The sequence below is a fragment of the Citrobacter sp. VF227 genome (assembly GCF_052950715.1).
Genome location: NZ_JBRFVF010000005.1, coordinates 173,015 through 230,685, shown reverse-complemented (window position 1 = coordinate 230,685; position 57,671 = coordinate 173,015). Strand labels below are relative to the sequence as shown.

At 53.0% G+C, this 57,671-nt stretch carries 52 protein-coding genes, 1 tRNA gene and 1 other RNA gene (2 of these 54 running past the window's edge); 28 read left to right on the top strand and 26 right to left on the bottom strand.

The window, feature by feature from the left end; genetic code table 11:
• On the top strand, positions 1–292 hold the end of the coding sequence (locus tag ACU8YC_RS17365) for a helix-turn-helix domain-containing protein (RefSeq protein WP_187253858.1). 524 nt of this gene lie to the left of the window's left edge; 292 of the gene's 816 nt are visible here — the last part of the coding sequence; its start codon lies beyond the left edge, outside the window; the stop codon is at positions 290–292.
• A 4-nt stretch (positions 293–296) separates the two neighbouring features.
• On the opposite strand, the gene araD is transcribed toward ACU8YC_RS17365, so the two are convergent.
• From araD to yiaK, 8 genes are read right to left on the bottom strand one after another with little or no spacing between them, the layout of a single operon-like run.
• A complete protein-coding gene (gene araD / locus ACU8YC_RS17360) occupies positions 297–992 on the bottom strand; it encodes an L-ribulose-5-phosphate 4-epimerase (protein WP_151223994.1) in 696 nt (231 codons plus the stop codon).
• Positions 986–1,846 (bottom strand): L-ribulose-5-phosphate 3-epimerase, encoded by an 861-nt coding sequence (locus tag ACU8YC_RS17355; RefSeq protein WP_151223993.1) that lies wholly within the window; start codon positions 1,844–1,846, stop codon positions 986–988. Before ACU8YC_RS17355 ends, araD begins: the two co-directional genes overlap by 7 nt.
• Positions 1,839–2,501 (bottom strand): 3-keto-L-gulonate-6-phosphate decarboxylase UlaD, encoded by a 663-nt coding sequence (ulaD, locus tag ACU8YC_RS17350; protein WP_151217214.1) that lies wholly within the window; start codon positions 2,499–2,501, stop codon positions 1,839–1,841. Before ulaD ends, ACU8YC_RS17355 begins: the two co-directional genes overlap by 8 nt.
• A complete protein-coding gene (locus ACU8YC_RS17345) occupies positions 2,501–4,003 on the bottom strand; it encodes an FGGY-family carbohydrate kinase (RefSeq protein ID WP_370619361.1) in 1,503 nt (500 codons plus the stop codon). Before ACU8YC_RS17345 ends, ulaD begins: the two co-directional genes overlap by 1 nt.
• A gap of 54 nt (positions 4,004–4,057) precedes the next feature.
• Positions 4,058–5,377 carry an MFS transporter gene (locus ACU8YC_RS17340; protein WP_446895587.1) on the bottom strand — a complete coding sequence of 440 codons (1,320 nt, stop codon included), beginning with the start codon at positions 5,375–5,377 and terminating at the stop codon, positions 4,058–4,060.
• Between the two features lie 31 nt (positions 5,378–5,408).
• Complete coding sequence (locus ACU8YC_RS17335; RefSeq protein WP_446895586.1) at positions 5,409–6,341, bottom strand: DUF4862 family protein; 933 nt, start codon at positions 6,339–6,341, stop codon at positions 5,409–5,411.
• Between the two features lie 12 nt (positions 6,342–6,353).
• Positions 6,354–6,818 carry a YhcH/YjgK/YiaL family protein gene (locus ACU8YC_RS17330; protein ID WP_151216956.1) on the bottom strand — a complete coding sequence of 155 codons (465 nt, stop codon included), beginning with the start codon at positions 6,816–6,818 and terminating at the stop codon, positions 6,354–6,356.
• 11 nt (positions 6,819–6,829) lie between these two features.
• The gene (yiaK, locus tag ACU8YC_RS17325) at positions 6,830–7,828 is read right to left on the bottom strand and encodes a 3-dehydro-L-gulonate 2-dehydrogenase (protein ID WP_151216954.1); all 999 of its coding nucleotides are present in this window, start codon (positions 7,826–7,828) and stop codon (positions 6,830–6,832) included.
• 217 nt (positions 7,829–8,045) lie between these two features.
• On the opposite strand from yiaK, the gene yiaJ reads away from it, so the two are divergent.
• Both yiaJ and ACU8YC_RS17315 read left to right on the top strand, forming a co-directional pair.
• Positions 8,046–8,861: an IclR family transcriptional regulator YiaJ gene (yiaJ, locus tag ACU8YC_RS17320; protein WP_048213806.1), complete on the top strand. Its 816-nt coding sequence runs from the start codon at positions 8,046–8,048 to the stop codon at positions 8,859–8,861.
• 117 nt (positions 8,862–8,978) lie between these two features.
• Positions 8,979–9,452 (top strand): 4Fe-4S dicluster domain-containing protein, encoded by a 474-nt coding sequence (locus tag ACU8YC_RS17315; RefSeq protein ID WP_005120516.1) that lies wholly within the window; start codon positions 8,979–8,981, stop codon positions 9,450–9,452.
• A 35-nt stretch (positions 9,453–9,487) separates the two neighbouring features.
• On the opposite strand, the gene avtA is transcribed toward ACU8YC_RS17315, so the two are convergent.
• Positions 9,488–10,738 (bottom strand): valine--pyruvate transaminase, encoded by a 1,251-nt coding sequence (gene avtA / locus ACU8YC_RS17310; RefSeq protein ID WP_446895585.1) that lies wholly within the window; start codon positions 10,736–10,738, stop codon positions 9,488–9,490.
• A 174-nt stretch (positions 10,739–10,912) separates the two neighbouring features.
• A complete protein-coding gene (malS, locus tag ACU8YC_RS17305) occupies positions 10,913–12,943 on the bottom strand; it encodes an alpha-amylase (RefSeq protein ID WP_446895584.1) in 2,031 nt (676 codons plus the stop codon).
• Between the two features lie 316 nt (positions 12,944–13,259).
• Between malS and ACU8YC_RS17300 the strand changes: the two genes are divergently transcribed.
• The gene (locus ACU8YC_RS17300; RefSeq protein ID WP_151216947.1) at positions 13,260–14,084 is read left to right on the top strand and encodes a protein bax; all 825 of its coding nucleotides are present in this window, start codon (positions 13,260–13,262) and stop codon (positions 14,082–14,084) included.
• Between the two features lie 73 nt (positions 14,085–14,157).
• On the opposite strand, the gene xylR is transcribed toward ACU8YC_RS17300, so the two are convergent.
• Positions 14,158–15,336, bottom strand: a complete 1,179-nt coding sequence (gene xylR, locus ACU8YC_RS17295; RefSeq protein WP_446895583.1) for a D-xylose utilization transcriptional activator XylR — start codon at positions 15,334–15,336, stop codon at positions 14,158–14,160.
• Between the two features lie 361 nt (positions 15,337–15,697).
• On the opposite strand from xylR, the gene xylA reads away from it, so the two are divergent.
• The 3 genes from xylA to yiaB all read left to right on the top strand — a co-directional run bounded on the left by xylA (position 15,698) and on the right by yiaB (position 19,067).
• Positions 15,698–17,020, top strand: a complete 1,323-nt coding sequence (gene xylA, locus ACU8YC_RS17290) for a xylose isomerase (protein WP_151216944.1) — start codon at positions 15,698–15,700, stop codon at positions 17,018–17,020.
• A 71-nt stretch (positions 17,021–17,091) separates the two neighbouring features.
• Positions 17,092–18,546, top strand: a complete 1,455-nt coding sequence (gene xylB / locus ACU8YC_RS17285; RefSeq protein WP_446895582.1) for a xylulokinase — start codon at positions 17,092–17,094, stop codon at positions 18,544–18,546.
• Between the two features lie 167 nt (positions 18,547–18,713).
• Positions 18,714–19,067, top strand: coding sequence for an inner membrane protein YiaB (yiaB, locus tag ACU8YC_RS17280; RefSeq protein ID WP_187253851.1), 354 nt, complete (start codon positions 18,714–18,716; stop codon positions 19,065–19,067).
• Here the strand turns inward: yiaB and ACU8YC_RS17275 are convergent.
• Positions 19,064–20,059, bottom strand: a complete 996-nt coding sequence (locus ACU8YC_RS17275; protein ID WP_151223987.1) for an acyltransferase — start codon at positions 20,057–20,059, stop codon at positions 19,064–19,066. The two genes, yiaB and ACU8YC_RS17275, sit on opposite strands and share 4 nt — an antisense overlap.
• Positions 20,060–20,231: 172 nt before the next feature.
• Here ACU8YC_RS17275 and ACU8YC_RS17270 point away from each other — a divergent pair, with 172 nt between their 5' ends.
• The 3 genes from ACU8YC_RS17270 to glyS all read left to right on the top strand — a co-directional run bounded on the left by ACU8YC_RS17270 (position 20,232) and on the right by glyS (position 23,620).
• The gene (locus tag ACU8YC_RS17270) at positions 20,232–20,534 is read left to right on the top strand and encodes a YsaB family lipoprotein (protein ID WP_151223986.1); all 303 of its coding nucleotides are present in this window, start codon (positions 20,232–20,234) and stop codon (positions 20,532–20,534) included.
• Positions 20,535–20,629: 95 nt separating this feature from the next.
• Complete coding sequence (gene glyQ / locus ACU8YC_RS17265; protein ID WP_001168551.1) at positions 20,630–21,541, top strand: glycine--tRNA ligase subunit alpha; 912 nt, start codon at positions 20,630–20,632, stop codon at positions 21,539–21,541.
• Between the two features lie 9 nt (positions 21,542–21,550).
• Positions 21,551–23,620, top strand: coding sequence for a glycine--tRNA ligase subunit beta (gene glyS / locus ACU8YC_RS17260; RefSeq protein ID WP_187253849.1), 2,070 nt, complete (start codon positions 21,551–21,553; stop codon positions 23,618–23,620).
• Positions 23,621–23,680: 60 nt separating this feature from the next.
• Here the strand turns inward: glyS and cueP are convergent, their stop codons facing one another.
• From cueP to ACU8YC_RS17245, 3 genes are all read right to left on the bottom strand, one after another.
• Positions 23,681–24,220, bottom strand: coding sequence for a copper-binding periplasmic metallochaperone CueP (gene cueP, locus ACU8YC_RS17255; RefSeq protein WP_187253848.1), 540 nt, complete (start codon positions 24,218–24,220; stop codon positions 23,681–23,683).
• Positions 24,221–24,405: 185 nt separating this feature from the next.
• Positions 24,406–24,618 carry a transcription antiterminator/RNA stability regulator CspE gene (gene cspE, locus ACU8YC_RS17250; RefSeq protein WP_000014594.1) on the bottom strand — a complete coding sequence of 71 codons (213 nt, stop codon included), beginning with the start codon at positions 24,616–24,618 and terminating at the stop codon, positions 24,406–24,408.
• 278 nt (positions 24,619–24,896) lie between these two features.
• Entirely contained in the window at positions 24,897–25,187 is a 291-nt protein-coding gene (locus tag ACU8YC_RS17245) for an HTH-type transcriptional regulator (protein ID WP_446895581.1), read from the bottom strand.
• A gap of 379 nt (positions 25,188–25,566) precedes the next feature.
• Here ACU8YC_RS17245 and ACU8YC_RS17240 point away from each other — a divergent pair, with 379 nt between their 5' ends.
• Complete coding sequence (locus tag ACU8YC_RS17240) at positions 25,567–26,277, top strand: DUF3053 domain-containing protein (RefSeq protein ID WP_003837709.1); 711 nt, start codon at positions 25,567–25,569, stop codon at positions 26,275–26,277.
• A gap of 58 nt (positions 26,278–26,335) precedes the next feature.
• Here the strand turns inward: ACU8YC_RS17240 and ghrB are convergent, their stop codons facing one another.
• The 6 genes from ghrB to ACU8YC_RS17210 all read right to left on the bottom strand — a co-directional run bounded on the left by ghrB (position 26,336) and on the right by ACU8YC_RS17210 (position 32,255).
• Entirely contained in the window at positions 26,336–27,310 is a 975-nt protein-coding gene (gene ghrB / locus ACU8YC_RS17235; RefSeq protein WP_446895580.1) for a glyoxylate/hydroxypyruvate reductase GhrB, read from the bottom strand.
• A gap of 22 nt (positions 27,311–27,332) precedes the next feature.
• Complete coding sequence (locus tag ACU8YC_RS17230; protein ID WP_446895579.1) at positions 27,333–28,613, bottom strand: MFS transporter; 1,281 nt, start codon at positions 28,611–28,613, stop codon at positions 27,333–27,335.
• 70 nt (positions 28,614–28,683) lie between these two features.
• Positions 28,684–29,622: a sugar kinase gene (locus ACU8YC_RS17225; protein ID WP_151223984.1), complete on the bottom strand. Its 939-nt coding sequence runs from the start codon at positions 29,620–29,622 to the stop codon at positions 28,684–28,686.
• A 3-nt stretch (positions 29,623–29,625) separates the two neighbouring features.
• Entirely contained in the window at positions 29,626–30,375 is a 750-nt protein-coding gene (locus tag ACU8YC_RS17220; RefSeq protein ID WP_252838552.1) for a sugar phosphate isomerase/epimerase family protein, read from the bottom strand.
• Positions 30,376–30,474: 99 nt separating this feature from the next.
• On the bottom strand, positions 30,475–31,491 hold the full coding sequence (locus tag ACU8YC_RS17215) for a LacI family DNA-binding transcriptional regulator (RefSeq protein ID WP_252838551.1): 1,017 nt from the start codon (positions 31,489–31,491) through the stop codon (positions 30,475–30,477).
• A gap of 101 nt (positions 31,492–31,592) precedes the next feature.
• Positions 31,593–32,255, bottom strand: a complete 663-nt coding sequence (locus ACU8YC_RS17210; protein WP_151216934.1) for an OmpA family lipoprotein — start codon at positions 32,253–32,255, stop codon at positions 31,593–31,595.
• A 159-nt stretch (positions 32,256–32,414) separates the two neighbouring features.
• Between ACU8YC_RS17210 and ACU8YC_RS17205 the strand changes: the two genes are divergently transcribed.
• The gene (locus tag ACU8YC_RS17205; RefSeq protein WP_423390503.1) at positions 32,415–34,748 is read left to right on the top strand and encodes a molybdopterin guanine dinucleotide-containing S/N-oxide reductase; all 2,334 of its coding nucleotides are present in this window, start codon (positions 32,415–32,417) and stop codon (positions 34,746–34,748) included.
• Here the strand turns inward: ACU8YC_RS17205 and ACU8YC_RS17200 are convergent.
• Positions 34,717–35,157 carry an N-acetyltransferase gene (locus ACU8YC_RS17200; protein WP_151216932.1) on the bottom strand — a complete coding sequence of 147 codons (441 nt, stop codon included), beginning with the start codon at positions 35,155–35,157 and terminating at the stop codon, positions 34,717–34,719. The genes ACU8YC_RS17205 and ACU8YC_RS17200 overlap by 32 nt on opposite strands.
• Positions 35,147–35,716 (bottom strand): DNA-3-methyladenine glycosylase I, encoded by a 570-nt coding sequence (gene tag / locus ACU8YC_RS17195; protein ID WP_151216931.1) that lies wholly within the window; start codon positions 35,714–35,716, stop codon positions 35,147–35,149. The genes ACU8YC_RS17200 and tag overlap by 11 nt, the downstream gene beginning before the upstream one ends.
• 157 nt (positions 35,717–35,873) lie before the next feature.
• Between tag and ACU8YC_RS17190 the strand changes: the two genes are divergently transcribed.
• From ACU8YC_RS17190 to ACU8YC_RS17135, 12 genes are all read left to right on the top strand, one after another.
• Positions 35,874–36,575, top strand: coding sequence for an autotransporter outer membrane beta-barrel domain-containing protein (locus tag ACU8YC_RS17190; RefSeq protein WP_151223981.1), 702 nt, complete (start codon positions 35,874–35,876; stop codon positions 36,573–36,575).
• Between the two features lie 252 nt (positions 36,576–36,827).
• Entirely contained in the window at positions 36,828–38,030 is a 1,203-nt protein-coding gene (locus ACU8YC_RS17185) for an L-lactate MFS transporter (protein WP_151216929.1), read from the top strand.
• A gap of 213 nt (positions 38,031–38,243) precedes the next feature.
• Positions 38,244–39,938: a kdo(2)-lipid A phosphoethanolamine 7''-transferase gene (gene eptB, locus ACU8YC_RS17180; protein WP_446895578.1), complete on the top strand. Its 1,695-nt coding sequence runs from the start codon at positions 38,244–38,246 to the stop codon at positions 39,936–39,938.
• 91 nt (positions 39,939–40,029) lie between these two features.
• Positions 40,030–40,106: transfer RNA gene (locus ACU8YC_RS17175), tRNA-Pro, on the top strand.
• A gap of 31 nt (positions 40,107–40,137) precedes the next feature.
• A non-coding RNA gene (locus ACU8YC_RS17170) (RtT sRNA) lies at positions 40,138–40,271 on the top strand.
• A gap of 512 nt (positions 40,272–40,783) precedes the next feature.
• The gene (locus ACU8YC_RS17165) at positions 40,784–41,020 is read left to right on the top strand and encodes a hypothetical protein (protein WP_127674029.1); all 237 of its coding nucleotides are present in this window, start codon (positions 40,784–40,786) and stop codon (positions 41,018–41,020) included.
• Entirely contained in the window at positions 40,935–42,542 is a 1,608-nt protein-coding gene (gene dppA / locus ACU8YC_RS17160; protein WP_151216927.1) for a dipeptide ABC transporter periplasmic-binding protein DppA, read from the top strand. Before ACU8YC_RS17165 ends, dppA begins: the two co-directional genes overlap by 86 nt.
• 161 nt (positions 42,543–42,703) lie before the next feature.
• Positions 42,704–43,723, top strand: a complete 1,020-nt coding sequence (gene dppB, locus ACU8YC_RS17155; RefSeq protein WP_151216926.1) for a dipeptide ABC transporter permease DppB — start codon at positions 42,704–42,706, stop codon at positions 43,721–43,723.
• Positions 43,724–43,732: 9 nt separating this feature from the next.
• Positions 43,733–44,635, top strand: coding sequence for a dipeptide ABC transporter permease DppC (gene dppC / locus ACU8YC_RS17150; protein WP_003837734.1), 903 nt, complete (start codon positions 43,733–43,735; stop codon positions 44,633–44,635).
• Positions 44,636–44,645: 10 nt separating this feature from the next.
• Positions 44,646–45,629 carry a dipeptide ABC transporter ATP-binding protein gene (gene dppD / locus ACU8YC_RS17145; RefSeq protein WP_187253842.1) on the top strand — a complete coding sequence of 328 codons (984 nt, stop codon included), beginning with the start codon at positions 44,646–44,648 and terminating at the stop codon, positions 45,627–45,629.
• A complete protein-coding gene (gene dppF, locus ACU8YC_RS17140) occupies positions 45,626–46,630 on the top strand; it encodes a dipeptide ABC transporter ATP-binding subunit DppF (RefSeq protein ID WP_003024319.1) in 1,005 nt (334 codons plus the stop codon). Before dppD ends, dppF begins: the two co-directional genes overlap by 4 nt.
• A 176-nt stretch (positions 46,631–46,806) precedes the next feature.
• Positions 46,807–48,009 carry a sigma-54 interaction domain-containing protein gene (locus tag ACU8YC_RS17135; RefSeq protein WP_446895577.1) on the top strand — a complete coding sequence of 401 codons (1,203 nt, stop codon included), beginning with the start codon at positions 46,807–46,809 and terminating at the stop codon, positions 48,007–48,009.
• Positions 48,010–48,040: 31 nt separating this feature from the next.
• Here the strand turns inward: ACU8YC_RS17135 and ACU8YC_RS17130 are convergent, their stop codons facing one another.
• Both ACU8YC_RS17130 and megL read right to left on the bottom strand, forming a co-directional pair.
• Positions 48,041–49,339, bottom strand: a complete 1,299-nt coding sequence (locus tag ACU8YC_RS17130; protein WP_210904170.1) for a transporter — start codon at positions 49,337–49,339, stop codon at positions 48,041–48,043.
• Positions 49,340–49,456: 117 nt separating this feature from the next.
• Complete coding sequence (gene megL / locus ACU8YC_RS17125; protein ID WP_151223977.1) at positions 49,457–50,653, bottom strand: methionine gamma-lyase; 1,197 nt, start codon at positions 50,651–50,653, stop codon at positions 49,457–49,459.
• Positions 50,654–51,052: 399 nt separating this feature from the next.
• Between megL and hmsP the strand changes: the two genes are divergently transcribed.
• From hmsP to ACU8YC_RS17110, 3 genes are all read left to right on the top strand, one after another.
• Positions 51,053–53,059 (top strand): biofilm formation regulator HmsP, encoded by a 2,007-nt coding sequence (gene hmsP / locus ACU8YC_RS17120; protein ID WP_446895576.1) that lies wholly within the window; start codon positions 51,053–51,055, stop codon positions 53,057–53,059.
• 157 nt (positions 53,060–53,216) lie between these two features.
• On the top strand, positions 53,217–54,503 hold the full coding sequence (dctA, locus tag ACU8YC_RS17115) for a C4-dicarboxylate transporter DctC (RefSeq protein WP_003023301.1): 1,287 nt from the start codon (positions 53,217–53,219) through the stop codon (positions 54,501–54,503).
• Positions 54,504–54,725: 222 nt separating this feature from the next.
• Complete coding sequence (locus ACU8YC_RS17110) at positions 54,726–56,219, top strand: M16 family metallopeptidase (protein WP_151216922.1); 1,494 nt, start codon at positions 54,726–54,728, stop codon at positions 56,217–56,219.
• A gap of 60 nt (positions 56,220–56,279) precedes the next feature.
• Here ACU8YC_RS17110 and ACU8YC_RS17105 read toward each other — a convergent pair whose 3' ends face one another.
• Positions 56,280–57,209: a 2-dehydro-3-deoxygluconokinase gene (locus tag ACU8YC_RS17105; RefSeq protein WP_187253839.1), complete on the bottom strand. Its 930-nt coding sequence runs from the start codon at positions 57,207–57,209 to the stop codon at positions 56,280–56,282.
• A gap of 230 nt (positions 57,210–57,439) precedes the next feature.
• Here ACU8YC_RS17105 and pdeH point away from each other — a divergent pair, with 230 nt between their 5' ends.
• A protein-coding gene (pdeH, locus tag ACU8YC_RS17100) for a cyclic-guanylate-specific phosphodiesterase (RefSeq protein WP_187253838.1) crosses the window boundary here: on the top strand, positions 57,440–57,671 show its 5' portion. The gene runs 536 nt beyond the window's last position; only the first 232 of its 768 coding nucleotides appear in the window; it begins with the start codon at positions 57,440–57,442; its stop codon lies off the right edge, out of view.

Below are 57,671 nucleotides of genomic sequence, written 5' to 3'. Positions count from 1 at the left end.
CCTGCCGATTTCCGCCTCAACGTTGGCGAAAGAACTGCATTGCAATGCGGACTATCTGGGGCGCGTTTTTCGTGGCGCTTTTCGTCTGACGTTAACCGAAGCGTTGCATCGCCAGCGGGTGAGGGCGGCAGAAAAACTGCTGATCAGTGATTCGCTATCGCTTACTGAAGTGGCAATGAAATGTGGGTTTAATGACGTGGGCTATTTTCGCAAAATCTTCCGCAAACACACCAGCCTGACGCCCGCGGCGTGGAAACGGCGCTATTGCAAAGAACATATCAATAGCGCCTGACCCGTTATTGCCCGTAATACGCATTTGCCCCGTGTTTGCGCAGATAATGTTTATCCAGCAACTCAGACTGCATATCCGGCAACTGCGGGGCTAACTGGCGAGAGAACAACCCCATGTATGCGCACTCTTCGAGCACCACGGCGTTATGCACCGCGTCTGCCGCGTCTTTACCCCAGGCGAACGGTCCGTGGGAGTGCACCAATACCGCCGGAACCTGCAGCGGATTGAGATCGCGTTGCTCGAAGGTCTGAATGATCACCTCTCCGGTTTGATATTCATATTCGCCGTTGATCTCTTCAGCGGTCATCAGACGGGTACACGGAATAGAACCATAGAAATAATCGGCATGCGTGGTGCCCCATGCCGGGAGATCCAGACCCGCCTGCGACCAGATCGTCGCGTGGCGAGAATGGGTATGGACGATCCCGCCGATCTGTGGATAACGACGATACAGCGCCAGATGGGTTGGCGTGTCGGACGACGGTTTTTTGTTGCCTTCCACCACGTTGCCGCTGGCAATATCCACCACCACCATGTCGTCGGCGGTCATCACGTCATATTCCACGCCGGATGGCTTAATCACCATCAGTTTACGTGTTTCATCCACTGCGCTGACGTTGCCCCAGGTAAAGGTAACTAAGCCATGAGCCGGAAGCGCCAGGTTTGCCGCCAGCACCTCGGCTTTCAGTTGTTTTAACATGGAAATCCTCCTTCCTGCATGCGTGCTTCTATCCAGCGCCGTGCCTGGATAATTTCCAGTACCGGCTCTTTCGCTTTTTCAGTCCACATTTCAATCAGAAACGACCCGCGATAGTTCAGTTGATGCAACGTTTTGAAGATACCAACAAAGTCCACGCACCCTTCGCCAAACGGTACATCGCGAAACTGGCCCGGATGCGTTTCGGTTACCGGCAGCGTGTCTTTCAGGTGGATAGCAGCGATGCGGTCAATGCCCAGCGTCAATTCAGCAGTGACGTCGTTCCCCCAGGCGCTGAGGTTGCCCACGTCTGGATAGACGGTGAACCACGGCGATGACAGCATTTCATCCCACTTTTTCCACTTGCTGATCGAGTTCATAAATGCGGTATCCATGATTTCTACCGCCAGCATCACCTGCGCAGCGGCAGCCTGCTCCACTGCCCATGCCAGTCCTTCGGCAAAGCGCTGCTGCGTGCCTGCGTCATGTTCTTCGTAATAGACGTCGTAGCCTGCCAGTTGAATGGTGCGAATGCCTAAATCGCGCGCCAGGCGAATGGCTTTGCTCATAATTTCTCGCGCCCGCTCACGCATGGCTTCATCGCGGCTGCCAAAGGGAAAACGACGGTGGGCTGACAGGCACATTGACGGGATCGCCACGCCGGTTTCCAGCATCGCGCTAACCAGCGAGGCGCGCTGAGCTGGACTCCAGTCGAGACGCGCCAGGCGTTCGTCGGTTTCATCCACCGACATCTCGACGAAATCAAAACCGCAGCTTTTCGCCAGCACCAGCCGTTCCGGCCAGGAAAGGTCTTTGGCCAGTGCTTTTTCATAGATACCTAATGGATGGTTACGCATGCAGTGTTCCCCAGATGGTCTCGATTTGCGCATGGAATTCGCCAGCAACCTGCGCTGGGTTTTGCGCCCCCGCCAGCGCGCGCCCGGCGATAAAGGCTTTGACGTTAATGTCGCGGAACAACGGCAGATCGGCGGGCGTGATCCCACCGGTAATCGACAGTTCCAGACCGATATCAGAAAGCGCCTTCATGCGTGCCAGGTCTGCTTCTCCCCACTGTTGTCCGCTGGCCTGAGCATCGCGTCCGCGATGGTAAATCGCCTGGCGAACGCCAACGCGATACCAGTCGCGGGCATCATCCAGCGTCCAGTTGCCGAACAGCTCCATCTGAATTTCACCGCCGCAGGACTGCGCGACGTCATGACCTTTCTCTACCGTCGCCAGCGGCGCGGCACAGATGATGGTCATCCAGTTTGCACCTGCTCCAAAGGCTTGGAGCGCGAGGGTTTCGCCCGCATCGGCCACTTTCCAGTCGGCGACGATGATTTTATTCGGGCACTGGGCGCGCAGGGCTTTCACGGCGCTCAGCCCTTCGGTTAAGCAGAGAATCGTCCCCGCCTCAACGATATCGACGCTCTCTTGTAGCAGCGCGACGTCGCGTTGTGCGGCTTCAAGGCTGGTGTGGTCGAGCGCCAGTTGCAGTAATGGTCGACTCATCATTCGTGCTCCTTAATGCGGGCGTGGTAGCCCTGTAGTGCGGTAATTAAATCCAGATATTGGCGGTATTTACGCTGGTAGCTCGCCTGTGCGGCGGCGTCCGGCAACAGCGTGCGCACCGGGTGCTCCAGGCTGCGCTGGGCGTCGCTGAAGTTGGAATAAACGCCGGTGCCGACGCGGGCGGCGAGCGCAGCGCCAAAGCAGCCGGTCTCTTCAATCTGCGGCAATTCGATACGTAAACCGCTGACGTCTGCCAGCATCTGCATCCAGATGTCGGAGTGCGCCGGACCGCCGGTGACGCGCAGGGTATGCGCCTTCGTAAAGCGTTCGCGCATGCGATTGAGGTGGGTCATGTGGCTGAAAACCACGCCTTCGTAGATGGCCTGCAATAAGTGGGCGCGAGTGTGTATCGCCTGCATGCCATAAAAGCCGCTGGTCATCTCCAGCCCGGCGTTGCTGCCGTACAAAAATGGGAGAAAGAACAGCTCGCTACCGGCTTTCGGTAAACTGGCAACGGCCTGATTGATCTCAGCAAAAGAGAGTTCGCCCCACTGGGCGGTAAACCATTCCAGATTGCCGGAAGAGGTCGGGCTGGCTTCGTGAACGATGTACTGCCCGTCATTGACATAGCGGCCATAAACGTAGGGATGAGCTTCGTGGTCGCGCAGGCCGTGGGCGATCCCGCTGGTGACGGCCCAGGTTCCCATCACTGCGTTGAGGGTGTATTCATCTTCGATACCGGCGCAGAGTGCGGTGGAAACCACATCAAACAGTCCGCCGACGACGGGCGTGCCCGCCGCCAGACCGGTTAGGGCGGCTGTCTGAGCGGTGATTTCCCCGCATATTTCTGCTGAGCCGACAATCGGCGGTAGTGCATTGTCGATCTCGCTGATGCCCAGCCACTGGGTCAGGCGCGAGTCGTACTGACCCGAAGTCATGTTGTAGAGGTTCGACTCGGAAATATTGCTCTCTTCGCAGCCTTTGACGCCGGTTAAGCACCAGCGCAGATAGTCATGGCCCATCATGACGCAGCCAATTTGCGCGTAACGGTGGGGGTGATTCTCTTTCACCCAGCGCAGCAATGATGCCGGATGCCCGGTCCATAACGTCTGGCGGGTGATCGGGTAGAGCTGCTCGGGAATTCCATCCTGCTGCCAGCGCTGGACGATTTCCATCGCCCGGCGGTCGGAAGAGAGGATGGCATTGCCCAGCGGTTTATCCTGCTTATCGAGGAGGAACAGGCCTTTGCCCTGAGCGGAAATACCGATACCTTTGATTTGATCTCCGCAGACGCCGGTGCGCGCTAACAGCCCGGCGATCGTGGCTACACACTGTTGCCACAACTGGTGCATATCGCGTTCGGCGTAACCGGGCAATGGCGATGCGGTCTGTAACGATTGCCGATTAATGCCATGCTCATGACCTTTGGCGTCATACAACCCGGCTTTCAGATACGTACCGCCACAATCAATACCCAGCCAGAAGGTCTTTTTCTCACTCATCTTGTTATCTCATTTTTGCCGGATGGCGCTGTGCTAGCGCCACCGGGCATTGTTTTACGCTGTGCGTTTATGTGGATTCAGTGTCTTTAGCGGAGCGGCACCGGCATCGCATTTGGCTGGCAGCAGCAGCGCCATCAGCGCGGCCAGAGCCAGTGAGATAGCCAGGCAGTAAACCCCCGCATCTTTGCTATACAGGGTGATGAGTACGCCGACCGCATAAGGACCGCAGAAGCCGCCGAGATTGCCCAGCGCGTTGATGACCCCGCGTGCGCCACCGGCCATTTCCGCACTGAACAAACGCGCCGGAATGGTCCAGAACACGCCCGCTGCCGATTGTAGGAAGAAGCCGCAGCCGACCAGCGCGGCATAAGCCAGCCAGACGTTATTTTTCAGCGCGACGGAAAGGAACATGCACAGGGCAAAGCCAATCAATGGCAGGCAGACGAATAGCTTGCGTTTACCGGTGCGGTCAGAGAGAGAAGAGAACAGGAACATCCCGGCAATGGCCCCGACGTACGGCAGAATGGCGAGCATACCGACCTGTCCCATGCTGCTGTGCGTCAACTCTTTGAGGATGGTCGGCAGCCACAGGGTGTAACCGTAAATCCCGGTCTGATAGAAGAAGTTCAGTGCGATGAGCTGCCACATGGTTTTATCGGAAAGCACCGCGCCCAGCGAGGCGTTTCTGACTTCCGTTCCGGCAATGGCTTTTTGCTCGGCGTCCAGTGTTTCGACCAGATAATTTTTCTCGGCCTCAGAGATCCAGCGTGCCTCCTGCGGACGGTCGTAAACGGTATAGGCCCACAACACCAGTACAACGACGGAAAGCAAACCTTCAATGATGAACAGCCAGCGCCAGTCGAGAATGGTGATAATCCAACCCGAGAGCGGGGCAGTAATGATTCCGGCAATCGGCACAAACATAATCACGATCGCATTGGCACGACCACGCTCGGCGTCGGGGAACCAGTTACTGATCATCGTCAGCACCACCGGCAGCATGCCGCCTTCGGCTACACCGAGTAAAAAGCGCAAAACCAGCAGTTGATATTGATTAGTGATCAACCCCGTAAGGACGGATATCACTGCCCAGGCAACCAGTGACCAGCCGATAAATTTCTTGCCGCTACCGTGAACGGCAATTTTTCCGCCGGGAACCTGTAAAAACAGATAACCGATAAAGAAAATACCGCCAGCCAGTCCTGCCATGGTGGCGGAAATACCTAATTCGGCATCCATACCCCCCGGCATCGCAAAGGCGATATTGACGCGGTCCATATAAGAAATAATACAGGCGATTAAAATAGGTGGGATAATTCGCAGCCAGCGCTGACGGGGTATATCTTTGAGTGTAGGGCGAGAGGTCATGTTCATATTAATATTCTCGTAGAGTAGTATTTTATTTTTATATTTTTGCTTTATTTAACGTCGCGATACCGTCACGCAATATCGCTACGCGATGGTTCACATCTGCATTGGCGTTTATTTCCAGCAATTTAATACCAGCAAATTGCAATGGTTTGGCTTCTGCGCAGGCGAATAATTCGCGGGCATGGTCGATGGTCATCAGACTTTGTGAGCAGAACGGAGCAAACGGGGCGTGTAAGTCCTGCCACTCGCCGTAGTCTCCCGTTATTGTGGTGCCGGAGAACATCAGCGCCCCCAATTTTCCAGCCTGTTTGGTCTGCTGCGTGTGGGTCAACGCCAGGGCGGGATTTTGCCCTTCAATGGCCGATCGCGCCCAGTTAATGCACACGCTGATGTCATACCCGGCAATGACCTCCAACACATTGCCTAACGGCAGAAAGCCTTTGCGCGGCGCAATGCCGGTCATAGCATCACAATGTTCCAGCACCAGATCGCATGACCAGTCCCAATTGGCTATCTCTTTAAGCGAACGGGCGAGTGCGTCGGTGGCCTGCGCAACATTTGGATTGCTGGCATTGGGAGCGGCATGTAGTTCCAGCGCAATCACTTTTCCGGCGTTGGCCGTATTGATATGGTTGATTTTCTGCTGCAGATGACGGTAATACGCCACGCAGGCTTTACGCTGATCTTCGTCGCTGGAAGCCAACCCGAAACCGCTGTTTGCGCCACGACGGCGCATGGTTTCCATAATGGCGGTGACCACGATTTGCCAGTCGCCCGGCGTATGGCGCAATAACCATTCGTCGCCTAACGGGTGAAGATGTTCAAGGCAGGGCTGCTCCAGCCCTCGAATATCCGGGGTATCGGCGAGCTGTCGCCAGAATTCCTTCTCTTCCTCTTCACTCTTTTGGTGAAATGAGGGTGCACAGGGGTACGCACCGATTATATAACCGGCATTATTAACGCTCATGTTGTGCTCCTTTTATAAAACTGAAATAGCAACCTTCACAACTATTTTGCGGATCGGTGTGGCGACAGTTTTATGACATGCAGGACGGTGAACATCCTGCGGGAAAAATATGGCATAGCTTCCCGGAATCATTTCGATGAAAGATTCATGTTCGCTGGCGTGATAAAAAATAATATCGCGCTGTTCTAATAACGATTCACTGATTTGGTTATTCCCGGTATCAATCGCGATACCGATTTTTTCTTCACCCCAGGCCAGAAATTGAATATCCAGGTAGCGGCGATGCACTTCCGGGCGATTTTCGGCAACATCACGCGTGGTTAAATCGATAATTTGCGCAAAGATGTTTTTACCGTCGATTTCCACTACGCCCGGTTCCAGTTTGCGGAAGTCTGTGCTGCGCAGAAAGTCGAGCGCTCTTTCAATCGCCGCGGGTAAACGACACGGGTTAGGCTGAGCGATATGTCCAAAGATCATACTCTGACTCCTTACAACGCCTGAATTTTGGCCCAGACGCTGTCATCAACGGTGATACCGTTGCGGCGGTTTTCATCCAGCAACTTTGTAAACTCGTGACCTGGTAGACGAACAGGTGTGTTTTCATCGGCGCGTTCGGCGGAGGTGATGAAATCCATAATCCGCTGCAGTTTGGCGTCGCGGGATGCGCCATCGATCAGCTTGTCTACTTCGATGGCGATGAAAATCTGTGAAACGCCATATTCATCACTGTTGTCCTGGGTGACTTCGGCCACGGAAGAACCGTCTGAAAGCAGGGTGGCGATCATATCCAGCACAATCGACAGGCCAGAACCTTTCCAGTAACCCATTGGCAAAATACGGCGGTTTTTCTCGATAACGCCAGGTTCTCTGGTGAGGTTACCTTCATCGTCGAACCCGCCGTCCACCGGCAGTTCACGACCGGCCAGGCGATTCACTTCCAGCATGCCGTAGGAGAACATCGACATCGACATATCGACCATGGTGATCGGCGTGGAGGGGATGGCAACAATCAGCGGGTTAGTGCCTATGCAGCACTCTTTAGAACCCCATGCAGGCATCACGGCAATGGAGTTGGTCCAGCAGATACCAATGTAGCCTTTCTCCGCTGCTTGCCAGCCATAGCTGCCGCCGCGCATCCAGTGGTTGGCGTTACGCAGCGCGACCAGGCCAATACCGTGATCGGAGGCCAGTTCGATGGCTCGGTCCATCATCTTTTTCGCCGTCAAATTGCCGATCGAACGTTGGGCATCCCACTGCTCAATTGCCCCCAGGCTGGTAATGCGCTGCGGTTTGGCTTCAGGAATGATGTCACCGTTATCCAGTTGCTGAATGAAACGGGGAAAACGGTTCACGCCGTGCGAATACACGCCGGATTCGGTGGTACGGGCAAACATTTCGGCACAGGCATCGGCGGTTTCAACGGCGATACCGCGTGCCAGCAGTACCCGATTGAACGCTTCTTTCAACTGCTCAAAAGTGACTTTCATTCCTGTTTCCTTGTTTAAATTTGATCGCTTTTTTATCTCTAAATTTCACTATGCGAAATCTGATTTCAAATATAGCGATCAAATTTTGACAGATCAACGGGGCGGCTTGTTTTTTAAAATCATCAAAATCAAACGGTTGTGTTTTTTCGGTTCAGATCGTGAACTGAAACACACTTTGCGCTACCATCAGAGCGCGACGAAAAGGGGAGCGGAAGCGATGGGCACTAAAGAGAGTGAAATGACGCAAGACAAAGAGAGGCCAGCCGGAAGTCAGAGCCTGTTCCGTGGTTTGATGTTGATTGAGATTTTGAGCAACTATCCGAATGGTTGCCCGTTGGCGCATTTGTCTGAACTGGCAGGGCTGAACAAAAGTACCGTGCATCGACTGCTGCAAGGGCTGCAATCCTGCGGATATGTCACTCCCGCGCCAGCGGCGGGGAGTTATCGCCTGACCACCAAATTTATTGCCGTGGGTCAGAAGGCACTGTCGTCACTGAATATCATCCATGTTGCTGCGCCGCACCTTGAAGCGCTGAATATCGCCACCGGTGAAACCATCAACTTCTCCAGTCGTGAAGACGACCATGCGATTTTGATTTATAAGCTGGAACCGACAACGGGCATGCTGCGTACCCGCGCTTATATCGGTCAGCATATGCCGCTGTATTGCTCAGCGATGGGCAAAATTTATATGGCGTTTGGTCATCCGGACTATGTGGAATCTTACTGGCAGAGCCACCAGGATCTGATTCAGCCGCTGACCCGCAATACGATTACTGGTTTACCGGCCATGTACGATGAGCTGGCACAGATTCGCGAAAGCAGCATGGCAATGGATCGGGAAGAGAACGAGCTGGGGGTTTCCTGCATTGCCGTGCCGGTGTTTGATATTCATGGGCGGGTGCCGTACTCAGTATCGATTTCACTCTCTACCTCGCGCCTGAAGCAGGTCGGAGAAAAGAATTTACTCAAGCCGCTGCGGGAAACCGCGCAGGCCATTTCCAATGAGCTGGGCTTTACCGTTCGCGATTAGGCGCATGCCTGGCGTCGTTCAGGCACCTGACAAAATTTAACCGTTTCCCCTGTCCGATCAAAGCGACAAGGGTGACCTCTCTGGCACTCTGTGTTTTTCACGCAGAGGGAGGGGAAAATGAACGCGTTTATTATGGCGGATGCGGCAAAATGTATTGGGTGTCGTACCTGCGAAGTGGCCTGTGTCGTCGCGCATCAGCAAAACCAGGATTGTGCGTCGGTCTCTTCCACTGCGTTTACTCCGCGGATCCGCGTGATTAAAGATGACGCCTTTACGACGGCGGTCGCTTGTCATCAATGTGAAGATGCTCCTTGCGCGAATGTTTGCCCAACGCACGCTATTCGTCGTGAACATGGACATATCTTCGTTGAACAGGCGCGTTGTATTGGCTGTAAAAGCTGTATGCTGGCTTGTCCGTTTGGGGCAATGAATGTCGTCGCCCGCTCGTCACGGGTGCAGGCGATAAAATGCGATTTGTGCTGGCACCGTGAGGCGGGACCCGCGTGTGTCGAAGCCTGCCCGACCAGCGCGTTGCAGTGTATAGATGCGGTCAGCGTCCAGAAACAGCGTCTACGTTCCCAGCCGCTGTGAAAGTAGCCCGACCCGTGCCTGGGTCGGGTTTATCATCAGCCTTCCAGCCAGGCGCGTTCGATCTCTTCAGCCAGAATCTTCACTCCCGCTTCGATTTTCTCCGGCTCTGGCACGTAGTTCATCCGCATGCACTGATGCGTATGCGGCCAGGGTTTATCCAGCCCTGGGAAGAAGTAGTCGCCGGGAACCATCAGCACGCCACGCGCTTTCAGGCGCTGATACAGCAGTTCAGTAGTGATGGGTAAATCTTTGAACCACAGCCACAGGAAAATCGCGCCCTCTGGTTTATGAATCAGGCAGCGATCTTCAGGTAAATAGCGGCGAATGATCGCAATTGTCTCCTGTACGCGCTGGTAATAAAACGGTTTGATAACCGTCTCGGACAGACGCAAGAGGTCGTTGCGCTTAATCATTTCGCACATCATTGCCGGACCCATTCCGCCAGGTGCAAGGCTGATGATGCCGTTCATATTGGTGATAGCTGTGATGATTTTTTCATTGGCGATAATGATGCCACAGCGGGAACCCGGCAGACCCAGCTTCGAAAGACTCATGCACAGCACAATGTTGGGGTTCCACAACGGGCGTGCTTCGCTAAAGATGATGCCAGGGAACGGTACGCCATAGGCATTATCAATCACCAACGGGATCCCATGCTGGTTGGCCAGCCGATCCAGCTTCATCAGCTCATCATCGGTGATCACGTTACCTGTCGGATTGGTCGGACGTGACACGCAGATCATGCCTGTCTCTTCACCGATGTGCAGGTGTTCAAAATCAACGTGATACTTAAACTGACCTTCCGGCAACAGTTCGATGTTCGGACGCGCGGAGACAAAGAGATCTTCTTCCAGCCCGGAATCGGCATAGCCAATGTATTCCGGTGCCAATGGGAACAACACTTTTCGGGTGGTTCCATCGGCGCTACGTCCGGCGAAGAGGTTGAATAAGTAGAAAAACGCGCTCTGACTGCCATTTGTCAGTGCAATATTTTGTGGCTCAATATCCCAACCCAGATTCTCACGTAGCAGTTTCGCCAGCTCAGACAGTAGCTCGGTTTTACCTTGTGGACCGTCATAATTACAAAGCGCATCAGTGGCTTTGCCGTTTTCCAGCATATCTGCCAGCAGAGAATGAAAGTAATTTTGCATCTCTGGAATTTGCGCTGGATTGCCGCCGCCGAGCATGATGGCGCCAGGGGTGCGTAAACCGTCGTTGAGGTCCTCCATCAGGCGTGTGATGCCTGAATGGCGGGTAAATTTGTCGCCAAAAAGTGAGAATGTCATAGCTGGTGGTCTGTCGAACTGAGTAATAAAGTGGCTAACCATAGCGCTACCCATAGCAGGGTGCAAATCAGGGGTATCAGGCTGGATTGATGTTTTATGCTGCCTAAACGTATCAGGCTGGTGAATTGTTTTGAGCTGCGTCCGGCCAGATGACGACACCGGACGCTAGCCTGGTTAATGCTGGCCGGCCCACACCACCATGACTTTATCATCGCCATGTTCGCGGATAAATCCGTATCCCTGCTTCAAAGCCAGCGTGGTTTGTTGACCGGCGCCAATAGCGGAATGTCTGGCCCTGAACTGACTGATACGCTGCCAGTGCGCGACGCTGGTGGCAGATTTGCCGGTCACCTCCTGCCAGTTCATCTCTGAGCGTGTACCCTGTAATGGGTCAGAGCCGGTTGGGCCAAAAGGTCGGGCCGACTCGTCGCCATAAAAGAGCTGTACCGCGCCCGGCGCCAGCAGCAATAGCTCGGCGGCTTTGTCTCCACCTTCGCGGAACAACCGCGTATCGTGCGAGGAGAGATAACTCAGGACGTTGAAGTCCTGCAGTTTATCCGCCATCTGCTGCCAGATGAGATCCATGTTTGCCAGACAATCGACGGCCTTTGCCGCCTGTTCCTGATAGTCAAAATTGATCATCGCATCAAAGCCGTGACGATAATAATCGCTCTGCATTACGCCGTGACCCCAGGCTTCGCCGGTCATCCAGAAGGGGTTATCATCCAGCGCTTTGTCCGGGTTGGCTTTCTTCCATTCGAGCAGTGCCGCGCTGGCCTGTGTTTTTAGCTGCTGCCAGGCGGGAAGCTCGACGTGTTTGGCGGTATCGACCCGAAAGCCGTCAATCCCATAATCTCGCACCCACTGGCTGAGCCAGTGGGTCAGATAATCCCGGGGGGTGTAACCAGCAATGGCTTTGGCGCGCGTATCCGGCTTGTGCTGATAAAAGTTTGGCTGCCCGGAAGGTGTGGTGGATTCGGTTTTCAGATCGGGCAGGAACGCCAGCGACATGGTCAGGTCATCAAAGCCAGGATTGTCGTAATCGCCAATATCGGTGCGGATCCAGTTTTTCCCCCACCATTTTTCCCAGCCGGCTTTATTGCTGAAGTTGATGTAATCATTAAAACTGTGCCAGCTCTGCCCGGCAGCGGGCTTCCAGTCCGTCCAGCGTTCCCCGAGCGTTTTTTTCAGCTCATCGCCCGATAGGTACAGTGCCCCAAACTGATACTCCTGCATATCCGCCAACGTGGCGTAGCCGGTATGGTTCATCACCACATCAAACAGGACACGGATGCCGCGCTGGTGTGCGCCATCAACCAGCGCACGCAGATCCGCTTCATTACCCATGTTGGCGTCAAGCGTGGTCCAGTCCTGGGTGTAGTAGCCGTGGTAGGCGTAGTGGGGAAAATCTCCTTTGGCGCCGCCCCCAACCCAGCCGTGGATTTGCTCAAACGGTGCGCTGATCCACAGGGCGTTGACGCCCAGTTGTTGCAGGTAGTCGAGTTTACTGGTGAGGCCGCGCAAATCGCCACCGTGGAAAGTGCCAATTTCCCGCATGCCGTCGTTGCGACGTCCGTAGCTGTGGTCGTTGCTCGGATCTCCATTCACAAAGCGGTCCGTCAGGACGAAATATACCGTGGCGTTATGCCAGTCGAAAGCGGCGGGGGCATCGGTTTCTGCCCGTTCCAGCAGCAATAGTCCGTTACTGGTTGCGGCGGGTTGTAAGGTAATCGACCCGTTTTTTACTGTTGCCGTTTGCTGGCTGTAGAAATCGCGCACCACGGCACCTTCCGGGAAGGTCTGGCTCACGTCCAGCGTTAACGGCGAACCATCCCATTTTGGGCACTGGCGAATCTGGACGGTGGCGGGCCCTACGGTGTTTTTGACCGAGAGCATTAGCGTCGGTGTGCCGGACCGGGTATCGACTTCCAGCGTGTAATCGCCGTCTTTGAATAAACGCCACTGCGGCGGCGCGCCTTCACACGGTTTTAGCGATAGCATCTGGTTGAGTTTTATCGCATCAGCAGGCTGCCAGCACTGTTGGTCAAAATTCAGAATCAAAGGGCGAGTACCCTTCGTCAACGCTGCATGGCTGACGAATTTACCCGTACCTTCCGCTTCGAAGGTGGGAAGTTCTGGAGAAGTCCATGATGAGGCGATGGCAAAGCCGGGTATCAGCGCCAGCGCAACGGCGGCAAGTTTCATAATGCTGTCCTTGATGCTGCGATTTTCGCCAGTTTGCCAGTGAAATCAGGCCGGAAACTCCTCCTTTGAGTCGATTCCGCCAGGAGGAGAAGTGAGGGGGAGCTAACGCGTTCAAAAAATGAACTGATTTTGCGATAACCTCCACATTTTCTTCGAATTAATGGCGCCCTGAACCGTTAATGCGTGACATAGTTTCAGAATTGGACTATCTCTTTGGGTGCTCTTGACGGCTATTTTTGATATGATTTGAGATTCATCTCTCATTTTTGTGAAAAATATAAGGTGTTGGAATGCATAAATCCGACCAGGAGACCTAATGATATTGACTCCCATTCGACGATATGGGGCAATGATTCTTATGTTACTCACCGTGGTATTTTCGGGTGAGGCGCTGGCAAAGACACACACGGCGACAACGAGTCACAAGCCTCAGGTAATCAAGGCAAGTAATAAACAGGTAAGCAGTAAACAAGAGTATTCTCGCAATAGTGCAAAGAGTAGTTCACTTCCTGATTTGCGAAAATACCCTTCCGGAACACCAAGGAAAAAAGCGTTTCTCCGGACGGTTATGCCTTATATTACCAGCCAAAATGCTGCCATTACGGCGGATCGTAACTGGTTGATTTCAAAACAGTACCAGAACCGCTGGTCACCCACTGAGCGCACGCGTATGAAAGACATCGCGAAGCGCTACAAGGTGAGCTGGTCTGGCAACACGCGTAAAATTCCGTGGAATACGCTGCTTGAGCGCGTAGACATTATCCCGACCAGCATGGTTGCAACCATGGCTGCGGCCGAAAGCGGCTGGGGGACGTCGAAGCTGGCGCGTAGCAACAACAACCTGTTTGGCATGAAATGTGGCAAAGGTAGTTGCAATAACGCACCGGGTAAGGTGAAAGGCTATTCACAGTTTGAATCGGTGAAAGAGTCGGTAAATGCCTACGTCATTAACCTGAACACGCACCCGGCTTATTCTTCTTTCCGTAAGTCACGCGCGCAGTTGCGTAAGGCCGATCAGGAAGTCACCGCTACCGCGATGATCCATAAGTTGAAGGGGTATTCCACGAAAGGACAGAGCTACAACAACTATCTGTTCGCCATGTATCAGGATAACCAACGCTTAATCGCCGCACATATGTAATTTCGTGTGCTAATCCGGTCTACAAATCACCTTGTAGGCCGGATCAGACCAGGTAGCCATCCGGCAATTCCCTCTATAGCAACACTTCACTGTTCACATCGCGATACTCTTTTGGCGTCGTATCGTACTCTTTCTTAAAGACTGAATAGAAATACTGCAGCGACGGATAGCCGCACATCTGTGAAATTTCGTTGATCGAAAGCGTGGTAGAAACGAGCAGACTGCGCGCTTTTTCCAGCTTTTCGGCATGAATCACGGCGTGGATGGTCTCTCCGACCTCTTCTTTAAAGCGCTTCTCCAGATTCGAACGTGAAATTCCCACTGAATCCAGCACTTGTTCAACCTTAATCCCTTTACAGGCATGATTGCGAATAAAGTGCATGGCCTGAATTACGGCAGGCTCGGTCAAGGAGCGGTAATCGGTTGAGCGCCGCTCTACCACGCGCACTGGAGGAACCAGAATGCGTTGTAGAGGCAGCACTTCATTCGCCAGCAAGCGGTGCAGGAGTTTTGCGGCCTGGTAGCCCATCTGCCTGGCTCCCTGAGCCACGGATGACAGCGCTACCCGCGACAGGTAACGGGTCAGTTCTTCGTTGTCTATTCCTATCACACACAGCTTTTCTGGTACCGGAATATGCAGGTGCTCGCAGACTTGCAGGACGTGTCGTGCCCGCGCGTCGGTGACCGCGATAATGCCGGTTTGAGGCGGCAACGTTTGTAGCCAGTCTGCCAGACGATTTTGCGCGTGCTGCCAGTTTTCCGGCGCAGTTTCCAGCCCCTGGTAGACGACGCCGCGGTACTTTTCTTTTGCCACCAACTGGCAAAACGCATATTCACGTTCCGCGGCCCAGCGTTTACCGCTTGACGAAGGCAGGCCGTAAAACGCAAAGCGGTTTACCCCTTTTTCTTTCAGATGCAGGAAAGCACTTTCTACCAGCGCGTGATTGTCGGTAGCAATGTAATGTACCGGGGGATAATCTTGCTCCCGATGGTAGGAACCCCCAACGCCGATGATTGGAACATCGACATCGGCAAGTAATTGTGCAATGTCATCATCGTCATAATCGGCAATAACGCCATCACCGAGCCAGTCTTTAATATTATCAATACGGGCGCGGAAATCTTCCTCAATGAATATATCCCACTCGGATTGCGATGCCTGTAAATATTCACCCACTCCTTCTACCACCTGGCGGTCATAGGCTTTATTGGCATTAAATAACAGAGTGATGCGGTGACGTTTATCAAACATAAGAACCTGTCCTGGAAAGGTTAACGTGGGCCTGTCGATACTAGCAAAACCGCCGGTACGACTGCTTGATGAAGCGTGACAAATTTCCTGATTGCCTGAGGCCAGGCAAAATTTACATACAGCCAGCGGGAAGGCAATTGTCATTTTTAATCTACGCATTACGGTTTTTTGTTTAATGGCTAACCTTCGATCGCGATCGCTTTTTTATTTCTTCTTTCATCGCGTTTTTTTGGGAGCCAGCGCACGTTTGGGTATTCTCTTAATAGCGGTGTGAAATAACGTAATTGAGCAATAAATCAGGAAATTCCAGTATAGCCATATCGCAGTTTACTTACCGTATTACCTGATTATGGAGCTTATTATGCCGGCTTATTTTGACCAACTCGATCGCGTTCGTTTCGAAGGGACTAAATCTACTAACCCGCTCGCATTTCGCCATTACAATCCTGACGAAATCGTGTTGGGCAAACGCATGGAAGATCATCTGCGTTTTGCTGCCTGCTACTGGCATACCTTCTGCTGGAACGGTGCGGATATGTTCGGTATGGGCGCTTTCGATCGTCCGTGGCAGCAGCCTGGTGAAGCACTGGCGCTGGCGAAACGCAAAGCGGATGTGGCATTTGAGTTCTTTCACAAGTTGAATGTGCCTTACTACTGCTTCCATGACGTGGATGTCTCGCCTGAAGGGGCTTCACTGAAAGAGTACAAAAACAACTTTGCGCAGATGGTTGATGTGCTGGCGGCAAAACAGGAACAGAGCGGCGTGAAGCTGCTGTGGGGAACGGCAAACTGCTTCACCAACCCACGCTACGGCGCGGGCGCGGCAACGAATCCGGATCCGGAAGTATTCAGCTGGGCCGCCACGCAGGTGGTTACGGCCATGGATGCCACACATAAGTTAGGTGGCGAAAACTATGTCCTGTGGGGCGGTCGTGAAGGCTATGAGACGTTGCTGAATACCGATCTGCGTCAGGAGCGTGAGCAAATTGGTCGCTTCATGCAACTGGTGGTGGAACACAAACACAAAACCGGTTTCCAGGGTACATTGCTTATCGAACCGAAGCCGCAGGAACCGACCAAGCACCAGTACGATTACGATGCGGCGACCGTCTACGGCTTCCTCAAGCAGTTCGGTCTGGAAAAAGAGATCAAACTGAATATTGAAGCTAACCATGCCACGCTGGCGGGCCACTCGTTCCATCACGAAATCGCCACCGCTATTGCGTTGGGTCTGTTTGGCTCTGTCGATGCCAACCGTGGTGACGCGCAGTTGGGCTGGGACACTGACCAGTTCCCGAACAGCGTAGAAGAGAATGCGCTGGTGATGTACGAAATCCTGAAAGCGGGCGGTTTCACCACCGGTGGCCTGAACTTCGATGCCAAAGTGCGTCGTCAGAGTACCGATAAATACGATCTGTTCTATGGTCATATTGGCGCGATGGATACCATGGCACTGTCGCTGAAAATTGCAGCGCGCATGATTGAAGACGGTGGTCTGGATCAGCGCGTGGCAAAACGTTATGCCGGTTGGAATGGTGAGCTGGGCCAGCAAATTCTGAAAGGGCAGATGACGCTGACGGAAATTGCGCAGTACGCTGAACAACATAACCTGGCGCCAGTGCACCAGAGCGGTCATCAGGAATTGCTGGAAAATCTGGTGAACCATTATTTGTTCGATAAATAACGGGTCTCTGAGAGCGTCCGTAAGCCCGGTAAGCTCGCGCTACCGGGCCTTTCTTTAAGGAACGATGCCTTATGTATATCGGGATAGATCTTGGCACATCAGGCGTAAAGGCCATTCTGCTTAACGAGCTGGGGGATGTGGTCGCTTCGCACACGGAGAAACTCACCGTTTCGCGCCCGCATCCATTATGGTCTGAACAAGACCCTGAGCAGTGGTGGTTGGCAACGGATCGGGCTGTGAAAGCATTGGGCCACCAGCATTCACTTCGCGAGGTGAAAGCGCTGGGGATTGCCGGACAGATGCACGGTGCGACGCTACTGGATGAGCAACAGAAGATATTGCGTCCGGCTATTCTGTGGAACGATGGTCGCTGTGCTGAAGAGTGCGTCATGCTTGAGGAGCGGGTTCCGCAATCGCGTGGCATCACCGGTAACCTGATGATGCCTGGCTTTACCGCGCCAAAGCTGCTGTGGGTGCAGCGCCACGAACCGGAGATTTTCAGCCGGGTTGATAAAGTCCTGCTGCCGAAAGATTATCTGCGCCTGCGTATGACCGGCGATTTCGCCAGCGATATGTCCGATGCGGCAGGTACCATGTGGTTGGATGTCGCGAAGCGTGACTGGAGTGATGTCATGCTGGCCGCCTGTCAACTGACCCGTGCGCATATGCCTGAGCTTTATGAAGGTAGTGAGATTACCGGAACATTGTTGCCGGAGGTCGCCAGGGCCTGGGGAATGCAGGAGGTTGCGGTGGTTGCCGGAGGCGGTGATAACGCGGCGGGAGCGGTTGGCGTCGGCATGATGAATACCGGTCAGGCAATGTTATCGCTGGGGACTTCAGGGGTCTATTTTGCGGTCAGTGATGGTTTTCTCAGCAAACCGGAAAGCGCGGTCCATAGTTTTTGCCATGCTTTACCTGAAAGATGGCACCTGATGTCCGTGATGCTAAGTGCGGCATCCTGCCTGGACTGGGCGGCAAAATTAACCGGGCTGGCGAGCGTTCCTGCGTTGATTGCCGCAGCGCAACAGGCGGATGAACACGCTGAGCCGGTCTGGTTTTTACCCTATCTGTCCGGCGAACGTACGCCACACAACAACCCTCAGGCGAAGGGTGTATTTTTTGGTCTGACGCATCAGCATGGTCCGGCGGAACTGGCTCAGGCGGTGCTGGAAGGCGTGGGTTTTGCGCTGGCTGACGGTATGGACGTGGTACATGCCTGCGGCGTGCAGCCTGCCAGTATTACGCTGATTGGCGGCGGGGCACGCAGTGAGTACTGGCGTCAGATGCTGTCTGACATCAGCGGATTGCAGCTGGATTACCGTACCGGCGGCGATGTCGGCCCTGCACTCGGCGCGGCGCGACTGGCGCAAATTGCCATGAATACGCAGCGGCCTTTATCAGACCTACTGCCTCAGCTTACGCTGGAGCAGGCGCATTATCCTGACGCCGGGCGCCACGCGCTGTACCAACAGCGTCGGGAAACCTTCCGCCGAATCTATCAGCAATTACAGCCGCTGATGTCCTGACCCTAAATCCCCTCTGGTAAACAGAGGGGATTTATCAAATGTATATTTCAATCAAACAAATAACTATCACGCATGAATTTATTCTGAAAGTCCGGCGTAGTGGCATTTTTCTGTGTTGTCTGTAGCGGGTTATTCATATTGTATCTCTGATGGATAAGGAGATCCCAATGAAGACGACAAGGCTGTTGCCATGGATACTATTCCTCTCTGGCGCACTGATTTACGTTATTGGCCTATGGCGGGCGTGCCCGTTATTGAGCGGCAAAGGCTATTTTTTCGGCGTGCTGATGACGGGAATGTTTGTGACCTACGCTTATCAACGTGCTGTAAATCTCAATCAGAACGACGAACGCTTCGCTTCCGTGTGTCAGATGGTGGTGCTAATAACCGTTGGATTACTGCTGGTGGGGGTATGGAATGCCCCGGTATCGTCCCTCGAAAAGGGGCTGTACCCGGTGGCATTCATCATATGTCTACTGGGGCAAGTTTTGTTGCTGCGTCTGCAATATATGGGGGATTAACTTACCAACCTGCGCGTATCGATGCGCTGCAACAATATGGACAACAGTAAACTTCCTGCCAGCGTGGCGCTAAAAATCCACAGTATATCCAGCGGTGGCCAGTTTTTGAGCTCAATACCGTTGGTGCGCAACGCGTGAATGATCAGCGCATGAAAGCCATAAATTCCTAATGAGTGGCGGGAAATAAGGCCCAGTACCGGCAGAGTGCGCGTGCTGAGCGTATTTTTGACCAGTGTCAGGAGTGAGGCTGCACAAATAAACACTGCCGGGCCGCAGTAGAGGTACCAGGTATCGGCAAAATTGCCTCGCCAGCGCAGTTCATGCAACGTGCCTCGAGAAATAATAAACACGGCGGTGATGAATAACGCCGCACAGAGCCAGGTGAGCGCGCGCTTTTGCGTATCCATCATGCCAATCGCCCGGCCCAGCATGCCGTACACGATGTAGTAGAAAGTGTCGCCGCTGATGTACAGGTTGACCGGAAGCCACTCAAAGCCGCCAATTTTTTGCGAGACGGTGTTGGGATTGGCAATCACACCTATCACCACCATGAGTGCCAGCAGCATCTTGCCGCTGATGTTTTTTACCTGTATCAGCGGCGAAATCAGGTAGATAACGGCGATCGCGAAGAAAAACCACAGGTGATAGAACACCGGCTTTTGCAACAAGTTTTTCAGCGATAGCTCAGCGTTGATCGAGGTAAACAGCAGGATATAGGCCAACGCCACGCTGCTGTAAAACAAAATGCAGAGCGCGATGCGCGTGAAATGGCGCGGTTTGGCGCTGCGCTCGCCAAAAAACAGATAGCCCGAAATCATAAAGAACAGCGGGACGCTGACGCGAGAGGCGGAATTGAGCACGTTGGCCAGATCCCAATTCAACAGGCTGACGCTTTGCGCATTAGTGATATACCAGGTCGTGGTGTGGATCATCACGACCATAAGACAGGCGATCCCGCGCAGATTATCAATCCAGTAAATTTTGGGCTGCATCAGTTCCTCTGTATCCATTAAAAAAAGTCTGACCGAAATTTTGCATGCGTAGCTCACTGGAATAATCCGAGTTCTTACGCTAAAGCTTGAGATGGTCTGATGAGATTCTGAAAATAGGATCCGTTTCCAGACACTAATAATAAGACTGACCAGCAAACCAGGCGGTAATAAAATGATGATGAAGTATTTCTTTCCCGCGTTCGCGACCCTTTTGCTGGTGGCGTGCGCCGACACACCGCCGCCCGCGCAGAAGGCGCAAAAGGTTAAGGTCAATGCAACGCGCTCGCTGGATATGGAGTCACTGTGCAAAAATGAGGCGGCACAGATTTATAACACTGACGCGCTGAAAATTGATATCTCCGGCCTGGAACAATTCCAGGGCAGCTATGAGATGCGGGGTTCGACCTTCCGTAAAGAGAGTTTTGTCTGCTCTTTTGATGCAGACGGGCAGTTTTTGCACCTTTCCATGCGCTAAGTTCCCCCTTTTTCCCGTTTCGTACTGTATATCTTGCAGCCAGCGGGTATACTGACCGCTTCCTTTAAATCCACACGTATCCAGCACGAAATAATATGCAAAAGTTTGATACCAGGACCTTCCAGGGCTTGATCCTGACCTTACAGGATTACTGGGCTCGCCAGGGCTGCACCATTGTTCAACCATTGGACATGGAAGTCGGCGCGGGGACATCTCACCCAATGACCTGCCTGCGTGCGCTAGGGCCGGAACCGATGGCGACTGCTTATGTGCAGCCTTCCCGTCGTCCGACCGATGGCCGCTATGGCGAAAACCCGAACCGCTTACAGCACTACTATCAGTTCCAGGTAGTGATTAAGCCGTCACCGGACAACATTCAGGAGCTGTACCTGGGTTCTCTGAAAGAGCTGGGTATGGACCCGACCATTCACGATATTCGTTTCGTGGAAGATAACTGGGAAAACCCGACGCTGGGTGCCTGGGGTCTGGGTTGGGAAGTGTGGCTGAACGGCATGGAAGTGACGCAGTTCACCTACTTCCAGCAGGTTGGTGGTCTGGAATGTAAACCCGTGACCGGGGAAATTACCTACGGTCTGGAACGTCTGGCCATGTACATTCAGGGCGTAGACAGTGTTTACGACCTGGTCTGGAGCGACGGCCCGCTGGGTAAAACCACCTACGGCGACGTGTTCCATCAGAATGAAGTGGAGCAATCCACCTACAACTTTGAATACGCTGACGTGGACTTCCTGTTCACCTGCTTCGAGCAGTACGAGAAAGAAGCGCAGCAGCTTCTGGCGTTGGAAAACCCGCTGCCGCTGCCTGCGTATGAGCGCATTCTGAAAGCCGCCCATAGCTTCAACCTGCTGGATGCGCGTAAAGCCATCTCCGTCACCGAGCGTCAGCGCTACATCCTGCGCATTCGCACCCTGACCAAAGCAGTGGCAGAAGCTTACTACGCTTCCCGTGAAGCCCTTGGCTTCCCGATGTGCAACAAAGACAAATAAGAGGCGGCCATGTCTGAGAAAACTTTTCTGGTGGAAATCGGCACTGAAGAGCTGCCACCAAAAGCACTGCGCAGCCTGGCTGAGTCCTTTGCTGCGAACGTTACCGCGGAGCTGGACAACGCTGGCCTCGCACACGGCAACGTAGAGTGGTTCGCCGCTCCACGTCGTCTGGCGCTGAAAGTAGCTGCCCTTGCTGAATCTCAACCGGACCGTGAAGTTGAAAAACGCGGCCCGGCCATTGCCCAGGCGTTTGACGCGGAAGGCAAACCGAGCAAAGCGGCAGAAGGTTGGGCGCGCGGTTGCGGTATCACGGTTGATCAGGCTGAGCGTCTGACCACCGACAAAGGCGAATGGCTGCTGTATCGCGCGCATGTGAAAGGCGAAAGCGCTGAAACGCTGTTGCCGAACATGATCGCCACCTCACTGGCGAAACTGCCGATCCCGAAACTGATGCGCTGGGGCGCGTCTGACGTTCACTTCGTGCGTCCGGTTCACACCGTGACCCTGCTGCTGGGCGACAAAGTCATCCCGGCAACGATTCTGGGTATCCAGTCCGATCGCGTGATCCGCGGCCATCGTTTTATGGGCGAGCCGGAATTCACCATCGATTCTGCCGATCAGTACCCGGAAATCCTGCGTGAGCGCGGCAAAGTGATTGCGGATTACGCTGAACGTAAAGCGAAAATCAAAGCCGATGCTGAAGAGGCGGCTCGTAAAATTGGCGGCAACGCCGATCTGAGTGAAAGCCTGCTGGAAGAGGTCACCTCACTGGTGGAATGGCCGGTTGTTCTGACCGCGAAGTTCGAAGATAAATTCCTCGCTGTTCCGTCTGAAGCGCTGGTACACACCATGAAAGGTGACCAGAAGTACTTCCCGGTTTATGCGAACGACGGCAAATTGTTGCCGAACTTTATCTTTGTGGCCAACATCGAATCAAAAGATCCGACCCAGATTATCTCTGGCAACGAGAAAGTGGTTCGTCCGCGTCTGGCGGATGCCGAATTCTTCTTCAATACCGACCGTAAAAAACGTCTGGAAGACCATCTGCCGCGTCTGCAAACCGTGCTGTTCCAACAGCAACTGGGTACGCTGCGCGACAAGACTGACCGTATCCAGGCGCTGGCGGGCTGGATTGCTGGTCAAATTGGCGCTGACGTTAACCACGCAACGCGAGCTGGCCTGCTGTCCAAGTGCGACCTGATGACCAACATGGTCTTCGAGTTCACCGACACCCAGGGCGTGATGGGAATGCACTACGCGCGTCACGATGGCGAAGCGGAAGATGTTGCCGTGGCGCTGAACGAGCAGTATCAGCCGCGTTTTGCCGGTGATGACCTGCCGTCTAACCCGGTGGCTTGTGCCGTGGCGATTGCTGACAAGATGGACACCCTGGCGGGTATCTTCGGTATTGGTCAGCATCCGAAAGGCGACAAAGATCCGTTTGCGCTGCGTCGTGCCGCGCTGGGCGTGCTGCGTATCATCGTTGAGAAGAACCTGAATCTGGATCTGCAAACGCTGACGGAAGAGGCTGTTCGTCTGTATGGCGACAAGCTGACTAACGCCAACGTGGTGGATGACGTTATCGACTTTATGCTCGGTCGCTTCCGCGCCTGGTATCAGGACGAAGGTTACACCGTCGATACCATCCAGGCCGTGCTGGCGCGTCGTCCGACTCGTCCGGCTGATTTCGATGCACGTATGAAGGCTGTTTCGCACTTCCGTACGCTGGAGGCTGCGTCCGCGCTGGCTGCCGCGAACAAGCGCGTATCAAATATTCTGGCGAAGTCTGAAGAAACGTTGAATGACCGTGTGAATGCGGCAACGCTGAAAGAGCCGGAAGAAATTGCGCTGGCGATGCAGGTTGTGGTGCTGCGCGATAAGCTGGAGCCTGTTTTCGCCGCTGGACATTACCAGGAAGCGCTGGTTGAGTTATCAGCACTGCGTGAACCGGTTGATGCGTTCTTCGAAAAAGTGATGGTTAATGTAGAAGATAAAGATCTGCGTATTAACCGTCTATCCATGCTCGAAAAACTGCGCGAACTGTTCCTGCGCGTGGCGGATATTTCGCTGCTGCAGTAACGGTCCTGAGCTGACTTAGAAAATGCCGGATAAGCAATTGCGCCATCCGGCTTTTTTTTGTTAGCGCAATTGTAATTTAGTCAGACAGGTCTGGCTGTCTTCCATGGTTTTAATGGGATACTCCGCTTTTTTGCCGTTGTAGCTTACTGCGATTGTGCCTGCCATATTGCGCGGTAGCCAAACCCCGACGAAGCCATTTCGACCACTCTTCATCTCTTTTTGTAGCACCACATCACCCTTGTTATCCGTGACTTTGACATTGAATGTCTGCTCCGGCATTTCGCCCTGGCAACCGGAAAGGCTGTGGTTGAAGCAAGGATGTGTTTGCCATTCATAAGGGGCAAATGACAGATAGAACTTGTCACCGAGCGGCAGGGTATAGATCTGATCGCCCGAAGAGAGCTTCAGTTCAGTGCTGGTGATGGATGCCGAGTACGGCAGCGGGCGGCTCTGGGGAGACTGGTCAATGGCCTCGACGATTTGCTCGACGGATTTTCCGCTGAGCCCGTGTTCCGCCAAAAAAGTGTCTTCCGGAGTTGCAGCGAACACGCTACCGGTGGTGAGTAAACCTAAAGCCAGCAGCAATGAGGATTTCGACATAGCTTCAATTCCTTGTGAACGTTGTGGAATACAGACTGGCTCACTATAAAGCTTGCCCTTAGGGAAAGGTCAAAGGGGCGACGGGTAAAGTAATGCAAAGACGTGTGGGCGAGGCGTTTTACGAACTATAAATAAAAAAAATCCCCGCCGTTTGGCAGGGATTCAGAATTTTGAGCTTTTTAAGCTTACAGGCTGGTTACGTTGCCAGCTGCCGGGCCTTTAGCGCCGCTTTCGATGGTGAAGGAAACTTTCTGACCTTCGTCCAGAGATTTGTAGCCATCGTTCTGGATAGCAGAGAAGTGTACGAACACGTCTTTAGAGCCATCGTCAGGAGTGATGAAGCCGAAACCTTTGTCAGCGTTGAACCATTTTACGATACCAGTCATTTTACCGGACATAGTGTATTACCTTTTAAAAAATAAGTGTGCCTTTCGGCGATATGGCGTGCTTTACAGATTTTTTAACAGTAAAGGAAATGCTCACTACGAGGGTATCAACGATAACTCTTGAAGGGACTTGCCTTACTAACTGCTGTAATGGTCTGTACGTCAAACCGTTGAGGGCATTAACTCATTTTACGCATGTGGATGCAACTACTATTTTCTTTTTTGTGGATAACCTTCTTAAGGGAACGGCCCTTTTACAGGACCGTTATGAAGTAAAATTAAAAAATAGTTCAATCCATCAATTGCTTACTTAATCTCGGGTCTGCCTGAATCAGACGCATCAGCTTCAATTCGGTACTGGAAGGCTTAACGCGTTTAGACTCCCATTCGTGAACCATCGCGACCGTCACGCCCATTGCCCGGGCAAAATCGTCTGTTTTTAAACCTGTCCCTCGTCGTAGCTGTTCAAATTCAGTGAAAGGGTTGGTTTTTTGCGTCAGAACGACGGTCTGCGATACATCTTTAAAAACAATCTGCTCCAGACTGCTTAGCAGTTCAAACATAGGATCTTTGTATTCCATTGAGAACTCCTATAAATCACACAGCGGGATCGTGAATTTTCTCGAAGCTCATTAAGAGTAGTCGCAAAAAATGAAGTCGGATTTGGGGTTTGAGAGGTGGATTCGTTTCAGCAGGTAGTGGGTAACAATCTTTCGCAGGCTAACAAACTGATAAAGGTCGGGATCTCGAACGATCGACCCCGATTGTAAAGATGACTAAAATATGATGACGCGCAGTGAATGGCGCATTGTTTCGCAAAACGCAGGATGGCCAGAACGGTTATTTTCCCCCACAAGATTACGCGGAAAGGGTATCTTGCGGGGCTGACCTGGACTATCCTTGTCAACGTCAGGCACGCGGGTGTCGTTGTGCGCATTTTTGGGTGAAAGGAGTATTAAAATGGCGACAGGTAAGTCCTGCTCTCGCTGGTTTGCGCCTGTTTTGGCGCTCTTAATGGTAGTTGGCCTGAGTGGGTGTTTTGATAAAGAAGGCGATCAGCGCAAAGCGTTTATCGATTTTCTGCAGAATACTGCAATGCGTAGTGGAGAGCGTTTACCAACGCTGACCGCAGATCAGAAAAAACAGTTTGGCCCGTTTGTGTCCGATTATGCGATTCTGTATGGCTATTCGCAGCAGGTTAATCAGGCGATGGACTCCGGTCTGCGCCCGGTGGTTGATAGCGTGAATGCGATTCGTGTTCCTCAGGATTATGTGACTCAGCGTGAACCGCTGCGTCAGGCAAATGGTGCGCTGGGCGTGTTAGGGCAACAGTTGCAGAATGCGAAACTGCAGGCGGATGCTGCGCATGGCGCACTGAAGCAGGGCGAGGATCTGAAGCCGGTCTTTGACCAGGTTTACAATAAAGTTGTCACTGTACCTGCAGAGGCGTTACAGCCGCTGATCCCTGCCGCGCAAATCTTCACGCAGCAGTTAGTGCAGGTTGGTGATTTTGTGGCGCAGCAGGATACGCAGGTGAGCTTTGTCGCCAACGGTATCCAGTTCCCAACGTCGCAGCAGGCAAGTCAGTACAACACGCTGATTGGCCCGTTGGCTTCTCAACATCAGGCATTTAACCAGGCCTGGACTGCTGCGGTGAATGCCGCTCAGTAATTAAGCCGCTGTAAGAGCTGTAAGGCCGGGTGAGCGTAAGTGCTACCCGGCCTTTTGTTTATCGCGTGACTTGCGGGTTCACGCAGTTCTTCTCAACGCGTCCTTGCAGCGCATCGATTAAGTTATCCACCGCACAGGCCGCCATGTTATAGCGTGTTTCGTGCGTGGCTGAGCCAATGTGCGGCACGGCAACCACGTTTGGCAACGACAGCAGCGGTGAGTCTGCCGGTAATGGCTCCTGCTCAAACACATCCAGGCCAGCAGCATGAATTTCACCGTTTTGCAGGGCAGCAATCAACGCTTTTTCATCGACCACCGGCCCGCGTCCGGCGTTTATGAAAATGGCGGAAGACTTCATTTTGGCAAATTGTTCGCGACTAAACAGATGATGCGTTTCTTCGGTTAACGGCAGGATCAGGCAGACAAAATCGGACTCCTGCAACAACGTATCAAGATCGCAGTAGCGCGCGTTGAAGCGCGCTTCCGCTTCCTGATGATGGCGGCGGGCGTTATAGAGAATCGGCATGCTAAAGCCGAAATGCGCCCGTTGCGCCAGCGCTAGCCCAATACGGCCCATGCCAACAATCCCCAGCGTTTTGTGGTGCACATCCGTACCATACCAGTCCGGCCCGATACTTTTGGTCCATTCACCAATTTTCACCCGTTCAGCCACTTCCACCACGCGGCGAGCGGTGCTTAACACCAGCGCCATCACTGTATCAGCGACGGTTTCCGTCAGTACGGTTGGCGTGTGCATCAGCAGCACCTTACGGGTGTTAAGAGCTTCGACGTCGAAGTTGTCATAGCCGACGGAAATCGTGGAGGTCGCACGCAGTTTCGGCATTTTCTCCAGTAGAGCGGTATTGACGGCTTCACTGGAGCCCAGCAGACCTTCCGCATTGGCAAAAGCTTCGGCGTGCTGTGCGACGGTTTCCGGGCGCAGGTTAGGCACACGTGTCACAGTAAAATGCTCTTCCAGGCGATGCAGTAAATCGTCAGGTAACGCTTTATAGAGAATAATGGACGGTTTCATGCGAATCTCCGTAAGTTAAAATTTAAGCGTGGCGTGCGCCAATAGGTAGCTGTTGATTATTAGCAGGCTTAACGATCAAAGTTAGCCACACTGAGACAAAAAGCGCTACCCCCATAAAAATGTACGACGCGGACGGGCTGCCGGTTGCGCCATTGAGGTAGCCGACAAACCATGAACCAAAGAATGAGCCTAGCGCGCCCATACTGTTAATCAGCGCCATTGCACCCCCGGCAACGTTACGCGGCAGCATTTCAGGAATGATGGCAAAGAAAGGACCATAAGGGGCATACATGGCCGCGCCCGCAATCACCAGTAGGGTGTAAGAAATCCAGAAGTGGTCTGCACCCACGGCCCAGGAGCCGATAAAAGCGAAAGCAGCTATCAGTAACAGTGGCCAGACAAACAGCTTACGATTTTGCAGTTTATCGGAGGCCCAGGAGACGAGGATCATTGCTGCCGTCGCCGCCAGATAAGGTACGGATGACAGCCAGCCAACCTCAACCATCCCCAGATTTGCGCCGCCGTTGCGGATAATGGACGGCAGCCACAGAACAAAACCGTAGACCCCAATACTCCAGGCGAAATACTGCATGCACAGCAGGATCACGTTACGTGAGCGGAAGGCTTCGCTATAGTTACGCACAGCTTTGATGCCTTGCTGCTCTTTTTCCAGCTGTGCCTGAAGGGCGGCTTTTTCAGACTCTGACAGCCAGCCGACCTGAGACGGTTTGTCTTTTACCAGTACCCACCAGCAGAATGCCCAGATGATGGCCGGGAATCCCTCGATGATGAACATTTCCCGCCAGCCCAGCTCCTGAATCAGATATCCGGAAACCACAGACATCCACAGGACGGTGACTGGGTTACCGAGGATCAGAAAGGTATTAGCACGCGAACGCTCGGACTTCGTAAACCAGTTACTGATATAAATCAGCATTGCGGGCATGACCGCGGCTTCAACGACACCAAGAATAAAGCGGATGGCGGCAAGCATTGGAATATTGCTGACCATGCCGGTTAACGATGCGCATGCGCCCCAGAGAATTAGACAGATAAAAATCAGTTTTCGCACGCTGCGGCGTTCGGCGTAAATTGCGCCTGGGATCTGAAAGAAGAAATAGCCGAGGAAAAACAGCGCGCCCAGTAGGGAAGAGATCCCTTTAGTAATGCCGAGATCTTCATTGATACCGGCGGCGGAGGCGAAGCTGAAGTTCGCGCGGTCAAGGTACGCCAGGCTGTACGTGATAAACACGATTGGCATGATATACCACCAGCGTTTTGCTGCATTGGTTGAGCTATTCATAGACTGCCCTCTGGTTATGCTGATACGCCGCCTCTGAATGTAGGGTACAGAGACAGAGTTGGTCGGGAATTTATTCCCCTAATTGTTCACGTGTGGGTAATCCTTCGCTGTCGCCCTGAACCTGAATGGCCAGTGCGCCAATTTTATTGCCACGAGTCACCGCCTGATGCAGCGAACGCCCTTCCAGCAGGGCACTGATAACGCCAACGGCAAAGCCATCGCCTGCGCCGACCGTATCGACTACGTTGTCGACTTTTACCGGTGCGACGCAGCCTTGTTCGCCGCTGGCGGTTTTGTACCAGGCACCATCAGCCCCGGTTTTGATAATCACGGCCTTCACCCCATGGCGCAGATAAAAGTCGGCGATGGCTTCAGGCGTCTGCTGACCGGTTAAAATCATGCCCTCTTTTAACCCAGGTAAAACCCAGTCAGCTTGGAACGCCAAACGGTTCAGTTTTTCCACCATTTCAGCTTCGCTTTTCCACAGCACTGGGCGTAAATTCGGGTCGAACGAGATGCTCTTCCCTTGCGCTTTCAGTGTGCGGGCGGTATGGGCTAACAGTTCATAAGAGCTGGCAGAAAGCGCAGCCGCTACGCCGCTCAGGTGCAGGTGGCGTGCGCTGGCGAAGTAAGCTTCGTGATAATCCTCAATGCTGAGGTGGCTGGCAGCAGAACCTTTGCGGAAGTATTCCACAATGGGATCGGTTCCATTTTCGACCTTAGATTTGAGCTGAAAGCCGGTAGCGTAACGGCCATCCCGGGTGACTCCCTGCGCATCAATCCCTTCTTTTTCCAGCGACTTAACGATAAAACGGCCAAAACTGTCGTTGCCAACGCGGCTTACCCAACCGACCTTCAGCCCCAGTCGGGCAAGACCGGTCGCCACATTGAGTTCAGCGCCAGCAACGCGCTTGATAAACAGCTCCACATCTGCCAGTTCGCCGGTTTGCGTGGCGACAAACATCGCCATCGCTTCACCAATCGTTACCACATCCAGTGAATTTTTCATGCGTTACTCCTTGCGTAACAGCTCGACGTAATGGCGGGTAACCGCCGTCAAATCCTGCCCTTTCAGGGGAAACTCAATGCCGCGCGGGACATCGCCGGGCAGCGTTTTCAACAGCGCCAGCCAGCGCGGATCGGCTGCATCAGGCGGCACGGCACGGTAGCTATCGCGATGCGTCACTGCGGCTTTGACATGGATATACCCAACGGTTGACGCCAGTTTCTGCGCCGCCAGTTCCGGGGAGTCGCCCACCCACAGCCAGTTGCCCATATCGAAGGTCAGAGATATCGGCAGATTCTGCGTCTGGCAGGCCTGGTTAAAGCGCTGCATCGGCTGCAGGCGTCCGCAGGTTGTCTGATCGTTTTCGACAACCAGTTCCATTCCGCTGTTGTCCAGCCATTCACGTAAAACGTTGAACTGTTCGGTATGGGAGAAATGACCGAGGGAGACTTTTAGCCACAACGCCTGAAGGGTCTGCGCTTCTTCGAGTAACGCGGGAAGTCGGGGATTGAGGCTACCGTCCTTAAGGAACAGTGACTCAGGGGCTGAGTAACAGGCCAGCAGGCCGAAAATTTCGATAGCAGAGGCCATCGTGGACAGCGTGTGCAGCTCGGCATCGGTCAGCAACTCGCGGCGAATTTCGACGCCATCAGCACCGGCTTCGGCAATAATAGGCAACATTGCCGTTTGCCCGCCTGCGATCCGTACCTGGTCATGCCCGTAGGCGGCAGTGACCACCATAATTTTTCTTTTCATGGAAACTCCAGACTAGCGTTCTTGCTATAACGCTAGATGGAACCGGTTCCAAAGAAAAGCTTATGATGTCGAATTTATGATCACCATCACGAAGGAAATTTAACGGGCGGTAGAGCCGCGAACGATCAGTTCGCCGGAGAAGACCTGTTCCTGAATGGCAGCAGAGCCGCCATCGATCCGGCGTACAACCTGCTCAACGGCAGTGTAGCCAATCTGCCATGTGGGTTGTTTCAATGTGGTAATACCAACCCCCGCCAGTTCGGCCCATTCCAGTTCGTCAAAACCGAGTAGGCCGATATCGCTGCCCCAGTTAAGGCCAATGCGCTTCAGGGCGCGGGCAACCTGCAGCGTGAGGGCGCCGTTGGCTGAGATAACGGCTTTGCGCATTCCCCGATGCTGCTGGTGAAACTGGCGCAGTGTGTCATCCAGTTGTGTATTGTCCGTTAGTGGGACTTCGGCATTTTGCGCGATAACGCCGGGGTACTGTGCGAGGGTGGCACGAAAAGCGCTCAGGCGCTCACGGCGGGTATTCACCATGCCCAACGGTTCGCTGAGGAACAGGATGGCTTCAAAACCTTGCTCAACCAGATGTTCTGTGGCAATCGTTGCCGCCTGGCTGTTATCCAGCCCGACCATATCACAGGCGAAATCCGGAATTTTGCGATCAATCAGTACCATTGGCAGCGCAGACTGCTGCAGGCGGTTTAGCCCTTCTTCGCGCATCCCTACGGCGTTGACCACAATCCCTTCGACCTGGTAACTGCGCAGCAGGTCGAGATAATGCAACTCCTGATCCACTTCGTTGTTGGTGTTACACACCAGCGGAGTAAAACCTTTATCGCGACAGGCGGCTTCAATACCGCTTAGCACGTTGACGGAGTAGGGATTAGTAATATCGGCGATGATCAGGCCAATCAGACGCGTACGACCGTGTTTAAGGCCTCTTGCCATCAGGCTGGGACGATAATCGAGATCGGCAATAGCTTGTTCAATGCGGGCCAATAGCGCGTCGGAAAGCAGGTGCTTTTCACCGTTGAGATAGCGTGAAATGCTGGTCTTGCCGGTTTTTGCGGCTTTCGCCACATCGCTGATGGTTGCCCTTGTTGATTTGCTCATCGCTGATTTCCTTGACTTTGGTGTGAACACCTTAACGCGAAAATCAACGATGGCAAGTGCTACATGCCGGATTGGGCACTGCCAGTATCCGGCACAAAACGTTACTGGAGAGGGCTTAAGGTAATCTCTACGCGACGGTTCTGCGCTTTACCTTCCGCCGTGCTGTTGCTGGCGATCGGATTTGACGGACCCATACCCTGAGTGCGGATACGGTTAGCTGCAACTCCTTGAGTGATCAGGGCGCTGGCCACGGAGTCCGCGCGTTGCTGCGACAGACGCATATTCAGATCCTGGCTGCCAGTGCTGTCGGTGAAGCCCAGCACGTTGACGGCGGTTTTATTGTACTCTTTCAGTACCATTGCCACGCCGGTCAGGGTGTTGGCACCAGCAGGTTTCAGGTTGGCGCTGCTGCTGTCGAAGGTGACGTTATTCGGCATATTCAGAATGATGTTATCGCCACTACGCGTCACGCTGACGCCCGTTCCCTGCATTTTGTCGCGCAGTTTGGCTTCCTGCACGTCCATGTAATAACCGACACCGCCGCCAACGGCCGCACCCGCCGCCGCGCCAATTAGTGCGCCTTTGCCGCGATCTTTCTTCGAAGAAGAGAGTGCGCCAATGCCCGCGCCGACCAGAGAACCAATACCCGCGCCAATGCCGGATTTACCCGCTTCACGTTCGCCGGTGTAAGGGTTTGTTGTGCAGCCAGAAACCGCCAGGGCGCCGCTCACGATGGCAGCAATAACAAAAACACGTTTCTTCATCTTAATTCCTTAATGACTTTTTCTTCTTTGCCACAGCGACCGTGGCGGTTGATTATGACGTGTGAACATGAAGAAAATTCCAGGGAAGACTCTGAAATTTGTAAGTAACATTGAACGGCATAATAAATAAGCCGTTACATCGCATTCAGGAGCGCCATCTTGGCTAATTCACCCGCACATTACTCGGTGTTAACCGCCGCCCACTGGGGACCTGTTCTCGTCGAAACCGATGGAGAGACGGTTTTCTCCTCGCGTGGCGCGCTGCCCACTTCCCATCCCAACTCTTTGCAAACCGTGGTGCATAACCAGGTGCACAGTAAAACGCGGGTACGTTTTCCAATGGTGCGTAAAGGCTTTCTCGCCTCGCCGGAGGACCCGCAGGGCGTGCGCGGGCAGGATGAATTTGTTCGCATCAGTTGGGACGAGGCACTGAATCTTATCCATACGCAGCATAAACGTATCCGTGACAGCTACGGCCCGGCCTCGATTTTTGCCGGTTCCTATGGCTGGCGCTCTAACGGCGTGTTACACAAAGGGGCAACTCTGCTACAGCGTTATATGGCGCTGGCAGGCGGTTATACCGGGCATCTGGGGGATTATTCGACGGGGGCTGCGCAGGCCATCATGCCTTACGTGGTGGGCGGTAACGAAGTTTACCAGCAGCAAACCAGCTGGCCTGTGGTATTGGAGAACAGCGAGGTGGTGGTGTTATGGAGCGCTAATCCGCTGAATACCCTGAAGATCGCCTGGAATGCCTCCGACGAGCAGGGTCTTACTTACTTTGAGGCTTTGCGCGACAGCGGCAAACGTTTGATCTGTATCGATCCGATGCGATCGGAAAGCGTCGAATTCTTTGGCGATAAGATGGAATGGATTGCCCCGCATATGGGGACCGACGTGGCGCTGATGTTGGGCATCGCGCATACGCTGGTGGAAAACGATTGGCACGATGTCGATTTTCTCGCCCGGTGTACGACGGGATATGACCTTTTCTCGGATTATCTACTGGGGAAATCTGACGATGTTGCGAAAACGGCGGAGTGGGCGGCTAAAATTTGTGGTGTTCCGGCAGCAAAAATACGTGAACTCGCGGCGATATTTCATCAAAATACTACCATGCTGATGGCGGGATGGGGCATGCAGCGTCAGCAGTATGGCGAGCAGAAACACTGGATGATCGTTACCCTGGCCGCCATGCTTGGGCAGATTGGGACGCCAGGCGGTGGTTTTGGTCTATCGTACCATTTTGCCAACGGCGGGAACCCGACGCGCCGTGCTGCGGTGCTGGCTTCAATGCAGGGCAGCGTTAAAGGCGGCACCGATGCAGTGGATAAAATCCCGGTGGCGCGGATAGTCGAAGCGCTGGAAAACCCGGGTGGTTTTTACCAGCATAACGGTATGGATCGCCATTTCCCGGATATCCGGATGCTGTGGTGGGCGGGCGGTGCCAACTTCACGCATCATCAGGATACCAACCGTCTGATTCGCGCCTGGCAAAAACCGGAGCTGGTGGTTATCTCGGAATGTTTCTGGACCGCCGCAGCGAAGCATGCCGATATCGTGCTGCCAGCGACCACCTCTTTTGAGCGCAATGATTTGACCATGACTGGCGATTACAGCAACCAGCACCTGGTGCCGATGAAGCAGGTCGTCCCGCCGCAGTATGAAGCGCGAAATGATTATGATGTTTTTGCCGAACTGAGTGAACGCTGGGAAGAGGGCGGTTATGAGCGATTCACCGAAGGCAAAAGCGAGCTGGAATGGCTGGAGACGTTTTACAATATTGCCGGGCAGCGTGGGGCCAGCCAGCAGGTGACGTTGCCGCCATTCTCCTTGTTTTGGCAACAAAATGCGCTGATTGAAATGCCGGAAAACGCCACCAGCGCGCAGTTTATCCGTTTCGCCGATTTTCGCCGCGACCCGCAGGCGCATCCGCTGAAAACGGACAGCGGCAAAATTGAAATCTACTCCGCGAAGATTGCCGGTTACGGCTATGCGGATTGTGCGGGCCACCCGATGTGGCTGGAGCCGGATGAATGGTTCGGTAACGCCGAGCCGGATCAGTTACAGCTGCTTTCCGCGCATCCGGCGCACCGTTTGCACAGCCAGCTTAACTACAGCGCGTTGCGTGAGCAGTATGCAGTAGCGGATCGTGAGCCGGTAACTATTCATCCGCAGGATGCCAACGCGCGCGGCATTGCGGATGGCGACACGGTCAGGGTGTGGAATCAACGTGGACACGTTCTGGCGGGGGCCGTGGTGACGGAAGGCATCAAACCTGGCGTCATCTGTATTCATGAAGGTGCCTGGCCTGATTTGGAGCCGACAGCTGACGGTATTTGTAAAAATGGCGCCGTCAACGTGCTGACCAAAGATCTCCCCAGCTCGAAGCTGGGGAATGGCTGCGCGGGCAACACTGCGCTGGTGTGGCTCGAAAAATACAGCGGACCGAACCTGGCGCTTACTGCGTTTGATCCGCCTGCCAGCCCATAATCCACGTAGGATGGTGAGTCTCCTCCTGCCATGCGCCGTCTTCAATGCGAAAACCGAGCGCATGGTAGAAGTTCACCGCTGATTGATTCTTCTGGTACACCTCGAGGCTGAGTAACGAAAAGCGCTGCTGCACATGGTGTACCAGCGCTTTGCCGATCCCGCTTCTGATGGCGGTAGGTGCGACAAACAGGGCGCCGAGGAAGCGGTCGTCAATGACGCTGACAAAACCTTTGAGCGCACCTTCTTCTTCCCACACCCAGGTTTGTGCGGCGGGCAGGTAAACATCCCGCACGATGGATTCACTTTCGCGCCAGTAACGTTCTTCGATAAACGGATGAGCATGGATCGTGCTTTCCATCCACAGCGCCAGAATTGACGGTAGATCATCAGCCTTTGATTCACGAATCATGTTGTTCTCCCGGGTAACAGATGCAGCTGGTGACATGGTCGTTGACCAGTCCGCACGCCTGCATAAAGGAGTAACAGATGGTGGTGCCGACAAACTTAAACCCGCGTTTTTTTAACGCCTTAGATAGCGCATCTGACGCAGGCGTTGAGGTGGGAATATCGCTCAGGTTGGCGGCGCGGGTCACTTGCGGTTGGTGATCAACAAATGACCAGACGAACTCGCTAAATGACTCTCCGTCTTGCGTCATCGTTTGGTAAGCGCGCGCGTTGCCAATAATGGCCTGAATTTTTCCGCGATGGCGAATTATGCCGGCATCCAGTACCAGCCTTTCCACGTCCTCTTCAGTCATGGCCGCCACTTTTTCCGGGTCAAAATGGTGAAAGGCGTGGCGATAGTTTTCCCGTTTCTTCAGTACGGTAATCCACGATAGCCCTGCCTGCTGGCCTTCGAGGCAGATCATTTCGAACAGCTTTTTGCCATCGGTTTCCGGGACGCCCCATTCCTTGTCGTGGTAGGCAATGTAAAGTGGATCCTGACTGACCCATCCGCAACGCTGCATATTCTTCCTCGCTGTTTTTACTGGCGTAAAAATTTCATTCGGCCCGCCTTGACGCGCCAGCTAAAAAGACAATATTTAATATAAGGCCTTCAGGCCCAAATACTTCACACAATGACAATAATATCGCCGAATTCGGCTCTTTTCTGGAGTCGCGTTGATGCTTATAAGAAACAGTAGTGGTCGTCAGAGGTTAACTCTGGCGAGCGTTGTAGTTTGTGCGCTGTCCATCAATACAGCATATGGCTGGCAACAAGAATATATCGTTGATGCAATGTCAGGGCATACGGCTGAACGTTATACATGGGACAGCGATCACCAACCGCGTTATAACGATATTTTGGAAGAACGTATTCGCTCCACTCAAAACGTGGCGGGTCCCGTGGTGAATCTGGTCGATGATACGCCAATGGATGCAACCAGCGGCATGAGTATGGGCTGGAACTTCCCGCTCTCAAGGCAAGTTACGACCGGTCCGGTTGCGGCACTGCATTATGACGGTTCGACCACCTCTACTTATAATGAATTTGGCGATAGTGCGACGTCGGTAACGCAGACCGATCCGCTGTGGCATGCCAGCGTCAGCACGTTAGGCTGGCGCGTCAATTCGCAGTTCGGCGATGTGCGACCGTGGGCGCAAATCAGCTATAACCAGCAGTTTGGCGAAAATATCTGGAAAGCGCAGTCGGGCCTCAGCCGCATGACGGCGGTGGGTCAGGACGGTAACTGGGTGGATGTTACTGTGGGTGCGGATATGCTGTTGAACCCGCACATGGCGGCTTACGCGGCGCTCTCGCAGGCGGAAAATAGTGCCAACAACAGCGACTATATGTACACCATGGGAGTAAGCGCCAAATTTTAACGCGAAAAAATCATCAAATAAACATCTTGATTACATGTTGATATCAACAATTATACGCATCTCAGCGATAGTGTGTACTAACTCATGCGATAAAATTCAGTAACCGGACTTTTTGTCTCGTCATTCATTCCGCATTCCAGGCAGTTCATTCCATCCTGGCGGCATTTCATGCCATTTTCCCCTGGCTATAAAAGCGCTTCGGTATGGTTGTTGGCAGAGAATTTCCCATTTTGTTTATGCAGGAAGACTGCCATGAAAACTTCTGATTATCAGCGTACCCGCTGGCTGACACTGATCGGCACCATCATTACTCAATTTGCCTTAGGTTCTGTTTATACCTGGAGCCTGTTTAACGGTGCGCTCTCTTCTAAGCTTGATGCGCCAGTGAGCCAGGTAGCATTTTCCTTTGGTTTGCTGAGCCTTGGGCTGGCGATTTCCTCTTCCGTCGCCGGGAAGTTGCAGGAACGTTTTGGCGTGAAGCGCGTCACCATGGCGTCCGGTATTTTACTCGGCGTTGGCTTCTTCTTAACCGCCCATTCTGACAGCCTGATTATGCTGTGGTTGAGCGCCGGCGTGCTGGTTGGTCTGGCGGATGGTGCGGGCTATCTGTTAACACTTTCCAACTGCGTAAAATGGTTCCCGGAGCGTAAGGGACTGATTTCTGCGTTCGCCATCGGTTCTTATGGCCTTGGCAGCCTCGGTTTTAAATTTATCGACAGCCAACTTTTGAGCACCGTGGGTCTGGAAAAAACTTTCATGATTTGGGGCGCGATTGTGCTGGTGATGATCGTCTTTGGCTCCACGCTGATGAAAGATGCGCCGAATCAGGAAGTGAAGGCCAAAAATGGCGTAATGGAGAACGACTACACGTTGGCGCAGTCCATGCGTAAACCGCAGTACTGGATGCTGGCCGTGATGTTTCTGACGGCGTGTATGAGCGGGCTGTACGTAATTGGCGTGGCAAAAGATATCGCACAAAGTCTGGCACATATGGATGTGGCAACGGCGGCAAACGCGGTGACCGTGATTTCTATCGCTAACCTGTCTGGTCGTCTGGTTCTGGGTATTCTGTCCGATAAAATCTCCCGTATTCGCGTTATCACTATTGGTCAGGTCGTTTCGCTGGTGGGTATGGCCGCACTGCTGTTCGCGCCGCTGAATGACATAACCTTCTTTACCGCAATTGCCTGTGTTGCCTTCAACTTTGGTGGCACTATCACCGTGTTCCCATCACTGGTCAGCGAGTTCTTCGGGTTGAATAACCTGGCGAAAAACTACGGTGTTATCTACCTTGGTTTTGGTATCGGCAGTATTTGTGGCTCGATTATCGCTTCGCTGTTTGGCGGTTTCTATGTCACCTTCTGCGTTATCTTTGCGCTGTTAATCATCTCGCTGGCGCTTTCTACCACTATTCGTCAGCCGCAGCGTAGCGTCTATACCGAGGCACACGCCTGAATCTATTAGTGGTTTGATTAATACCCGGCGCATATATTTACAAAAATATATGCGCCCTTTGCATTCTCTATAAGCACTTTTCTTCCCTCCTGTGGTCTACTTACCTGCGCTGTAGAATTTTCTTATTATCTGCACTTGTCGCACTTTTCCCCTGTAGGGTCTGACAGGCCTTTACACAGGGTGTTTTTATCCCTTGTTCCAGGGTTTGTTTGCATGAGATATATCAAATCGATGACGCAGCAGAGGCTGAGTTTCTTGCTCGCGATCTATATCGGTCTCTTTATGAATTGCGCTGTGTTTTTCCGCCGCTTTAGCGGATATGCGCACGAGTTTACCGTCTGGAAAGGACTCTCTGCGGTTGTTGAATTAGCAGGCACTGTGCTGGTGACCTTCTTTTTACTCCGTGTTCTCTCTTTATTTGGCCGACGCGTCTGGCGTGTCCTGGCAACGTTTGTGGTGCTCTGCTCTGCCGGTGCCAGCTATTACATGACTTTCCTGAACGTGGTCATTGGCTACGGTATTATTGCCTCGGTCATGACTACCGATATTGATTTATCAAAAGAAGTTGTCGGCTGGCATTTTATCGCGTGGCTGGTTTCAGTCAGTATTATCCCATTGGTGCTGATTTGGAGTAACCGCTGTCGTTATACCCTGATGAGGCAGATTCGTACGCCAGGCATGAGATGGCGTAGCGTGGCGGCGGTTTTATTGGCTGGCCTGATGGTGTGGGTGCCCATTCGTCTACTCAGCATGCAACAGAAAAGCGTTGAGCGTGAAACAGGCATTGATTTACCCAGCTACGGTGGGGTCGTTGCGAACTCCTATTTGCCGTCTAACTGGCTCTCTGCGCTGGGTTTGTACGCCTGGGCACAGGTGGATGAATCTTCAGACAACAAATCGTTGATGAACCCGGCGAAGAAGTTTACGTATGTTGCGCCCAAAAACCTCGACGACACTTATGTGGTCTTTATTATCGGCGAAACGACTCGCTGGGATCATATGGGGATTTTTGGTTATGAACGAAATACCACGCCAAGGCTCGCCCAGGAGAAAAATCTGGCCGCATTCCGTGGATACTCTTGTGACACTGCGACCAAACTTTCGCTGCGCTGTATGTTTGTGCGCGAAGGTGGGGCGGAAGAAAACCCTCAGCGTACTCTGAAAGAACAAAACGTCTTTTCCGTGCTCGGTCAGTTAGGGTTCAAGACAGACCTCTACGCAATGCAAAGTGAGATGTGGTTCTACAGCAATACCATGGCGGAGAACATCGCCTACCGTGAGCAGATTGGCGCTGAGCCGCGTAACCGTGGCAAAAACGTTGACGATATGCTGCTGATTAATGAGATGCAGCAATCTTTACAGAAGACTGATGATGGTGAAAAGCGTCTGATTATTCTGCACACCAAAGGCTCGCACTTTAACTACACCCAGCGTTACACCCGTGAATATGCACAGTGGAAGCCGGAGTGTGTCAACGTAGATAGTGGCTGCTCGAAAGAGGAGATGATTAACTCATTTGATAATTCGGTAACCTACGTTGATCACTTTATTACTCAGGTGTTTGATCAGCTGCGCGATAAGAAAGCGATCGTGTTCTACGCCGCCGATCACGGCGAGTCGATTAATGAACGGGAGCACCTGCACGGTACACCGCGTAAAATGGCGCCGCCAGAGCAGTTCCGCGTTCCTATGATGGTGTGGATGTCAGACAAATATCTGGAAGACCCTGACCATGCGAAGGCGTTTGCGCACCTGAAGCAAGAAGCTGAGATGAAGGTGCCGCGTCGTCATGTGGAACTGTACGATACCGTTCTGGGTTGCCTCGGTTATACCTCGCCAAATGGCGGTATTAACGAGAATAACAACTGGTGCCGTATCCCGGATGGGGAGAAAGCAGCGGCCCAGTAACAGGCCTGCTGACTTTCTCGCCGATCGAATGGCATTTTGTTACTAAGGGATTGACGGGCGCGCGGCTGAGCAGTAAGATGCGCCCCGCATTCGGTGATTGGCGCAGCCTGGTAGCGCACTTCGTTCGGGACGAAGGGGTCGGAGGTTCGAATCCTCTATCACCGACCAAATTTGAAACCCTGCTCAACGAGCAGGGTTTTTTGCTTTATAGCCCGAGAGGATGAGAACCTCCGGGGGTAAGAGGTTCGACTCGAGCGTAGCGAGAGAACGTTGCGTAAGCAACGGCCCGCAGGGCGAGCCACGCAGTGGCGAGTAATCCTCTATCACCGACCAAATTTGAAACCCTGCTCAACGAGCAGGGTTTTTTGCTTTATAGCCTGAGAGGATGAGAACCTCCGGGGGAAGAAGTACCGCTCTCACCGACCTAAATTGACCTTCCTTTTATCTGTAAAAATTGTGCACCACTTCCCACTGACTGTTAACGATTCTGTGACATATTCCATTGCCTTTTTTTATGTTTGCATGAAACTTTTTTTGCGCTACTTATGGCTGACGCTGGCATTTTCCGCTGTGCGTTTTAACGTTCATGGCATTAATCGCTCAGATATGCAGCATTCATTGGGAAAATTTGAATAAATTGCATAAATGTTAATCACTAAATGTTGAGAAGTATGAAGATGTTTATTCTGGCATAGTGCGCGTAGCACAAATTTCCCTGCTGAAAATACCCGCTTGCACTTTTTTTAATCTTTGTCTGCCAATTCTCACCGTTGGTGCAAATCGCGGCTACCTGTATTGACGTTTTCACATTCTGTTGACAGATTGTAGGGCATGAGGGGCATTTCATGGAGAATCCGCACTGCAACTCAGTCGCTTATGTGAACGGAATCCCCATCCTCTTAACGCTGACCCGGCCGGGTAAAAAACAAAAAAGGCCAGGCGGTGCAAACCCACTGCAAAGGGTAAAACAACAAACATCACATTTGGAGCAGAAGAATGAGTATTTCCTTGAAGAAGTCAGGGATGCTGAAGCTTGGTCTGAGCCTGGTGGCTATGACCGTCGCAGCAAGCGTACAGGCTAAAACTCTGGTTTATTGTTCAGAAGGATCTCCTGAAGGCTTTAACCCACAGCTTTTCACCTCTGGTACCACCTATGATGCCAGCTCCGTGCCGATCTATAATCGCCTGGTCGAGTTCAAAACCGGTACAACTGAAGTGGTCCCGGGCCTTGCTGAGAAGTGGGAAATCAGCGAAGACGGTAAAACCTATACCTTCCACCTGCGTCAGGGCGTGAAGTGGCAGGACAACAAAGATTTTAAACCGACGCGCGATTTAAACGCTGATGACGTGGTGTTCTCTTTCGATCGTCAGAAAAATGCCCAGAACCCGTACCACAAAGTGTCTGGCGGCAGCTATGAATACTTCGAAGGGATGGGGCTGCCAGACCTGATCTCCGAAGTGAAAAAAGTGGATGATAAAACGGTTCAGTTCGTGCTGACTCGCCCGGAAGCACCATTCCTGGCTGACCTGGCTATGGACTTCGCTTCTATTCTTTCCAAAGAATATGCAGACAACATGCTGAAAGCCGGTTCCCCGGAGAAAGTGGATCTGAACCCAATCGGTACCGGTCCGTTCCAGCTGCAGCAGTACCAGAAAGACTCCCGTATTCTGTATAAAGCATTCGAAGGTTACTGGGGCACTAAGCCTAAAATCGACCGTCTGGTCTTCTCCATTACGCCTGACGCTTCCGTGCGTTACGCAAAACTGCAGAAGAACGAGTGCCAGGTAATGCCGTACCCGAACCCGGCTGACATCGCGCGCATGAAGCAGGATAAAAATATCAACCTGATGGAGCAGGCTGGTCTGAACGTTGGCTACCTCTCTTTCAACACAGAGAAGAAACCGTTTGATGACGTGAAAGTCCGCCAGGCGCTGACCTACGCGGTTAACAAAGAAGCGATCATTAAAGCGGTTTATCAGGGCGCTGGCGTCGCCGCGAAGAACCTGATCCCGCCGACCATGTGGGGCTATAACGACGACGTTAAGGACTACACCTACGATCCTGAGAAAGCCAAAGCGCTGTTGAAGGAAGCCGGTCAGGACAAAGGCTTTACCGTTGAACTGTGGGCGATGCCGGTACAGCGTCCGTACAACCCGAACGCGCGCCGTATGGCGGAAATGGTTCAGGCTGACTGGGCGAAAATTGGCGTTCAGGCCAAGATTGTGACCTATGAGTGGGGCGAGTACCTGAAACGCGCCAAAGCGGGTGAGCATCAGGCCGTGATGATGGGCTGGACCGGTGACAACGGGGATCCGGACAACTTCTTCGCCACCCTGTTCAGCTGTGCGGCAGCGAAAGACGGTTCTAACTATTCTCGCTGGTGCTACAAGCCGTTTGAAGACCTGATCCAACCGGCGCGAGCGACCGACGATCACAACAAACGTATTGAACTGTACAAGCAAGCTCAGGTTGTTATGCACGATCAGGCCCCGGCTCTGATTGTTGCTCACTCCACCGTGTATGAACCAGTGCGTAAAGAAGTAAAAGGCTATGTGGTTGATCCATTAGGCAAACACCACTTCGAAAACGTCTCTGTCGAATAATTAAAAGCAAGCCAGGCAGCGCTACGGACCGTTAAGTCGGGTCACCGTAGCGCCACCTGACAGTAATGCTTTATCTCCCTCTCGTTGGAGGGGGAGATAAGATTTGTGAGCAATACAGACTCACGGTTCCAGGCCGTGCGTCATTAGAGAGAATCCGGGTTATGTTGCAGTTCATTCTCCGACGTTTGGGACTCGTCATCCCCACGTTTATCGGTATCACTCTTCTCACCTTTGCCTTTGTCCATATGATCCCCGGCGATCCGGTAATGATCATGGCGGGTGAACGTGGAATCTCCCCTGAGCGTCATGCTCAACTGCTGGCTGAACTCGGTCTGGACAAACCGATGTGGCAACAGTACCTCCACTATATCTGGGGGGTTATGCATGGTGATTTAGGTATTTCGCTGAAAAGCCGCTTACCGGTGTGGGAAGAGTTCGTACCTCGCTTCAAAGCGACGCTGGAACTCGGCGTCTGCGCGATGATTTTCGCCGTCGCAGTAGGTATTCCGGTGGGTGTTCTCGCTGCCGTCAAGCGCGGCTCCATTTTCGATCATACTGCCGTTGGCCTTGCGCTGACCGGTTACTCCATGCCGATCTTCTGGTGGGGCATGATGCTGATCATGCTGGTTTCCGTACAGTGGAACCTGACGCCAGTTTCCGGTCGGGTGAGCGACATGGTGTTCCTTGATGATTCCAACCCCCTGACCGGTTTTATGCTGATCGACACCGCTATCTGGGGTGAACAGGGCAACTTCATCGATGCGCTGGCGCATATGGTCCTGCCGGCAATGGTACTGGGCACTATACCTTTGGCGGTCATTGTGCGTATGACCCGTTCATCGATGCTGGAAGTGCTGGGTGAGGATTACATTCGTACCGCGCGCGCCAAGGGCCTGACCCGGATGCGCGTCATCATCATTCATGCTCTGCGCAACGCCATGCTGCCCGTTGTGACCGTTATCGGCCTGCAGGTCGGTACATTGCTGGCCGGGGCGATCCTGACTGAGACCATTTTCTCGTGGCCGGGTCTGGGGCGCTGGCTGATCGATGCGCTGCAACGCCGCGATTATCCGGTAGTGCAGGGCGGGGTATTACTGGTCGCGACGATGATTATCCTCGTCAACCTACTGGTAGACCTGCTGTACGGCGTGGTGAACCCGCGTATTCGGCATAAGAAGTAAGGGGCCATCATGTCACAGGTTACTGAAAATAAAGTTATTGCTGCACCGGTGCCCATGACCCCGCTGCAGGAGTTCTGGCACTATTTTAAACGCAACAAAGGCGCGGTTGTTGGGCTGGTGTATGTGGTGGTGATGATCCTGATTGCGGTCTTTGCCAACGTTCTCGCGCCGTACAACCCGGCAGACCAGTTCCGCGATACGCTGCTGGCTCCGCCTGCATGGCAGGAAGGCGGTTCCATGGCGCATCTGTTTGGTACTGATGATGTGGGCCGCGATGTGCTGTCCCGCCTGATGTACGGTGCGCGTCTGTCGCTGCTGGTTGGCTGTCTGGTGGTGGTGCTCTCCCTGCTGATGGGCGTGGTTCTCGGGCTTATCGCCGGTTATTTTGGCGGGATTGTCGATAACGTCATCATGCGTGTGGTTGATATTATGCTGGCGCTGCCGAGCCTGTTACTGGCGCTGGTGCTGGTGGCGGTATTTGGTCCCTCGATTGGCAACGCCGCGCTGGCGCTGACGTTCGTGGCATTGCCGCACTATGTGCGTCTGACGCGCGCCGCCGTACTGGTGGAGGTTAACCGCGACTATGTCACCGCATCCCGCGTGGCGGGAGCCGGTGCGATGCGCCAGATGTTCGTCAACATTCTTCCTAACTGTCTTGCGCCGCTGATTGTTCAGGCGTCGCTTGGCTTCTCGAACGCCATTCTCGATATGGCTGCCCTCGGCTTCCTGGGGATGGGCGCACAGCCGCCGACGCCGGAGTGGGGCACCATGCTCTCTGACGTGCTGCAGTTCGCTCAAAGTGCCTGGTGGGTCGTGACCTTCCCGGGGCTGGCGATCCTGCTGACGGTACTGGCATTTAACCTGATGGGTGACGGTCTGCGTGACGCGCTCGATCCCAAACTGAAGCAGTAAGAGGTTCGAGATGGCGTTATTAAATGTAGATAAATTATCGGTGCACTTCGGTGATGTGGGTTCAGAATTCCGTGCCGTGGACCGCATTAGCTACAGTGTGAACCAGGGTGAAGTGGTTGGCATTGTTGGGGAATCTGGTTCTGGTAAGTCCGTCAGCTCGTTGGCAATTATGGGACTGATTGACTACCCCGGCCGCGTTATGGCTGAAAATCTGGAGTTTAATGGTCGCGACCTGAAGCGCATCTCTGAGAATGAGCGCCGCCAGCTGGTGGGGGCGGAAGTGGCAATGATCTTCCAGGACCCGATGACCAGCCTTAATCCCTGCTACACCGTTGGCTACCAGATTATGGAAGCCATCAAGGTGCACCAGGGTGGCAATAAAAAAACGCGTATTCAGCGGGCGATCGACCTGTTGACGCTGGTGGGGATCCCCGATCCGGCCTCGCGCCTGGATGTCTATCCGCACCAGTTGTCCGGTGGGATGAGCCAGCGCGTGATGATCGCCATGGCGATTGCCTGTCGTCCGAAGCTGCTGATTGCCGATGAACCGACAACGGCGCTGGATGTGACTATTCAGGCGCAGATCATCGAGCTGCTGCTGGAACTGCAGCAAAAAGAGAACATGGCGTTGGTCTTGATTACCCACGATCTGGCGCTGGTGGCCGAAGCGGCGCACAAAATCATCGTGATGTACGCCGGGCAGGTCGTGGAAACCGGGGCCGCGCAGGATATTTTCCGTGCGCCGCGCCATCCGTATACCCAGGCGTTGCTGCGAGCGTTGCCGGAGTTTGCTCAGGACAAAGCGCGTCTGGCCTCGTTGCCGGGCGTGGTACCAGGTAAATATGACCGTCCGAACGGCTGTTTACTGAACCCGCGCTGTCCCTATGCGACCGACAAATGCCGCGCTGAAGAACCTGAACTGAACCTGCTGGAAGGCGGTCGTCAGTCGAAATGCCACTACCCACTTGATGATGCCGGGAGGCCTGGGCTATGAGTACGCAAAAGGCCGCCGCGCAACAGCCGCTGTTGCAGGCAATTGACCTGAAAAAACACTACCCGGTGAAGAAGGGCATGTTCGCCCCGGAACGCCTGGTGAAAGCGCTGGATGGTGTTTCCTTTACCCTAGAGCGCGGTAAAACGCTGGCGGTGGTAGGTGAGTCGGGCTGTGGAAAATCCACGCTTGGCCGTCTGCTGACGATGATTGAAATCCCGACCGGCGGTGAGCTGTATTACCAGGGACAGGATTTGCTTAAGCACGACCCGCAGGCGCAGAAGCTGCGTCGGCAGAAAATCCAGATAGTGTTCCAGAACCCATACGGTTCCCTGAACCCTCGTAAGAAAGTCGGGCAGATTCTGGAAGAGCCGTTGCTGATCAACTCCACGCTCAGCAAAGAGGAGCGTCGTGAAAAAGCGCTGGCGATGATGGCGAAAGTGGGGCTGAAAACCGAGCACTACGACCGCTATCCGCATATGTTTTCCGGCGGCCAGCGTCAGCGTATCGCCATTGCCCGCGGTTTGATGCTTGACCCGGATGTGGTGATTGCCGACGAACCGGTCTCGGCGCTGGACGTTTCCGTACGTGCGCAGGTGCTGAACCTGATGATGGACTTGCAACAGGAACTGGGGCTGTCATACGTCTTTATCTCGCACGACCTGTCGGTGGTAGAGCACATTGCCGATGAAGTGATGGTGATGTATTTAGGCCGCTGCGTGGAAAAAGGAACCAAGGATCAGATCTTCAATAATCCACGGCATCCGTACACTCAGGCGCTGCTCTCCGCAACGCCGCGTCTGAACCCCGACGATCGCCGCGAGCGTATCAAGCTGACCGGTGAGCTGCCAAGCCCGCTGAATCCGCCACCAGGTTGCGCGTTCAACGCCCGTTGCCGTCGTCGCTTTGGTCCGTGTACTCAGCTTCAGCCACAGTTAAAAGACTATGGCGGTCAATTGGTAGCTTGTTTCGCCGTTGACCAGGATGAAAACCCACAGCAATAAACGTGGGTTATGACCCAATAACCGGAGCCTTGTGCTCCGGTTTTTTTATATTTTGTTTTTCCGTCCACAATGTGAGTCCTATGGCAGAACATTATTCCGCAGCGTATAAAATGTAGTCAGATTTCCTCTCGTCACAGAAATATCTATTTCGCAGTTGCTAACTATCAGGAGCAAATGTGGTTACGATACGCTGGGATATTAAAACAATTGATCGTCTGTCGATGGTTGAGGATGTCCTGAAGGAATTTTCCTGCTGCGATATCAATATCATCTCCATGAAAGTCACGCCTGGACGGATCCTGATTAAATCCTGGTGCCGCCAGTTACAGGATATTTCCTGCGTGCAATCCTGTTTAAGCCAGCGTGCCGATATTATTAATGTCGCTTACCTGTGCGAAGAGATAAGCGAGTTGTCGATGTCTGAGCCGGAACGCCCGCGCTATTTCTCTGACATTATTTTCAGCAGCCAGAGCATGCACTCGCTTATCGAAAAGGCGATAAAAATTGCTGACAGCAAATATACCGTTCTGATCCGTGGCGATACGGGCACAGGCAAAGAGCTGCTGGCCCGGGCTATCCATAATTCCGGGCAGCGGCGTTTTTATCCGTTTATTCCGGTTAACTGCTCTGCGCTTCCTGAGTCGTTGATGGAGAGTGAATTCTTTGGCTATGAGAAAGGGGCTTTTAGCGGCGCGGACTGTAAAGGTAAAAAAGGGTTGTTTGAAATGGCCGATAAAGGCACCCTTTTTCTCGATGAATTTGGTGAAATGTCGCTGGGTTTACAGGCTAAATTATTGCGCGTACTGCAGGATGGCGGGATCCGTCGCGTTGGCGGGGCACAAATTATTCCGGTTAATGTACGCATTATTGTGGCAACCAACGCCAATCTGGAAGATATGGTGGAGCAACGCCTGCTGCGGGCCGATCTCTATTACCGCATCAATGTACTTTCTCTGACTATTCCACCCTTGCGGGAGCGCCCGCAGGATATCAGTCTGTTGATTCGCCACTTTGTGCAGAAATACGCAAAGGAATTCCAGCGGCGGATCATTCTGGATAAAGCTTGTTTTGATGCCCTGCACCATCACAGCTGGCCGGGAAACGTGCGCGAACTGGAAAATACCATTATTCGTCTGATGCTAATGGCGGAATCCGATGTCATTACGCGGGAAGAATTAGGGATGCTGAATCTACCTGTCGTTGAGCAAGGCTCAACAGAACGTCCTTTTAAAGAGCAGGTTTTGTGTGCTGAACGCCAGCTAATTGAACAGATGGTGGAGGAGAATGTGTCGTCGCGGCATATCGCCAAAGCGCTGGGGGTGTCACATACCACGGTTCTGAATAAAATTCGCAGCTATCAACTGGAGAGTGTGAGCTAAGCGCCGCCAGGTGTTGACGGCGCTAAACGGATTATTCAATCAGCTTCAGCAACGGCGACAGGCACAGCAGGATCCCGTACAGCAGGATTAGCCAGGTTTTCAGCCCGCGCAGTTTTTCCAGCTGCGTGACTTTATAGATCAGGAAAAACGGAATAATACACGACACAATCCCGTATAGCGGGCTGCCTAACTGGAAGAACACCAGTACCGATACGCGAAACGATACCCAAATCACCAGGGTGATAACAATAAAGGTACAAATACCCAGCGTAAGCACCAGAGGATTAATTTTCTCCACGTCAATAACGCGGCTCAGAACGTTAAGAATGATTCCTTTAATCGCCTCGTGGAATCCCAAATAAATACCAAAGAACGCGGTTAATACGGCGAAGATATTTAGCACCGTTGAGGTGATATGAATAATCTGTCCGGGAATGACTTGTGCCGCCAGCGCCAATGCGGAAATATTTTGTTCGAAGGCTGATACGGCTTCTTCATGGCTAATGGAAAAGGTAAAAGAAAAAGAGAAAAACAGGATGACCGCAATCAGCGTAATGTAACTGATCCGATGCGTGCGTATAGCCATACGTGTGGCCAGCACTCGATCCGCCACTCGTTTGCGGTAGGCGATGTTCATAGGGTTCAACACCTGAATAAACACCGCAGAGAAGAAGCAGAACGGGATGGTTAGCAGCACGTCGCGAAAGAAAACAGAGGCTTCAGGGAAAGCGCTGATATTAGCGAAGTTCCAGTGCGGAATCATCGCAAAACCAAACACGATGATGATACCCACTTTGACCACCACCATCGGGCCGGAAATTTTGAACAGCAATTTTTCTCCCCCGGAAGCAATGGCGACCAGCACTGCAAAAATGGCTACTTTGTAGATTATTGACTGCGAAAGATCGGCATCGGTCAAACCAAAAGTTTTGATATATGAGGCGCTGTCAAAAACCACCGATAAGGAATAAATAAATATCCCGTGAATAATCATCAGAAAATAGATGACGCCAAGAAATACGCCCCAGTTCTTTCCCAGGTAATGACTGATAATATCGGTATAGTCATTACAGGTTTCACTTTCTGATAATGTTTTTAAATAAATATCTTGCACAATATAGGTTGCCGGATAGGCAATAATAAAGGCAACGATAAACACCCAAATGCCAGTTAAGCCAATTTGTACTGGCATTAGCACCGTTCCGGCACCAATTGCCATGCCGATGCACAGTAATACCCAGCCAAAATCGTATTTCGTAAACGGTATCTTTTTTGAGAATGGTACGGCGGTTGCTGTATTGTTGCTTAATTGTATTGTGTTGTCCTGCATAGAACCCCCTGCCGAAAATACGCACGCTCCCCGGAAGAGGATTGTGCATATAGCCAGACTGTTGTGCCTTGATTCTCAACGACCTGAACCGATCGGCGTCGGTTCAGGTCGTAATGGTCAGAATGTTGCCTTTCTGATGGCGTGTTCAAGGTCGTTAATAATATCTTCTGGATCTTCAAGACCCACAGAAAGACGGATAAGCCCGTCGGTAATACCTGCTTTAAGCCGTTCCTCTGGCGCAACGGGCGAATGTGTCATAGACGCTGGGTGCTGAATGAGGGTTTCGGTATCACCGAGACTGACCGCGAGGAGGCACAATTCTACAGAATTGATCATCCGTCTGCCAGCATCGAGGCCGCCGGCGATTTCGAAGCTGATAATTCCTCCTGGCAGGCTCATCTGCCGCTGGCCCAGCTCATACTGCGGGTGCGAAGACAGACCAGGGTAATAGACGCGGGTAATGGACGGATGCCCTTCGAGAAAACGGGCGATTTTCAACGCGTTTTCACAGTGGCGCTCCATTCGAATACCCAGCGTTTTAACCCCGCGCAGCGTCAACCACGCATTGAAAGGACTCATGCAGCCGCCGGTGATATCTTTCAGGCCAACAAACCGCGCCTGGTCGATAAACTCCTGCTTACCAACAATGATGCCGCCAATCACATCCCCGTGACCGTTGATATATTTGGTGACGCTGTGCACCACAATATCCGCGCCCAGTTGCAAAGGCTGCTGACAGTAGGGCGACATAAAGGTGTTATCCACGACCAGCAGTGCGCCTTGCTGATGGGCAATACCGGCTACCGTTTCAATGTCGACCAGCGACAGCGTCGGGTTGGCGGGCGTTTCGATATACACCACTTTGGTTTCCGGACGCATGGCGGCGCGGATTTCTTCAGGCTTTGCCGCGTCGACGAAGCTGACGTTAATGCCGAACTTCGGCATGCTGTGCGACAGAAATGCGTGGGTGCAGCCGTAAATCGCGCTGGCGGAAACGATATGGTCGCCCTGCTGGCACAACGTCAGCAGCGTGGTGGTGATGGCAGAAATACCGGACGCGGTGGCCAGCCCGGCTTCACCTCTTTCCAGCACCGCCAGCTTTTTCTCCAGCGCATCGGTGGTGGGGTTGCCTAAACGGGTGTAAATGTACCCGGACTCTTCGAGCGCAAAGCGGGCGGCACCTTGTTCGGCGCTGTCAAATACAAACGTTGAAGTCTGGAAAATAGGCGTACTAAGCGCGCCAGTTGAAGGGTCGGGTTGTTGCCCCGCGTGAACGATCTGGGTATTGAATCCGTAAGTACGACAGTCAGACATGATATCTCCTTTGATTCGGAACAGAACAGCTCACAGTCAAATAGCAATCGCTGTGCCAGAAAGTGAACTAATAGATATCAATGAGTTATGTATCTGCTGGCATTAATTGTCGGCAGGAATGTTGCCAACTGGCAAGAATCTTTCCAGCGTGCAGGATGCATACCAGGAAGTAATGCACTTTGCGGGCGTCTGCCTGCCGTAACGGCAACATGCGCCCGAACCAGGCCGCAAGAGGCGACCTTGCGGCCTTTTTCGGCTTAAATGCAGATAAATCTCGTCGCCACGTGCCTATCCTGTCGCGATAATGCACGTTGGGAAGTTTTCAGATACCGCCTCTCTTAATACCGCTACGATCGGGTATACTCTGACGGCAGTTTCGTCTATCCGTGGAGAGTCAGTTTGCGTGTCAGCCGCTCGTTAACAATTAAGCAGATGGCAATGGTTGCGGCCGTTGTCATGGTGTTTGTGTTTATTTTTTGCACCGTTTTGTTGTTCCATCTGGTACAGCAGAACCGCTATAACACGGCTACGCAACTGGAAAGTATCGCTCGCTCCGTCCGTGAGCCTCTGTCGGGCACTATCCTGAAAGGGGATATTCCTGAAGCGGAAGCCATTTTAAAAAGTATTCGGCCAGCAGGCGTGGTCAGCCGCGCCGATGTGGTGCTGCCCAATCAGTTTCAGGCTCTACGGATGAGTTTTATTCCTGAGCGCCCAGTTCCTGTTACGGTAACTCGCCTGTTTGAACTTCCGGTGCAAATTTCGCTGCCGGTATATTCCCTCGAGCGCTCAGCGAACCCGCAACCGCTGGCGTATCTGGTGCTGCAGGCGGATTCGTACCGTATGTACAAGTTCGTAATGAGCACGCTTTCAACGTTAGTGACCATTTACTTACTTTTATCGTTGGTACTCACGGTGGCGATCTCATGGTGCATTAACCGATTGATTTTGCATCCATTACGTAAAATCGCTCGCGAGCTGAACGATATCCCTCAGCAGGATCTGATTGGCTATCAGCTGGCGTTGCCGCGCCTGCATCAGGACGATGAGATTGGCCTGCTGGTGCGTAGCTACAACCTTAATCAGCAGCAGATTCAGCGCTACACTGACGAACAAAGCGACTATTCAATGCGGTTCCCGGTTTCCGAATTGCCCAACAAGTCGTTCCTGATGGGGCTGTTGGAGCAGATTGTTACCCGCCAGCAGACGACGGCGCTGATGATTGTCACCTGCGAAACCCTGCGTGATACCGCGGGGGTGTTATCCGAGACCCAGCGGGAAATCCTGTTGCTTACGCTGGTTGAAAAACTGAAATCAGTATTGGCCCCCAGAATGGTACTTACCCAGGTGAGCGGCTATGACTTTGCCATTATCGCACATGGCGTAAAGGAGCCCTGGCACGCGATTACGTTAGGTCAGCAAGTACTCACTATCGTTAACGAGCGGTTACCGATTCAGGGGATTCAACTCCGTCCCACCTGCAACATTGGGGTGGCGATGTTTAATGGCGATTTGACCGCAGAACAGCTATACCGCCGCGCGCTCTCAGCCGTGTTAACGTCGCGTCATAAAGGTAAAAACCAGATTCAGTTCTTTGATCCGTTGCAGATGGAAGAAGCGCAGCAGCGTTTGACGGAAGAGAACGATATTCTTACCGCGCTGGATAACCATCAGTTTGCGTTGTGGATGCAGCCGCAGGTGGAAATGTCCAGCGGTAAAATATTGAGCGCAGAGGCTTTATTGCGCATGCAGCAGCCGGACGGAAGCTGGGAACTGCCTGAAGGGCTAATCGACAGGATTGAGTCCTGTGGTCTGATGGTGACGGTAGGTTACTGGGTGCTGGAAGAGACATGCCGCCAGCTTTCGGCCTGGCAGGAACGTGGTCTGATGCTGCCGCTTTCGGTGAATCTGTCTGCGCTACAGCTAATGCACCCAAGTATGGTGTCGGATCTGCTGGAATTGCTAAACCGCTATCGTATCAAGCCTGGGACGTTGATTCTGGAAGTGACCGAAAGTCGGCATATTGATGATCCCCATGCCGCTGTGGCTATTTTACGTCCGCTGCGCAACGCGGGCGTGCGTATTGCCCTCGACGACTTTGGTATGGGATATGCGGGTCTGCGACAGCTACAGCATATGAAATCGCTACCGGTGGATGTACTGAAAATCGATAAGATGTTTGTCGATGGCGTCCCTGAAGATTGCAGTATGATCTCCGCCATTATTCAGTTGGCGCATGGACTCAATTTGCAGATGATTGCCGAAGGCGTCGAAACCGAAGCGCAACGCGAATGGTTATCGCAAGCGGGGGTGGAAGTGGCGCAAGGGTTCCTGTTTGCCCGACCGGTTCCGGCTAATATCTTCGAAGAACGTTATCTGGCGCCGGAAAACGCTGATTACAAAAGTTAAAAAAGGTCTCGCTTGTGCGAGCCAGCTCAAAATTTTTAACATTTCTGTATCAATTATGATCCAGGCACATTTCTGTCATGTTGTGTGGGTGTTACTTTAGGGCCGCAGGTTAAACAAAACCTTACAAGACCTGTGGTTTTTACTTTAAGGACACCCTATGAAGACCTCTATATTCAAAAGCCTTTACTTTCAGGTCCTGACAGCAATTGCCATCGGTATCCTCCTTGGCCATTACTATCCTGAATTAGGCGCCCAAATGAAGCCGCTTGGTGATGCTTTCGTTAAGCTCATCAAAATGGTCATCGCACCTGTCATCTTCTGTACTGTCGTTACCGGCATTGCAGGCATGGAAAGTATGAAAGCAGTCGGTCGCACCGGTGCGGTTGCACTGCTCTATTTTGAAATTGTCAGTACGATTGCGCTGATCATCGGCCTTATCATCGTCAACGTAGTGCAGCCCGGTGCCGGAATGAACGTCGATCCGGCGACGCTGGACGCTAAAGCGGTTGCCATTTACGCTGAACAGGCAAAAGACCAGGGGATCGTAGGCTTCCTGATGGATATTATCCCGGGTAGCGTCATTGGCGCGTTCGCCAGCGGCAATATCCTGCAGGTATTACTGTTTGCGGTAATGTTTGGTTTTGCGCTGCACCGTCTGGGCAGCAAAGGCCAGATGATTTTCAACGTGATTGAAAGCTTTTCGCAGGTTATTTTCGGCATCATCAACATGATCATGCGTCTGGCGCCGATCGGTGCTTTCGGTGCCATGGCCTTTACCATCGGTAAATATGGCGTTGGGACGCTGGTGCAGCTGGGCCAGTTGATCATCTGCTTCTACATAACCTGTATTTTGTTTGTGGTCGTGGTGCTGGGCTCGATTGCTCGCGCAACCGGCTTCAGCATTTTCAAATTCATCCGTTATATCCGTGAAGAACTGCTGATCGTTCTGGGCACCTCTTCTTCCGAGTCCGCACTGCCGCGTATGCTTGATAAGATGGAAAAACTGGGCTGCCGGAAGTCTGTTGTCGGGTTGGTTATTCCCACGGGCTACTCGTTTAACCTTGATGGGACATCAATCTATCTGACGATGGCGGCGGTGTTTATCGCTCAGGCGACCAACAGCCATATGGATATCTTCCATCAGATAACCCTGTTGGTGGTGCTCCTGCTCTCTTCAAAAGGTGCTGCGGGTGTGACCGGGAGTGGCTTCATTGTTCTGGCCGCGACGATCTCCGCGGTGGGCCATTTGCCGGTTGCGGGTCTGGCGTTGATTCTCGGTATTGACCGCTTTATGTCTGAAGCACGTGCGCTGACTAACCTGGTCGGTAACGGTGTGGCAACTGTCGTCGTCGCCAAATGGGTCAAAGAACTGGACCATAAAAAGCTGGACGATGTGCTGAATAATCGTGCGCCGGATGGCAAAACGCACGAAATATCCTCTTAATCTCTCCACTTATGCCCGTAGTCCCTTCCAGGACTGCGGGTGTTTGCGCATAATTAACCCCTGTGCCTGAAACCGTCGATTCGGCGGTGTCGGGATTTTTTCACTTCCTCCGTGACATTTTCATGTTCTTGCGGTCTAACACGAAGTGTTTTTAACGTCATATTCAGAGAGTCCTTTTGCGGGCTGTCTTTTTATTTCCAGGATAGTTGATCAGGGGTTCACATGCAGGGCACAAAAATTCGACTTTTAGCGGGCGGCTTGCTGATGATGGCCACTGCCGGCTATGTGCAGGCAGATGCGCTCCAGCCTGACCCGGCGTGGCAACAGGGCACGCTGGCAAATGGTCTACAGTGGCAAGTGTTAGCCACTCCCCAGCGCCCCAGTGACCGTATTGAGGTCCGCCTGCTGGTTAATACCGGTTCACTCACCGAAAGTACGCAACAGAGTGGTTTCAGCCATGCGATCCCACGTATCGCGCTGACGCAAAGCGGTGGCCTCGATGCCACGCAAGCCCGTTCATTATGGCAGCAGGGGTTCGATCCCAAACGTCCCATGCCGCCCGTTATCGTTTCCTATGATTCCACGTTGTACAACCTCAGTCTGCCAAACAGCCGTAACGATCTACTGAAAGAGTCACTTTCTTACCTGGCGAATATCTCCGGCAATCTGAGCATTACCCCTGAAACGGTCAATCATGCGCTGAGTAGCGAAGATATGGTTGCAACCTGGCCGTCAGATACCAAAGAGGGATGGTGGCGCTATCGTCTGAAGGGATCAACGTTGCTGGGCCACGATCCAGCCGATCCGCTGAAAACGCCTGTCGATGCGACAAAAATCCACGCCTTCTATCAGAAATGGTATACCCCGGATGCGATGACGCTGATTATCGTCGGTAACGTTGATGCGCGCAGCGTGGCTGAGCAAATCAATAAAACTTTTGGCGAGTTAAAAGGAAAACGTGAAACGCCTGCGCCAGTACCGACGCTTTCGCCGCTGCGTGCAGAAGCCGTGAGCATTATGACCGATGCGGTACGCCAGGATCGCCTTTCCATTATGTGGGATACGCCGTGGCAGCCCATCCGTGAATCTGCCGCGCTGTTACGTTACTGGCGCGCAGATTTAGCCCGTGAGGCGCTGTTCTGGCACATTCAGCAGGAGCTGAGTAAAAACAATACCAAAGACATTGGCCTTGGTTTTGACTGTCGGGTGCTGTTCCTGCGTGCGCAGTGCGCCATCAACGTTGAATCGCCGAACGATAAGCTGAATGCGAACCTCGGTACGGTTGCGCGTGAGCTGGCCAAAGTGCGCGATAAGGGCTTGCCGGAGGAAGAGTTCAATGCGCTGGTCGCACAAAAGAATCTGGAGCTGCAAAAGCTGTTTGCCACCTATGGCCGCACCGACACCGATATCTTGATCAGCCAGCGTTTGCGTTCGTTGCAAAACCAGGTCGTGGATATTGCGCCGGAACAGTATCAGCGTTTACGCCAGAGCTTCCTTAACAGCCTGAGCGTTGAGATGCTGAACCAGGATCTGCGTCAGCAACTGTCGCAAGATATGGCGTTAATTCTGCTGCAGCCGAAAGGTGAGCCTGAATTCAATATGAAGGATCTGCAAGCGACGTGGGATAGCATTATGGCGCCGGTTAGCGCAGCGGCAACGTCGGCTGAAACGGATGAATCACATCCTGAAGTGACGGACATCCCGCCGGTACAATAAAGGGGATCGTAACCTGTAGGCCGGGCAAGCGAAGCGCCCCCGGCCTACAAGAACAACAAGTTATTGCGGCATGGCGTCGCGTGGGATAATCGCCCCGCGATGCTGAATAACGGTGCTTGCCGTCAGGTGGCCGCGTTTCGCGGCATCAGCGGCATCGCCGCCGGTCAGACGTACCGCCAGATACCCTGCGCTGAAGGAGTCTCCCGCAGCGGTGGTATCGATCACCTTCTCTTTCGGCAGTTTTACGGCCGGGACATCGATGAGTTCTTCACCCACGATGGAAACCAGGCAAGAGTCTGCGCCGCGCTTCACTACCACTTCCTGCACGCCAGCCGCGTGAGTACGAGCCATCACCTCGGCAACAGGTTTTTCACCCCACAGCGCGTCCTCATCATCCAGCGTCAGGAACGCGATATCGGTGCATTCCAGCATCTGTTGATACACCTGCTGCGTCTCTTCTTTGCTGCTCCATAGACGTGGGCGGTAGTTATTGTCAAAAATGACCTTTCCACCGTTGGCGCGGCATTCACGCAGCAACGACAGCAGTTTGTCACGACTTGCCGGGCTTAAAATTGCCAGGCTAATCCCGCTCAGATACAGATAGTCAAATGTCGCCAGCGCGTTACAAATAGCGGTGGACTGTTCGCTCTCCAGCCAGAATTTTGCGGCTGCTTCATTACGCCAATAATAGAAGGTACGTTCGCCAGTACTGTCGGTCTCTATGTAGTAAAGGCCCGGCAGACGATTTTCCATGCGCTGGGTTAATGAGGTATCCACGTTTTCGCCCTGCCAGGATTCGAGCATTTGTTGGCTAAAACTGTCGGTACCCAGTGCAGTCACATAGTGTACGGAAAGTGCCGCAGCATCGACCTGGCGGGCGATATAAACGGATGTATTCAACGTGTCGCCACCGAATCCGCGCTGAACGTCAGCGCCTTTTTGTGACAGCTCAATCATGCATTCGCCAATCACGGCAATCTTTCTGGACATAGTCGTAACCTGCTGTGAAAAAAATTAGCGTTAGTGTGCGCTGTGGGTGTTAAGTGGTCAACTATATTAAAACATCGTTCCATTATTTTTTTGAGCCAGCACGTGTTCTGCGTCGTTTTTTACCGCTTAGTTTCTATTTTGCCTGAGGCGGAACGTAAAGTTCTGCGCCTGAGCGCCGATAACCTTTGACGAGTCCGGTCAGTCACACTCTTATTTACAGGACATCTCAGATGATAAAGCAGGTTACCCAGCGGCTAATTACGCCTGATGCGAGTATTGAAAGCTTGCAGGAGAGACGCTATTGGCTGCAGTGCGAGCGTGCTTACACCTACCAGCCAATTTACCAGACCAACGGAAGGCTGATGGCCGTTGAGCTGCTGACCGTCGTGAGCCATCCTGAAAACCCCACCCACCGTATCGCGCCAGATCGCTATTTTGCCGAAGTGGCCGTCCGGCATCGCG

Excerpts from the sequence above, each read along its gene's own strand:
- araD (WP_151223994.1), bottom strand. The coding sequence starts at position 992 with ATGTTAAAACAACTGAAAGCCGAGGTGCTGGCGGCAAACCTGGCGCTT.
- ACU8YC_RS17355 (WP_151223993.1), bottom strand. The coding sequence starts at position 1,846 with ATGCGTAACCATCCATTAGGTATCTATGAAAAAGCACTGGCCAAAGAC.
- ulaD (WP_151217214.1), bottom strand. The coding sequence starts at position 2,501 with ATGAGTCGACCATTACTGCAACTGGCGCTCGACCACACCAGCCTTGAA.
- ACU8YC_RS17345 (WP_370619361.1), bottom strand. The coding sequence starts at position 4,003 with ATGAGTGAGAAAAAGACCTTCTGGCTGGGTATTGATTGTGGCGGTACG.
- ACU8YC_RS17340 (WP_446895587.1), bottom strand. The coding sequence starts at position 5,377 with ATGAACATGACCTCTCGCCCTACACTCAAAGATATACCCCGTCAGCGC.
- ACU8YC_RS17335 (WP_446895586.1), bottom strand. The coding sequence starts at position 6,341 with ATGAGCGTTAATAATGCCGGTTATATAATCGGTGCGTACCCCTGTGCA.
- ACU8YC_RS17330 (WP_151216956.1), bottom strand. The coding sequence starts at position 6,818 with ATGATCTTTGGACATATCGCTCAGCCTAACCCGTGTCGTTTACCCGCG.
- yiaK (WP_151216954.1), bottom strand. The coding sequence starts at position 7,828 with ATGAAAGTCACTTTTGAGCAGTTGAAAGAAGCGTTCAATCGGGTACTG.
- yiaJ (WP_048213806.1), top strand. The coding sequence starts at position 8,046 with ATGGGCACTAAAGAGAGTGAAATGACGCAAGACAAAGAGAGGCCAGCC.
- ACU8YC_RS17315 (WP_005120516.1), top strand. The coding sequence starts at position 8,979 with ATGAACGCGTTTATTATGGCGGATGCGGCAAAATGTATTGGGTGTCGT.
- avtA (WP_446895585.1), bottom strand. The coding sequence starts at position 10,738 with ATGACATTCTCACTTTTTGGCGACAAATTTACCCGCCATTCAGGCATC.
- malS (WP_446895584.1), bottom strand. The coding sequence starts at position 12,943 with ATGAAACTTGCCGCCGTTGCGCTGGCGCTGATACCCGGCTTTGCCATC.
- ACU8YC_RS17300 (WP_151216947.1), top strand. The coding sequence starts at position 13,260 with ATGATATTGACTCCCATTCGACGATATGGGGCAATGATTCTTATGTTA.
- xylR (WP_446895583.1), bottom strand. The coding sequence starts at position 15,336 with ATGTTTGATAAACGTCACCGCATCACTCTGTTATTTAATGCCAATAAA.
- xylA (WP_151216944.1), top strand. The coding sequence starts at position 15,698 with ATGCCGGCTTATTTTGACCAACTCGATCGCGTTCGTTTCGAAGGGACT.
- xylB (WP_446895582.1), top strand. The coding sequence starts at position 17,092 with ATGTATATCGGGATAGATCTTGGCACATCAGGCGTAAAGGCCATTCTG.
- yiaB (WP_187253851.1), top strand. The coding sequence starts at position 18,714 with ATGAAGACGACAAGGCTGTTGCCATGGATACTATTCCTCTCTGGCGCA.
- ACU8YC_RS17275 (WP_151223987.1), bottom strand. The coding sequence starts at position 20,059 with ATGCAGCCCAAAATTTACTGGATTGATAATCTGCGCGGGATCGCCTGT.
- ACU8YC_RS17270 (WP_151223986.1), top strand. The coding sequence starts at position 20,232 with ATGATGATGAAGTATTTCTTTCCCGCGTTCGCGACCCTTTTGCTGGTG.
- glyQ (WP_001168551.1), top strand. The coding sequence starts at position 20,630 with ATGCAAAAGTTTGATACCAGGACCTTCCAGGGCTTGATCCTGACCTTA.
- glyS (WP_187253849.1), top strand. The coding sequence starts at position 21,551 with ATGTCTGAGAAAACTTTTCTGGTGGAAATCGGCACTGAAGAGCTGCCA.
- cueP (WP_187253848.1), bottom strand. The coding sequence starts at position 24,220 with ATGTCGAAATCCTCATTGCTGCTGGCTTTAGGTTTACTCACCACCGGT.
- cspE (WP_000014594.1), bottom strand. The coding sequence starts at position 24,618 with ATGTCCGGTAAAATGACTGGTATCGTAAAATGGTTCAACGCTGACAAA.
- ACU8YC_RS17245 (WP_446895581.1), bottom strand. The coding sequence starts at position 25,187 with ATGGAATACAAAGATCCTATGTTTGAACTGCTAAGCAGTCTGGAGCAG.
- ACU8YC_RS17240 (WP_003837709.1), top strand. The coding sequence starts at position 25,567 with ATGGCGACAGGTAAGTCCTGCTCTCGCTGGTTTGCGCCTGTTTTGGCG.
- ghrB (WP_446895580.1), bottom strand. The coding sequence starts at position 27,310 with ATGAAACCGTCCATTATTCTCTATAAAGCGTTACCTGACGATTTACTG.
- ACU8YC_RS17230 (WP_446895579.1), bottom strand. The coding sequence starts at position 28,613 with ATGAATAGCTCAACCAATGCAGCAAAACGCTGGTGGTATATCATGCCA.
- ACU8YC_RS17225 (WP_151223984.1), bottom strand. The coding sequence starts at position 29,622 with ATGAAAAATTCACTGGATGTGGTAACGATTGGTGAAGCGATGGCGATG.
- ACU8YC_RS17220 (WP_252838552.1), bottom strand. The coding sequence starts at position 30,375 with ATGAAAAGAAAAATTATGGTGGTCACTGCCGCCTACGGGCATGACCAG.
- ACU8YC_RS17215 (WP_252838551.1), bottom strand. The coding sequence starts at position 31,491 with ATGAGCAAATCAACAAGGGCAACCATCAGCGATGTGGCGAAAGCCGCA.
- ACU8YC_RS17210 (WP_151216934.1), bottom strand. The coding sequence starts at position 32,255 with ATGAAGAAACGTGTTTTTGTTATTGCTGCCATCGTGAGCGGCGCCCTG.
- ACU8YC_RS17200 (WP_151216932.1), bottom strand. The coding sequence starts at position 35,157 with ATGATTCGTGAATCAAAGGCTGATGATCTACCGTCAATTCTGGCGCTG.
- tag (WP_151216931.1), bottom strand. The coding sequence starts at position 35,716 with ATGCAGCGTTGCGGATGGGTCAGTCAGGATCCACTTTACATTGCCTAC.
- ACU8YC_RS17190 (WP_151223981.1), top strand. The coding sequence starts at position 35,874 with ATGCTTATAAGAAACAGTAGTGGTCGTCAGAGGTTAACTCTGGCGAGC.
- ACU8YC_RS17185 (WP_151216929.1), top strand. The coding sequence starts at position 36,828 with ATGAAAACTTCTGATTATCAGCGTACCCGCTGGCTGACACTGATCGGC.
- eptB (WP_446895578.1), top strand. The coding sequence starts at position 38,244 with ATGAGATATATCAAATCGATGACGCAGCAGAGGCTGAGTTTCTTGCTC.
- ACU8YC_RS17165 (WP_127674029.1), top strand. The coding sequence starts at position 40,784 with ATGGAGAATCCGCACTGCAACTCAGTCGCTTATGTGAACGGAATCCCC.
- dppA (WP_151216927.1), top strand. The coding sequence starts at position 40,935 with ATGAGTATTTCCTTGAAGAAGTCAGGGATGCTGAAGCTTGGTCTGAGC.
- dppB (WP_151216926.1), top strand. The coding sequence starts at position 42,704 with ATGTTGCAGTTCATTCTCCGACGTTTGGGACTCGTCATCCCCACGTTT.
- dppC (WP_003837734.1), top strand. The coding sequence starts at position 43,733 with ATGTCACAGGTTACTGAAAATAAAGTTATTGCTGCACCGGTGCCCATG.
- dppD (WP_187253842.1), top strand. The coding sequence starts at position 44,646 with ATGGCGTTATTAAATGTAGATAAATTATCGGTGCACTTCGGTGATGTG.
- dppF (WP_003024319.1), top strand. The coding sequence starts at position 45,626 with ATGAGTACGCAAAAGGCCGCCGCGCAACAGCCGCTGTTGCAGGCAATT.
- ACU8YC_RS17130 (WP_210904170.1), bottom strand. The coding sequence starts at position 49,339 with ATGCAGGACAACACAATACAATTAAGCAACAATACAGCAACCGCCGTA.
- megL (WP_151223977.1), bottom strand. The coding sequence starts at position 50,653 with ATGTCTGACTGTCGTACTTACGGATTCAATACCCAGATCGTTCACGCG.
- dctA (WP_003023301.1), top strand. The coding sequence starts at position 53,217 with ATGAAGACCTCTATATTCAAAAGCCTTTACTTTCAGGTCCTGACAGCA.
- ACU8YC_RS17110 (WP_151216922.1), top strand. The coding sequence starts at position 54,726 with ATGCAGGGCACAAAAATTCGACTTTTAGCGGGCGGCTTGCTGATGATG.
- ACU8YC_RS17105 (WP_187253839.1), bottom strand. The coding sequence starts at position 57,209 with ATGTCCAGAAAGATTGCCGTGATTGGCGAATGCATGATTGAGCTGTCA.